Below are 57671 nucleotides of genomic sequence, written 5' to 3' on the forward strand. Positions count from 1 at the left end.
TCCGTTTCGGTCTCTAGGGACCAAAAGACCCTCAATCCGGCCATATTGCGTATCTAAATTTCGTTGATAGTAGCCGTTTCTCATATTCGACGTTCCGGCTTGTTCCATTTCGAGGAAATTTTTAATTTCTTCCCGCATGATCAGTTCTAATTTTTCCTTTATAAACTGACGAATGACACTTTCCAGTTGATTTGCCCAGTCGACATTCGGTATACTTTTAGACATAGGTAGGGTTCTCCTTTCTCTGGAATGTTTGGGTTCAATCAGAGAATACCCTACCTTTTTTATTTTGCTCTAGTAAAATGCTTTACACAAAATTTTATACATCATCATTATTACTTTATAATTTTTATAATTAGTCTACCTTTATTTTATACATTTTGTCAATATTCCCTATCATTAATATATGATTTTACTCGATTTTTTTACATAAAAAACGTGCGGAATGATTTTCCGCACGAAACTTATTGCATTTGAGGAGGTATGCCCTACATCATCAACATATTCCATTTTCATTATTTTTGCATAGACGTTTACCTAGCATTCACAAAATTATTTATATATTCCAGCGCTTCTTCCACATGACCTTTTACTTTAACATTACGCCACTCTTTTAAAAGTTTTCCTTCTTTATCGATTACAAAAGTAGAACGTTCAATTCCCATATATTCTTTCCCAAAATTTTTCTTCAACTTCCAAACTCCATATTTTTCTGCCACTTCATGCTCGGTATCGGACAACAATAAAAATGGAAGTTCGTATTTCTCGATAAATTTTTGATGTCTTTCTATCGGGTCTGTGCTTACTCCTAAAATGACCACATTTAAATCGCTAAATCGAGCATGATAATCTCGGAAATCACATGCTTCCGTTGTACAGCCCGGTGTCATGTCCTTCGGGTAAAAATACAATATGACATATTTTCCGCGAAAATCAGAAAGTGAGACCATTTCTCCATTGCTAGCCAACAATGTAAAATCAGGCGCAAGTTGTCCAACTTCAATAGACATTTCTTTCCCTCCAACATTCAAATTCCTGACTTTAGCGTAACGAAAAGAAAAAACAATTGCAACGTTCACTTTTCGTTCGAATCCATCACAAACCGGGCAACAAAAGCAGCCGGAATAATATATCCAAGTAAAGCTTCGAGCATAGCAATCCATCGCCCCGTCCCGATTGGAATAATATCACCGTAACCCACCGATAATAGCGTAATTGCACTAAAATATAGACTGTCGTGTAAAATATGTACAAATTCCCCATTAGTACGACCTAAGCTTTTAACAAACGCTTCGTATCCATTCATTTCCATCCATGCATATATTAATCCAAATCCAATCATCATTGTTAAATAAAGTAGCATCAGTGTAAAAAGATTCTCAATTGAGATATATTGTCTCCCTCTCGTCTGTGTCGTCCAAAATGAAATAATACTGGCTAACATAACAATCACAACTAGTCCTACTAGCAGCAGTGCCACCACCTCATTTGCAGCGATACATATGAAAAACAAAAGGCGCATATTGTGAATTTTGTACTTATACTTCTACCGCTTGCTTTAATGATATGTACAAAAATGCAAGTATAATCCACAAAATTGACTTAACCACTAGCAAATAAGAAAAGACCGAGACATACAAGTTTAACATAATCCGTCGAGAAGTCTCCCACCTCTAAGCGAAGTGTAGGTGGGGAGGTTCATATGGTCACATCTAAATATGATGTTCTCTGTTCACGCACAATTTGTTTGAAAATAGATGCATGCGCATTTTGTGTAGTCAACAAATGCAAATCACCATTCAGCGCTTTTACGGCATGAGTTATTGACTATACTATTTTCTCTTTGTACGTAAAAAGGCAGGAACCTTACCTTCCTGCCTTTTTAATTTCCTGCTCCCCGGTAACGTTTAACACCTGCGTTCCACAAAAAAACAGCCAGCACGAAAAAAACAATACCTACAACGGGAGTCAGAAACGAATAAATATACCATTCCTTCTTACCTAGAAAATAAGCGGATGGATACACCCCTACAAAGGCAAACGGAAGCACCCACGTTAGTACATAGCGAATCACGCGATTATAAATATCAATCGGATAACGACCATAGTTACTAATGTTATACATCATTGGCATGATAGAGCTTCTAGCATCCGACCAAAAACTGACCGTCGCTAGAGAAATAAAAACGCCGGCGTACACAAGCATGCCGCCTACAACAAACAAAATAAAAACAAATAAATCATACCAGTGGAGCTCTAAATGCAGACGTGAGCCTGCATACATCATGATTATGATTCCTGTTACCCCGCCGAGCAGCGACTCGAGCTCCATTCGTTCTAACACGATTTGGAACAAGCTATGGACCGGACGCGTTAAAACACGATCCAACTCCCCGCGCACAATGTACCGCTCATTAAAATCCCAAATGTTAAAAAAGGCACCGAATAGCGCAAACGGCACTAAAAAAAAGCCATAAATAAAAATCATTTCATCCCTTGTCCACCCGTGCAGTAGACTCGTATGACCAAAAATAACAAGAATAAAAATTAAATTGACCGCCTGAAACATCAAATCTGAAATAAACTCGACAAACAAATCAGCCCGATATTGCAATTTCGTTTTCATATATTGCCCCATATATTGAAAAAAGACAGAGACATAAAACACGCTCTCATCCCCCTTGAATAACAAGCTGCTTTTTAGCGAGCTTCCACAAAACTTGAATCGGGATTAATAAAATGACGCTCCAAATGAGTTGAAACATTAGTCCATTTATAATCGCTTGCCCTTGAAAGCTTTCGGTAAAAATCATACTCGGGATATAACTAATTCCTTGAAACGGAAAATATTTCATTGCCTGCTGTGCCCAATCAGGATAAAAGCTAATCGGCAAAATCAAGCCAGAAAACAAATCAATAATAAACCGTTTCGCACGCAATAATCCTTCATTGTTCAAAGTAAAAAACGTCACGACCCCTGCCAGCAAATTCAACTCAGAGTTAATGATAAAACTCAGCGTAATGGATAGTATAAAATACATCCATGTTGTAATATTCATTGAAAAATGGAGCGGAAAAAGAAGGGCTGTAACCACAACACCAGGGAGAGAAAGAAACAATAAGCGGAAAATTCCCTCTCCCAATCCTTGCATTGTTTTCATGCCTAAATAGCTATAAGGACGAATCAGTTCGGTTGCCACTTTTCCTTCTTTAATCTCCATTGCGATTTCGCGATCAATGTTATTAAAATAAAATGCCCGCGCCATCCATGAAACCGCCACATATGTCGTCATTTGTTCGATCGACATCCCTTGAATTGACGATTTTCCGCTATAAATAGCTGACCAAAGAAAGTAATAAGCTCCGATATTAATACAGTAAATCAGGATGCCGGTATAGTAATTCGTTCGGTAAGCAAGCATCATTAAAAAACGAATGCGGATCATCTCCATATATTTATCCATGCACAGCACCTTCTTCGTAAATGTTACGAATAATTTCTTCCGTCGCAATTTCGTGGATGTTGATATCCTGAATTTCGTAACGAGTCACAACGCGATTAATTACATCCGATATAGATGCTGGCGCGACATGAGCAACCCAACTGTTCGCTTGCTCCCCTTTACGCCATTCTACTTGCAAATCGCTAGTAAGAGCGCCTAATTCCCCATCTGTTACCTCTTTAGAAAAAGTAAACTGAATTTGTTTTCCCTCGCCCCAATTTTCCTTTAAATGCTGAAGCGATCCGTCATAAATAATTTTTCCTTCATCGAGCATAATGACGCGTTCGCATAGCGCTTCGATATCAGAAATATCGTGTGTTGTTAGCAAGATTGTTGTATTGTATTTTTGATTAATCTCTTTTAAAAACTCACGGATTTTTAGTTTAACTAGCACATCTAACCCAATTGTCGGCTCATCCAAAAATAAAAGCGGCGGATTATGAATAAGAGCGGCGGCGAGCTCACAGCGCATCCGCTGGCCGAGCGACAATTTACGAACTGGTTTGTCTAAAAGCGGGCCAATATCCAATGTTTCAATGACATGCCCCATGTGCTCTTTATAATCCTGATCGGATACACGATACACTTTTTTTAGCAAGCGGAATGACTCTTGCACCGCAATATCCCACCATAGTTGCGATCGTTGTCCAAATACAACGCCGATCGTTTGTACAAACGTTTCTCGCTCTTTATGCGGATTCATTCCATTTACGAGCACTTTCCCTGAAGTCGGCGTTAAAATCCCCGTCAGCATTTTTATAGTCGTTGATTTTCCTGCACCATTTTCACCGATATATCCGACCATCTCTCCTTGCTTAACGGTAAATGAAATATCGTTGACCGCACGAATCGTTTTATAGTTTCTCGTGAACAAGTCACGAAACGCCCCCATTAAACCGGAACGGCTAGAGTAAGATTTGAATTCTTTTCGCAGTTTTTCTACTTCGATTGCATTAACCATCTTGTTCTACCTCCACATAAGCATAGTTTAGCGAAAGTGAAAATGGGAAACAAATTGTATGCTTATACCATGACGATATTCCATTATTTTACTCCAACAGACATATGCAGGCATATCAGCTTACCAAAAGCTTACCAAATAGGAAGAAATGCAAACTTTTTTCCGCACTTCCGAACAAAACATGGATGAGACGCAAATCATTTGCAGTATAAGAGCCGTTGACAAGCATGCTCCTGCTGTTGAAGGCAAGAAGGCTATAAATAAAGACTTTTTTCTAGTTTTTATTGGGTTGGCCGCCACGCTAAATATGCTTATGCTAAAATAAAAAGCGGCAAAAAACTTGCATAGGAGGCTTTAAGCATGCAATTTACCAAATCTGAACAACTATATAAAGAAGCGCTTGAACATATCGTCGGCGGCGTGAACAGCCCTTCCCGCTCATATAAAGCGGTCGGCGGAGGTGCCCCTGTCGTGATGGAACGTGCACAAGGCGCTTATTTTTGGGACGTGGATGGCAATAAATACATTGACTACTTAGCAGCATACGGACCTATTATTACAGGACACGCCCATCCGCATATTACAAAAGCGATTCAGCGCGCTGCGGAAAACGGGGTGTTATACGGAACACCAACTCCTTATGAAATTACATTTGCCAAAATGTTGAAAGAGGCCATTCCTTCATTAGAAAAGGTACGCTTTGTCAATTCCGGAACTGAAGCAGTGATGACGACAATTCGCGTTGCGCGCGCCTACACGGGAAGAGATAAAATTTTAAAATTTGCCGGCTGCTATCATGGACATTCCGACCTTGTTCTCGTCGCTGCCGGTTCAGGCCCTTCCACGCTAGGAACGCCAGACTCTGCCGGGATACCGAAAAGCATTGCACAAGAAGTGATTACAGTCCCATTTAACGATATCGATTCGTTTAAACAAGCGATGGAAAAATGGGGAGAGCAAATTGCAGCCGTTCTCGTTGAGCCGATTGTCGGAAACTTCGGCATCGTTGAACCAAAGCCTGGATTTCTTGAAGCGGTTAATGAAGTGGCTCATCAAGCGGGGGCGCTCGTCATTTATGACGAGGTGATTACGGCATTTCGCTTCATGTACGGAGGAGCGCAAAATTTATTAGGTATCGAGCCCGATTTAACTGCACTCGGAAAGATTATTGGCGGCGGTCTTCCAATCGGGGCATACGGCGGTCGCAAAGACATTATGGAACAAGTCGCGCCGCTCGGTCCAGCATATCAAGCGGGAACAATGGCTGGAAACCCTGCTTCTATTCTCGCGGGAATCGCCTGCTTAGAAGTATTGCAGCAAAAAGGAGTTTATGAGCATCTGGATCGACTCGGAGCCATGTTAGAAGAAGGCATTCTCACCCACGCGAAAACATACGGCATTCCAATTATGATTAATCGCCTAAAAGGAGCACTCACCCTCTACTTCACAACGCAAAAAGTAGAAAATTATGAACAAGCGCAGCAGACAGATGGAGACATGTTCGCCAAATTCTTCAAATTAATGCTGAAGCAAGGGGTGAATCTTGCTCCTTCCAAATATGAAGCATGGTTTATTACCATCGCTCATACAGAAGAGGATATTCAATATACGCTCAAAGCCGTAGAAAATGCATTTAAATCACTCGCGGTTGAATAATTATACAAACAACCAGAGAATCCTTCTCTGGTTGTTTTGAAGAATATATTGGAAACGCTTACAATTGTTTTTCTGTGTATATTATTGGTAATGAATGCTATATCCAAAAAAGTGAATAAATAATTGATTTCACCTCTTGAACATGATAACATAAACTACAAATTCTGAAAATTTTTTATCTACAGACTGTTATTTTATATTTTTGTTATAGAACATTGTGATCAGGAGGTGAAAGGCAAAAAGCGGGATTTTCCGCTTTTAAGCCACCTGGATGAAACAACGTTGGAATCCGAGCCTTTTTAGAGATTTTCATCAAGAAGAACACGATGCCTGTGGCATTGTTTCTGCTATTGAAAAACGGCGCATCCCAACGCGGGAAAATATCATGACTTGCATTGAAGCGCTCGTTAAAATGAATCATCGCGCTGGGTTTATTAACGGAGAAGGCGATGGGGTCGGCATTCACATCGACATCCCAAGAACCCTTTGGATGGAGAAGTTAGCTAATGCTGGTCAAAACCCTGAAATTGCGAACAATCGCAATTTTATCGTCGGCCATATTTTTATTAGCCGTTCCACGAATGTAGAACAAACAAAAATGACTATTCAACAATTATTTAAACAGTCTGGCTTCTTGCTCGTTTTCGAATCCGATCGCGTGACGTCTTCACACGCACTAGGACCGATCGCTTTGCGCCAAGAGCCTGTTTTTTGGCAAGTAGCTCTTTTGCCTTCTGACGATGCTCAGTTAGCTCAACGTCTTTTTAATCTGCTCATTGAAATTGAACAAGATGAAAATGTCCATGTCGCTTCTTTGAGCAATTTCCATGTTGTTTATAAAGTCATGGGAGCAGGAGATATTTTGCCAAAGTATTACCACGATCTGGCGAATCCGCTCGTTGCTTCCACCATGACATTGGGACACAACCGTTATTCAACGAATACGCTATCAAATTTTTTCCGCGTACAGCCTTTTAGTGTTTTGGGACATAATGGAGAAATTAATACTATCGCCAAACTTCGCGATGAGGCGGCAATGATTGATGTTCCTCTCACTAATGGCGGGAGCGACTCGCAAGATTTAAGCCGTACAATGGAAACGCTTATTTGTCGCCATGGATATAGCTTATTTGAAGCAATGGATATACTATTCCCTCCGATTATTAATGAAATTAAAGCGTACCCGGGACACCTGCAAGATTTGTACGCATACATCCGCGAAGCGTGGGGACATTTTGCCCAAGGTCCCGCAGGCATTATTTCTCGCTATGGAGATGAAGCTGTCTTTAGTGTTGATGCATTAGGACTGCGGCCGCTTTGGAAGCTAGAAACAGAACATCGCTTCATTTTTTCGTCTGAACCAGGCATAATTCCTGCAAGCGAATATACAGGAGACCCAAAACCGCTAGCACCTGGGGAAAAAATTGGCTTGAAATGGAACAATAATGAACAGATTCGGGTATTTGAATATGGCGAATTCCAGGAAGAGGTATATACACGTTTTTCAAAGCGATTCGATATCACGAATTTTCGTAAACGTCTAGATCCCCCTGCTTTAGAAAAGCATGTGGTGGCCCTAGCTCCAACGAAAGTCCATAACGGACAATATGCCGCTTTCGGTTGGGATCGTGAGCATATTCAGCTTCTCGAACAGATGGCAGAAAAAGGAGCCGAGCCAATCCGTTCGCTCGGTCATGACGCTCCTCTTGCCGCCATTAATCCAAATCGAAAAAATATCGCCGATTTTATTAAGGAAAGCGTTGCTGTTGTCACTAATCCAGCGATCGATCGCGATCGCGAAACGGAGCATTTCTCGACACGAACAGTTATTGGCAAACGACCGCCGCTATTTGAAACACAAGAACCGTCCTATGTAATAGAGCTCGTTTCTCCAATTTTAATTGAGGGAAAACTTGGATATGAATGCGCTGATATTCTAAATCATCCTTCATATGATCAAATTGTTCATGCATTTGATACCAAAAAACTAGTTCATTTTATCTCAGCAACTTTCACAGCAAATGAAACCATACGGGATGCTTTGTATCGCCTGTCCATTGAGGCATGTGAAGCAGTTCGATCAGGAAAAACATTGCTGGTGATCGATGATGCCGATGCACATCAAAACGGAAATTTATGGATTGACCCGCTATTAGTGACATCAGTGATCGACCAGTCCTTAACGAAAAATGGTTTACGGCGTGACTGCTCTATTTTGCTTCGCTCCGGTGCCATTCGCTCTCTTCACGATTTCATTGTCGCATACGGACTAGGCGCCAATGTCATTAGCCCGTATTTAATGTTCGCGACGGTAGCGTCAGAAGATTCTATTAAACCGGTTATTAATTTATTCAACGCACTCAATAAAGGACTAGAAAAGGTCATTTCAACGATCGGCATTCATGAATTGCGAGGGTATAGCCGATTGTTCTCCTCGATCGGTTTACATGATGAAGTAGCCGATGTACTCAAAGTTGTCAACTTTTTCGGCTCCGATTCACTATTGTACGATTTTGCTGCTTTAAAAGAAGATGCGATTGCTCGTGCTAAAGATTATATAAACGAAAATGCAAAGCCAGGGAAAACATTTCATCTCTTCCCTCGCATTTGGAAAGCGATCGGAGAAGTGGCTCAAACAGCTTCATATGACAGCTATCGGGAAAAATTAACCGAATTAGAAACGGAAACACCAACGACGATTCGCCATTTACTCGATTTAAAGAAAGCAAAAAAAGACATCCCTATTGAAAAAGTGGATATCAGTGTCGGCGACCATAGCTTGCCGTTTGTTATTGCATCGATGTCGTTCGGCTCGCAAAATGAAGTAGCATTCCGAGCCTATGCTGAGGCAGCTGATCGTCTAAATATGATCAGCTTAAACGGCGAAGGCGGCGAAATTAAAGATATGCTCGGCAAATATCCGCGCACGCGCGGCCAACAAATCGCTTCCGGTCGTTTCGGCGTCAACGTCGAATTGCTCAACTCTTCTAATCTATTAGAAATCAAAATCGGCCAAGGAGCAAAGCCAGGCGAAGGCGGTCACCTCCCTGGTTCGAAAGTGACTGCTAAAATTGCGGAAGCCCGCAATGCAACAATTGGTTCGGATTTAATCTCTCCATCGAATAATCATGATATTTATTCGATTGAAGATTTAGCGCAAATGATCGCGGAACTTAAAACAGCGAACGACCAAGCAAAAGTCGCCGTGAAGGTGCCGGTCGTTCCAAATATCGGAACAATTGCGGTTGGAATCGCCAAAGCCGGAGCGGATATTATCACTCTTAGCGGCTTCGATGGCGGAACAGGAGCCGCGCGCATCCATGCATTGCAACACGTCGGTCTTCCGGTCGAAATTGGCGTTAAAGCGGCACACAATGCCCTTCTTGAAGCCGGGCTGCGGCATAAAGTTGAAATTTGGGCGGATGGCGGCATTAAAAGCGCGCTTGATGTCATCAAGGTTATGCTGCTTGGCGCCAACCGAATCGGCTTTGGTACGCTTTCGATGATCGCTATTGGCTGTACAACATGTCGCGGCTGCCACTTAGACACGTGTCATGTCGGAATCGCTACACAAATTGAATCAGAAGCACAAGCGAAAGAACATGGGCTGCGCCGCTTCGTTCCGCGGCAATTTGACGCGGCGGTGCAGGGGCTTGTCAACTTGTTCACAGCGTTTGGCAATGAACTGAAAGCACTAACAGCTGCTCTCGGATACGAGCGGCTGCAAGACATTGTTGGACGCTCCGATTTATTGGAACAAACAAGGGGCCTTGACCAAATGAATTTAAAATACTTGCTCGAAACAATTGGGATCGAGCAACTCGGGCAAAAAGAAGCAGCTGCAAACTTGGAAGAATCACAGTTGCTTGTGGCTGCTGGGGCCGAATATCTCGATTATCGCGTAGAAGATTTGCATCACTCTCGCGAATTTTCAACCGTCACTTCTGAACAGCGCGTTCTTGGTAGCCGTGTTTCTTGCCATCGCGTTCGCGGACGCTTGGACGGGTCGTATAAAACGCTATCGAATGTGACGTTGCGCTTCAAAAACGGCTCCATCCCTGGAAACGGCCTCGGCGCTTATAATAGCCACGGCATTCACATTCATGTCGATGGCGGCGCCCAAGATGGTATCGGAAAAACAGCCTTTGGCGGCAGCATCCTCATTTTCAAAGCAAAAGGCAAAGACGGAAAGTTTTATAACGGGGCGGTCGGAAAAGGGTTTGGCTACGGAGCGCAAAAAGGATTGTTAGTGGCTCAAGGAAATGCGGATGCTCGCGCCGGCATTCGCCTGTCAGGTGCTGATATGATTATCGGCGGCCAAGTCACAGTCCCAATTCCTGAGAACGAGCACGGCAATATCGGTGCGCGAGCGAATATTAAAGGATTCGCCTTTGAGTATATGACAAACGGGCGCGGACTTGTTCTAGGGGATCCAGGCCCATGGATTTGCGCTGGAATGACTGGGGGAGTCGTCTATTTGCGCCATCAGCCGGAAATGGGCTTGACGAAAGCAGCACTTGAACGCCGCATCGCGAAAGGTGCACAAGTCCGCATTGAACGTCTCGACGAGCGAGGAAAGGCCGATGTGAAAGAATTGCTGTCCAAATATATGGCTTTATTAGTAGAACACGAGCAATATGAAGAAGCAGAGTCCTTAAAGCTTTTACTCGAAAACCCGGAAGACCACTTCTTCCAAGTCATCCCGGCAAAAGAGCAAGCCGATCCATCCGTTTCAACAGAATGATCATTTACATCCGCTGCCTACAAAAGGTATCCCGTTTCTTGCGGGGTACCTTTTTTTGATCATTCCATAAATCGGGGGGCCCCCAACTATAAAGAGTTCCCATTTTTACTCGATTCATTGAATCTATTGATTGAATAGTACTCCCAATAAAAACCACATTTGATATGCATCGAATAATGATTGCATCCTAAATATGCAAGAAGCATAATGTCTATTTTCCTCTTTCAGCAAGTAGTACCATACAATCACAAAAATCAGCATTGATTAATTCGAGACTTTTGAGCACTGATCCATAGCTAGCGAGGCCCGAGGTCGGGTGGCTCTAAACCACTGAAAGCAGAGTATGAAGATGAGAACCGCATCGATCACATCTCCGCCGTAGTACATTAACATCCCTCCCATTTCCGCCTGCTCTGTAGGCACGCCATTAGGCGGGTGAGCATAGATGTATTTGGATAAGATGCTGTGGCCAGCCAAAGCAACTATCAACACGATTGCACGATAGACGAAGCTAGACCTGTGCGGCATCGGATCAACATAAATCATAGACACGGTAAAAACATATCCAGCAAGGAACACATGTGTGTGTACCAATACATGCAAGAGAACGTTTTGTTGCATCATTGCGTACAAATCGGTCGTATAGAGTAGCCACAGTCCTCCAACATTGAGACAAGATGCGACAATAGGGTCGCCCAAAATACGAACTGGCCAGCTCTTCAGCACGTTGGAAAGACGCCGTGCGAGAGTCACATTGAGTGTTCGCATAACAAGAGTCATAGGTGCCGCTAACGCCATAAGAAGCGGCGCAAGCATTCCAAGGAGTAAATGACCCATCATATGCGCTGTAAAATCCATATGAGCACGATTCGCTAGAGGACCAATAACTACGGCAATTGCGCAGAGAACTCCGAGCACCCAGAAGATCGTGCGATGTATGGGCCATTGTTTGTGGCGGCGGCTAGATATAAATGCAGCGAAGATATAAACAACTAATAGCAGAAAAAAAGGCAATGCCAATAGTAATTGCGCTAGCATCCCATTTGCATAATCAATATGGGTTCCATTACTGTGATGAACGTAATTATTGAGGTTCATATGAACGTTCCCCTCTTGGCAGTTGTGATTGACTTCGTGCGCGAATAATGAGGGTTGCACCAACTACAATCATAACAACCGCAAGAATATTCCATGTCAAATCATAAGGAAGAATATGCACATTGTAACGAATTTGATGCAACCGCATCAGCTTATGCTGGATTGTACCATCGTATAACTGGAATATGCCTGCCCCGAGCAACACCCCTCCCCACCATCTAGTGAGCCGCAATGCGTTTCGCCGGCGAAGATCTGCGAGCATAAATAGCGATCCGACTGTCGCAAACCAACTAAAAGCATGAAACAAACCATCTGAGACTAATCCAATACTAGTCGTGGACTTGTCATAAAAATGGTGCCAATGCAACAATTGATGGAAAACAGCTTCATCGATAAAGGCGACTAAACCAAGGCCGAACAGAAAGCCCGACCATAGATTGCGAGCTAAGTATGAGGAGCTAGTTGTATCATTTGAATGATTCTTTAAATTCACGTTTTCAACAGCCATACGATCACCTAACACTTGAATTTTCGCGTCGTTTCTTCCCACATCTTTTCCCGAATAAACGAGTTATAATCAAATTCAAGGAAGAATTTCTCTTATTTTATAAAAGCATAATAGACACCATGTTTTAATCATAGGTATCTTTATCCAATCTACATAACTTCTCTCACTTACAATTTGTTTAAAGGTGAGGTTAAATCATTATCAGCCCCAATGCTTAGACTAGATATCTGAATGAAAAAAATAGTCCAGCATATACATAATACCGCTGCTTTTCTTTTTCAAAATGAGGGTGGTTTTCCTACTTGATATCCTCTAATAAACCTTGTATATTACTAAATTGTTCATAATTATTTTCCAAACAAAAAGGAAGGATAAAAAGGTGTTATGAAACTCGGAGCCCGCATTTTTAAAACGGGAATTGCTGTTACATTAGCGCTTGTTTTAGCCAATATTTTGAATCTCCCTGCTCCATCCTTTGCAGGTATATCGGCTGTTTTTGCGATGCAGCCAACAATTTATCGCTCTTACTTATCTTTAATTGAACAATTGCAAGCGAACGTGATCGGAGCTGTTTTTGCGATTGTTTTTGTCCTGTTATTTGGTCACAATCCTTTTATAATCGGATTGACAGCCATTTTAGTTATTGCACTTTGCTTACGACTTCGGCTTGAATCTACCATTTCCGTTGCCTTAGTTACAGTAATTGCCATCATGGAATACACAGAAACGAACTTTATTCAATTCGCTCTGATTCGTTTTTCAACCATTATGCTCGGCATACTTGCTGCATTCATTGTGAACTGCATATTTTTGCCGCCAAAATATGAAAAAAAGCTGTACTCGAACATTGTTGAAAACACGGAAACGATTTTAAAATGGATTCGCATGAATACGAGACACGCCTCAGAGTATCAGGCTGTAAAGGAAGACATTGAAAAGCTTAAAGAAAATATGATCAAGCTTGACCAGCTTTACTTAATGTATAAAGAAGAACGAATATACTCGCAAAAAACTCGCTATCAAAAATCGCGAAAACTCGTGTTATACCGGCAAATGATCACAGCCACAAATCGAGCGTTTGATACGTTAAAAGCGCTGCATCGCCTCGAAAACGAACTGTGTCATATGCCGCCGGAGTTTCAACAAATTGTGCGTTCACAGCTCGATTGCTTGCTGCATTATCATGAGCAAATTTTGCTAAAGTTTATCGGAAAAGCAAAATTCCAGCAAGAATCAGCCATTGCGAGCGAGGCATGCCATGAAAAACAGCGGCTTGTCGACGCGTTTTATAAATATAATGAATACGGTAACGAATATCACCTTTTTTCATTAATCGGAACGATCATTGGTTATGGAGAGCAATTGGAACATTTAGATAGACTGATTGAAAGCTTCCAGCAATATCATAAAGATGAAGAGTCGCTGCAGCTTTCCAGTCAGGAGACATAGAATGATATAGATGAGCGTTCAACGCAAGCGACTCTTTCTTATGCAACACCATTAATAAAAAAGAGACATCGTCCATTTGTAATGAATCGATGTCTCTTTTTCTCTTTTTAACTTTTCATGCGCGGATCGAGCGCATCGCGCAATCCGTCCCCCATTAAGTTAAACCCTAGTACCGTCAGCATAATCGCAAGTCCTGGAAACACCATTGTCCACGGTGCTTGTGTTAAAAAGTCTTTGGAACTCGCCAGCATCGTTCCCCATTCTGGATTCGGCGGCTGCGCTCCTAAGCCGAGAAAACCGAGAGCAGCCGCTTCAATAATGGCAGTGGCAATCGCCAGCGTTCCTTGTACAATAATCGGTGCCATACTGTTTGGCAAAATATGATGGAATAAGATGCGGGCATCGCTCATCCCAATCGCTCTTGCGGCCATAATGTATTCCTCTTGTTTAATGCTTAACACCCGGGAGCGAATTAAGCGACCGAAGTTCGGAATATTAATAACCGCAATTGCAATAAGGGCATTTTGTAGCGACGGTCCTAGTACAGCTACAATTCCGATGGCCAACAAAATGCTAGGAAACGCCAACATAATATCAAAGATGCGTGAAATAATGCCGTCTATCCACCGCCCATAGTAGCCAGCCACTATGCCGAGCAAAGAGCCGACGATCACTGAACCTAAGACAGAGAAAAAGCCGACCCAAAGCGAAATTCTCGCCCCATAAATAACACGCGACAAAATATCGCGGCCAAAGTCATCCGTACCAAATAAATGTTCTTTAGACGGGGCTTGCAAGCGCAAGGACAAATTTTGTTCATTAATCCCATACGGTGCAAGGAGCGGCGCAAATATAGCCAAGAGGATAAAAAACAAAACAATCCCTGTTCCAACGAGAGCTATTTTATTTTTCTTAAAACTGCGCCAGCCTTCTTTCCAAAGCGAGACGGATTCTTCTTTTTCTTGCCTAACGGATACGGGTGCTTGGTTGCGAGCCAATTCAGCCATTTTTATTCCCCCCTTCGGCCCATCAGTTGTATTTAATGCGCGGATCAATCGCCGCGTAAAGAAGATCAACTATTAAGTTAATAAAAATAAAAATAGTTGCCACCACTAAAATACCGGATTGAATGACTGGATAATCGCGATAGCCGATCGCATCATAAATATAACGTCCAATTCCCGGCCAGCTGAAAATCGTTTCCGTTAAAATCGCTCCCCCTAATAACAATCCTGTCTGTAATCCAATGACTGTCAACACCGGAATAATCGCGTTTTTTAGCGAATGCTTGTACACCACCCAAAACATGCTAAGCCCTTTGGCTCTCGCCGTGCGCACATAGTCCGATTTCATGACCTCCAACATGCTCGAACGGGTAATTCTCGCAATGATGGCCATCGGAATCGTCGCTAATGCAACACTTGGCAAAATCAAATGTTGTAGCACTTCAACAAATTGTTCCGTGTTTCCTTGTAACAGTGTATCAATTAAGTATAGATGGGTAATTGGTTCAATCGGATTTCGTACTTCTTCCCGTCCTGCTGTCGGCAGCCAATCTAAATGAATGGCGAATATCCATTGTTCCATTAATCCGAGCCAAAAAATTGGCATCGATACACCGATCAGTGCCAATACCATCGCTGCATAATCAAACCACGAGTTTTGAAACCATGCACTAACAATTCCTGCATTGACGCCGATGATAACAGCGATGAACATCGCTGCCAGCGACAGCTCCAGCGTCGCTGCTAAATACGGCCAAATTTCATGAGATACGGCTGTGCCCGTTCGAATCGATTCTCCTAAATCGCCTCGCAATAAGCCTCCTAAATATTTTACGTATTGCACATACCACGGTTGATCTAATCCTAATTTATGTGTTAACGCTGCGACCGCCTCTTTTGTGGCCTTTTGTCCTAAAATGACTTGCGCTGGATTTCCCGGAATAGCGCGAATCATAAAAAACACCACAAGCGACATACCTAACAGAACCGGGATGACCATGAACACTCTTCGCACCGTATAAGCAAACATTGTCTCACTCCTTCCTCACTTTTTGGTCTACCTATTAAGCGATTTTTGCAACCTAAGTTTTTTAGCTATGGCAATTTAAAAAGGGAGAGGATGCAATCCCCCTCCCTCAACACAAACTTATTGAAATTCTACTTTCGTAAATTTATCCGAACCGGTCGGATGCGGGTTAAAGCCTTTAATGTTCGTTTTGCCAGCTAGCAACGGTGTTGAGTGCACAAGCGGGATCCATGGTGCATCGTCTTTAATAATTTCTTGCGCTTTTTTGTAGAGTTCATTACGTTGGTTTTCATCGCTTACAGTTTGTGCTTCTACTAAAATTTTGTGAAGCTCGTCATTTGAATAGTACGTGTAGTTATTGCTGCCGATGCTGTCTTTATCCAGCAATGCGTACAAGAAGTTATCCGCATCGCCGTTATCTCCTGTCCAACCGAGCAAGAAAGCATCTGCTTCTCCTTTAGCTGCTTTATCTAAGTAAGTCGCCCATTCATACGTAACAATTTTCGCCTTGACGCCGATTTTTGCGAAATTCGCTTGCAGCGCTTCCGCTACTTTTTTCCCGTCTGGCATGTATGGACGCGGAACAGGCATCGCCCATAATTCCATTTCAAATCCGTTCGGATAGCCAGCCTGCGCAAGAAGTTGTTTTGCTTTTTCTAAATCAAATGGATAATCTTGAATCGCATCGTTATAGCCAGGAATGCTTGGAGGCATTGGGTTTTTCGCTGGTTCCGCCTGCCCTGCATAGAACGCATCGATAATCGCCTTTTTGTCCACCGCGTAGTTTAGCGCCTGACGGACAAGCTTATTTTTAAGCGGGCCTCTCGTCACCGTTAAGCCGACATAGCCAACGTTCATTGAAGGGCGTTTGAAAATTTGGAAATCTTTCTTTCCTTCAAGTTGTTTTAAGTCTGTCGGATTTAAATCTTCCATTAAATCGATCTCGCCTTTTAGCAACGCATTTAAGCGTGCAGAATTATCAGGAATCGATACGAAAATCAATTGATTTAATTTCGGATATCCGTTCATCCAATAATCTTTATTTTTTTCAAGCACAATTCGCTCATTGCGCTTCCATTCTTTGAAAACAAATGGACCTGTGCCAACAGGATTTTCGCCAAATTTATCGCCATATTTTTTCACTGCCGCTGGACTTGCAATTGCAAACGGCGGCATCGCAAGGTTTTTCAAGAACGGAGCTTGCGGACGTTTTAAAACAAATTGAACAGTGTAATCATCTAACGCCTTCACTTCTTTAATTACATGGCTTTCATCGTTTTTATATCCACCAAACATAGATCCGTAATATGGAAATTTATCGGCATTGCCATTTGCCCAACGCTCAAAGTTAAATACGACTGCTTCTGCATTGAAATCAGTTCCGTCATGGAATTTGACACCCTTGCGCAATTTAAATGTATACGTTAAGCCATCTTTTGAAATATCCCATTTCTCTGCCAATGCTGGCTTAATAGATGTGTCGTTGTCATTGTAATCTAGCAACGTGTCAAAAATATTTTTTGTAACTTTTAAAGACTCACCATCTGTCACCGTCGCCGGATCAAGCGAGACGGAATCCCCGCCGCGGCCATACACAAGCGTGCTTTGCGCGGTCCCTTCTTTTGCGCTGCCGCTTGTCTTTTCTGATTTTCCACAGCCGACAAGCGCCATCGACAATGCGAGCATAAATGCAAGCAATGCTGTGAGTGACTTTTTCTTCACAATGTGTTCCCCCTTTTATGTAATGTTGTATAAACTCGCTGCTTGCCGCTTTATTCATAAAGGTGACAAGCAACGTAATGACCTGCTTCCACTTCCTTAAGCTTCGGTCGCTCTGTTTTACAAATCTCCATACAGGCGCCGCAACGTGTATGAAAAGCACACCCCTTTGGTGGATTCGCCGGACTCGGCAAATCCCCTGCTAAAAGCTGCCGCTCCTGCTTATATTCTGGATCTGGAATTGGGACTGCAGATAATAATGCTTTCGTATACGGATGCTTAGGAGATTTATATAAAGCGTCGCTGTCAGCCAATTCAACCATTCTGCCTAAATACATTACGCCGACGCGATCGCTAATATGTCGAACAACCCCTAGATCGTGCGCAATAAAAATGTATGTCAGTCCAAATTCTTTCTGTAAATCTTCTAATAGATTTAATACTTGTGCTTGAATCGACACATCAAGCGCTGAAACAGGTTCGTCGGCAATAATGAGCTTCGGTTGCGTCATCAGCGCTCGAGCGATCCCGATACGTTGCCGCTGCCCGCCGCTGAATTGATGTGGATAGCGCTTGGCATGATAGCTTCCGAGTCCTACAACCTCCAACATTTCTTGCACGCGCTTTTTCCGCTCTTGCTTTGAGCCAATACCGTGGACGATCAGCGGCTCTTCTAATATTTTTTCCACCGTATGGCGCGGGTTTAGCGAGGCGAACGGATCTTGAAACACCATTTGCATATCCCGCCGAATTTTCCGCAATTCTCTTTTCGATAGACTAGTAATCTCTTGATTTTCAAAAATAATGGAGCCCTCCGTCGGTTCAATGAGACGAAGGAGCATGCGGCCAGTTGTCGATTTCCCGCATCCACTCTCCCCGACAATTCCTAACGTCTCCCCTTTATATACCGTGAATGTAAGGTCGTCAACCGCTTTGACCTCCCCGATCGTTTTACTAAAAATACCGCCAGTGATGGGGAAATATTTTTTAAGACTTTTCACCTGCAACAACGGCTCGGCCACTTTTACTCTCCTCCTCTCTTTGATGCAAAAAACAGCGGACGCGATGGCCTGTGCCATCAAGATCGTACAGTTGTGGGGTCTCTTTTAAACATTGATCAAACGCATGCTCACAGCGCGCCGCAAACCGGCATCCGTGCGTGATCGCCCCCGGTTTTGGAACGTTGCCCGGAATCGAATAAAGCCGCTCTTTTTTCTCGCGAATATCCGGTACCGATTGAATTAAGCCAATTGTATAAGGATGTTTCGGTCTCCTAAAAATCGTGTGCACATCGCCTTCTTCGACAATTTTACCGGAATACATTACAACAACGCGCTGACATACTTCAGCCACTACTCCTAGATCGTGGGTAATCATCATGATCGCTGTCCGGAAATTTTCGTTTAAATCTTTCATCAGCTTTAAAATTTGTGCCTGAATCGTCACATCTAGAGCAGTTGTTGGCTCATCGGCGATCAAAACAGCCGGTCGGCATGCCATCGCCATTGCAATCATGACTCTCTGCCTCATTCCTCCTGATAGTTGATGAGGATATTCATCAATGATGGCTTCAGCGCGTGGAAGGCCAACGAGTTTTAACATTTCGATCGCACGAAGGCGAGCTTCCTTCTTATTCAGGTCAGTATGTATGCGAATCGCTTCAATCAGTTGGTTGCCAATTGTAAACAGTGGATTTAAAGATGTCATCGGTTCTTGGAAAATCATCGCGATTTCGTTGCCGCGAATCTCTTTCATTCGCTTTTCTGTCGCATGAACGAGATTTTCCCCTCTAAACAAAATTTCGCCGCCAACAACTTTGCCAATTCCCTTTGGCAATAGCCCCATAATCGAGAGCGATGTGACGCTTTTTCCGCATCCCGACTCTCCAACAACTCCTAAAATTTCGCCCTCATCTATGTAAAAATCGATATCATCAACCGCAGGAATTTCTCCGTCATCCGTAAAAAAAGATGTTTTCAGTCCTTTCACTTCCAACACCCGTTGTTTGCTCATATCGTCACTCCCCTGCTTAATTAAAAAAAGAATTGCAGTACAATTCTGACATTTGTACTTAAATTATGCCATGTATAGCAGGATAATACAATACTCAATATTAAAAAAAGTCCAAATTATACAAATAAAGTGAATATAATTTTATTTGTATTAAAATTACCAAGATTTCGCTTAAAAATATGCCATACTTTACTTTTTTTAGATAACACAACTACTTTTCCCCTCTTTATTTCTTTAATATAAAAAAGCGATCAACATGTTCATACAAAAATAAAGCTGATTTATAGGGTTGGTGTCTAGCCCCTATAAATCAGCTCTATTGTTTACTATCATCCTCTTTAACATATCCACCGAGAAGTCTCCCACCTCTAAGCGAAGTGTAGGTGGGGAAGGTTCATAAGCAGAAAAACCTGTTGTTAAAGATACAAACAGGCTTTTTGGTTATTTTCCATATCACCCCATGTTATTTTCGATAAAAAAGAAATTTGTCATACCAAGTATCAATAAAATCCGGCGCAAACGGTCCCTTTCTTTGATGAATCCAACTAATCAGCTTTTGCACGTTGTTTTTCAAAATTTGATCTACTACGCTTGGATAGTTCATCTCGAAACGATGACGTTCGTATTCATCTTCATCCAAAATCACATACGTCATATTTGGAAAAACTTTTACATCTAGGTCATAGTCAATGTATTTAAGCGCTTCTTTGTCCCAGACAAAAGGCGAACTTAAATTGCAATAATAGTAAATGCCGTCCTCACGAATCATTCCAATAATATTAAACCAATGCTTGGAATGAAAAAAACAAATTGCCGGCTCCCTTGTAGTCCATGTCCGCCCATCTGCCTCTGTTACCGTCGTACGATCATTAGCGGCAATAATATAATTCGGTGTTCCTTTTAGTACTACTGTTTCTTTCCAAATCCGATGAATAGAACCGTTATGTTTGTAGCTGTGAATTTGTATCGTTTGTCCGTCACGAGGATATTCTATCGTCATATTCTTCCCTACTTTCATATGGGCACTTCTTCTCTCTATTATAAATAATTCACAATATAATTGAAAACAAAAGAGCCACCAAATTGTTATGATGGCTCGCCTGCATGACAATATTGACGGCGATATGACCGGATCACTTCCTCTGTTTGTTTTTCAAACATTTGCTGAATTTCCTTTAATTGCTCTTTCATCTGTTGGATTTCCTCCTGAACTGATTGCAGATTTGCTTCATTTTGCAATTCCATTAGTTCTTCTTCAAGAGCCTGACACCGTTCAATTTCTGATTGTAAAAATAAGAGCTGCTCCATCGTTTTTAACTGCTCTCCTACCAAACGATCGAAAAGTTCCATAGTCGTCTTCTCCCTTCCTCCTTTTCCTTAATGTAATACATTCGGGAACGGAGAAGTTTTTCCTTTGACTATATATGTAGAGTGGTGATAACTTTTGTCGAGTAGATTATCGGCGCTGAAAAATAGGCACTCCCTTATCGAAAAAAGGAGTGCCCGCATGGTTATCTGCTTTGATTTTGTGTTTGGCTTGCTGCGTTTTAATTTTTGCGAGATTCAGCTTGAGCATTTTGTTGTCTTACTTCTTGAGCATTTGTCTCAGCAGCAAATTCTGTGCCGAATTGCCCAGCTGCACCCGCTTGAGCAGCTTGAGCGTTTTGTTGTCTTACTTCTTGAATGTTTGTACCAGAAACACTTCTGTTCGGTTGTTTTGCCATTGTTATCACCTCCACGACATTTAATGTGTCCAGAAGGTGATTTTTTATCCATAAAAAATTTACATTAATAAAGATCGGCCACCGTCAACGATAATCGTCTGTCCACGTATCATCTCGGCTTGTTCGGATAGTAAAAATAAAACCGCATTGACAATATCTTTCGGCTCGACCATTCGACCTGCTGGCGTTTTGGCAACTGCATCAGCCAATAGCTCGTCCCGGTTCGGAAAATGCTTCAATGCATCCGTATCGATCGCTCCCCCCGATACCGCATTGACCGAAATATTTTTAGAGGCTAACTCCACCGCTAAATAACGAGTAAGAGATTCGACCGCCGCTTTAGAAACTCCAACAGCTGTGTAATTTTCTAAATAACGAATCGACCCGAGCGAACTAATGCTGACAATTTTACCTCCTCCTACTTTTTCCATTCGCTTGACCGCTTCCTGCGCGCAGAACAATAGCGCTTTGCTATTAATATCCATCGTCCAATCCCAATGTGATTCTTCCAGATCTATTGCCGGGCGTAGCACACCGGAAGCTGCGTTATTAATGAGTACATCAACCCGTCCGAAAGCTTCGTCGATTTGTGCGAACATCTCCCGAATTTTTTCTACTTTGCCTACGTTCGCTTTAACGATAAGCGCCTTTTGTCCCAACGCTTCAATTTCTTTCGCTGTCTGTAGTGCTGCTTCTTTGCTGCGCGCATAGTTAACGACAATATCGAATCCTTCTTGAGCGAGCCTTAACGCGATCGCTCTCCCAATCCCTCGGCTACTTCCTGTAACGACTGCTACTTTTTTATCCATGATCCTCTCTCCTTTTATGTATAAATTGCTAGGCTGTTTTCAAAACTATAAAAAAAGGAGGAACAGCCCATGTATGTTGGTCGCGATATGACAGAACTTTCGATGATTCCAAAATCAAAATGGAAAGATAGCGAACTCGCCTTTTTCCATCATTCATTCCAGCAAATTGCTCCCTATCTAAATGCCGAAGGGCAAACCATTCACCGCGAAATTATTGAAGAAATCGAAGCTCGTGGAGGCTTCAACCGAATGGAAGCAACGTACACGCAAGGCACAAAACCGTCATACGATTAAACAGGGCGGAAGCTATCCGCCGACTGTTTGTATTCATTCCAAATCCGTTGATGGGAAACCGGGAACGCATACTCATGAATTTCCTCCTCGCTAACGAGTTTCAAGCGTTCTGTTTCCGCAACATTGCTTTTAATCATGCCACGGTATACGACAATGTTCCAAACTAAATGAGAAAACTCATGTTCTAAAGCAGCAAATGCATGCTCAAGCTCCACATGAACTCCGTAAGCTTCTTTCAAAAAGGCTTCCAATTGCTCTTTCGGGTGTTTCGAAGAAATTTCACAGTTCGGAAACTCCCATAGGTTGGCCAGCAGTCCTTCACGATCCCGCTTATGAATAAGAATGCGCCCTTGCGAATCAACTACAACAGCTGCGGAGATCGCCACTTCTTTCATCTTTGTTTTTTTTGTTTTCACCGGAAGTTCTTCCTGTACCCCCTCCTGGAAAGCGCGGCAATGCTCCTGAACAGGACAAAGCAAACAAGCTGGTTTTCCCGGCACGCAAATTAATGCACCTAATTCCATTAAAGCTTGGTTAAAATAAGAAGGATTGTCATGAGAAATAATTGCTCGAACAATTTCTTCAAATATTTTTCTCGTTTTCGTTTTCGCAATATCCTCGCGTATTAGAAAAATTCGCGATAAAACGCGCATGACATTCCCGTCCACCGCCGGCTCTGGAATTCCGTATGCAATGCTTAGTACCGCTCCAGTCGTGTACGGCCCCACGCCTTTCAATTTTGAAAACTCCTCAGCGCGATCAGGCACTTTTCCGCCATATCGCTCCTTTACTTCCTTTACTGCCGCATGCAAATTGCGGATACGCGAATAATATCCAAGCCCTTCCCAAGCTTTTAGCACTTTCTCTTCGTCTGCGTCAGCAAGCGATTCTAAAGTGGGAAACTGCTTTATAAACTGATGAAAGTACGGAATAACCGTATCAACTCTTGTTTGCTGCAACATAATTTCCGACACCCAAATTTTATAGGGATCCTTATCTTTTCTCCACGGCAAATCGCGTTGCTCACGTTCAAACCAATCAATTAAATCACGCTGAAACAATTGAACCGCAAATCCTTCAATAAATGGTTGTATTTGTTCGTTCACGCTCGTTCCTCCAAGATGTTAAACTAATGATAGTATAGTCTATTTACGAAAAAATTCAATTATTTGATACATATCCAATCATCTTGAGAAAAGATGGATATACTACTATGAAGCAGAACAATACAAGGAGGCTTTGACGTTGGATACGGGAACACATATCGTTATGGGAGTGGCTTTAGGAAGTATCGCCACCTTGGATCCTGCTATTGCTCACGATCCGACCTTGGCACAGGCCGTCTTTATCGGCACATTGGCTGGATCACAAGCACCTGATTTAGATACGATTTTAAAATTAAAAAACAATGCTAAATATATTCGCAATCACCGCGGCATCACCCATTCCATCCCGGCATTATTCTTTTGGTCCCTTCTTATTACAGGAACAATTGTTTATTTTTATCCTGAGATTAATGTCTTTCATCTGTGGCTATGGACTTTGCTTGCTGTATGTTTCCATGTATTCGTCGATGTCTTTAACGCATATGGAACTCAGGCTTTAAGACCGTTCAGTAAAAAATGGATTGCATTCGGTGTCATTAATACGTTTGATCCGATTATTTTCGCGCTCCATCTCGTAGGCATTGGCCTTTTATTTCTCGGTGCACATCCAGGCTATACATTTCTAGGCATTTATACGCTTTTAGCAGCGTATTATGTTATTCGCTTTCGGCAACAAGCAGCCATTAAAAGAGCCGTATCTCAACAAATTTCTCATGTCGAACAAATTATTACTGTGCCGACTCTCCGCTTCCGCGAATGGCACTTGGCTATTACAGCGAAAGACTATTTCTACGTTGGACGTGCAAAAAACGGGAACATCCGTATTTTAGATACATTTGAAAGATGCCCTATCCCTTCCCATCCGGCGATCGAAGCTGCGAAAAACGATGAAAATTTATCGGCGTTTTTATCGTTTTCTCCCGTTTATCGATGGGAAATCAACGAATACAGCGATCATTACGAAGTGCGATTTATTGATTTGCGCTACCGAAGCAAGGGTTACTATCCGTTTATCGCCGTCGTTCAACTTGATCTGAATTTTCATGTCGTAAGCTCATACACAGGCTGGATTTTCAGTGAAGGAAAACTGCGCAAAAAACTGGAATTAATTCCGAACTAAACAGCGGCTGGGCCCATGCCCAGCCGCTGTTAATGCTTCAAATAGTCGTCTTGATTCAGTAAATGTTTGTATTTCGGATTGTTTGTCTTAAATTCGTGCAGATGTGCACCATATTGATCAATCCATTGACGCACCACTTTTTCTGTTAGTTCTTTCCCTTATAGGAGTATCCTGCGCGAGCGTATGTCGTTTCAAAATCTTCCCATAATAACTCCACCCACGTCCGCGCTTGCGCGTAAGCAAGTGAAGCGTTTTTTTCAAGTAAGTAGCTCGTTAAACGCTCAAAATATTCATCCATTTTCATCTTTTTCTCTCCTTGCATGCCAAGATTTAAACACATAACATCTTGAAAATTCACCATACTAAAAACGTGTTGGCAACCAACACATACGGACGACGAGGAGGAAATATGGCGATGCGGAATAAAGAACGCAACTTCCCTAACCAAAATAATAACAAATTTGAAGGCGAGCCGCGCGCCAAAGCAGAATATGCTTCCAAACGCGCGAACGGTACCATTAATACTCATCCACAAGAACGGATGAGCGCTTCCAATCAGCGAACAGAGTAACACCTTAAACTCGTCTCCATTAGGAGGTGTCGGATGATGGGTCGCCATCCGCGAAAAAAGTTTTACGATAACCTTTATTCTAATCCATTTCAACAGCCATGGGCGAATCCGAAGCATGCCCATTCACAAGTAAATGGGGAAACTCAGCAAACCCTTGACTTGATTATTCTAGAACGACAAACACGGAAGCAATCATAACGAAAAACAACCAGAGAACGAATCAGTTCTCTGGTTGTTACGGTTTTATTAATAAGGAGATGGGCAATGCCTCTTCGCTTCCATCGCCGTTTAGTCGATATCCCCAAGCAAATACTCCGTTCAAATAACGAATTTTGAACAACGAACCGGGATCCCCTACAATTTCGTATATATCCCCTGGCCGAAAATCTTCTGGGTTCAACAAGTATGCTTTCGCCATTGCAATTTTACGTTCATATACTGCAAATTCATTCACCATTCCCATTTGTTCCGCTTTGCGTGCTTTCTCTGTTAATGTTGCAATTTCTTGCTTCAATTCGTATTCAGTCATTTCACTATATCTTTTTTGCATCATTGTTTTATCCCCCTGCTTTATTATATTATAATCGTAAAAAACTTCACGAAATGGAGAAAGATACGATGGAAGCTATTGCTATTACCGGAGCTGGTACAGGACTTGGCAAAGAACTTGCCTTACAATACGCCCGCAAAGGATATGCGGTTATCTTAATAGGTAGAAGAAAACAGCCGCTGCTTGCTGTTAAGCAAGAAATTGAAAGCGCTGGCGGTCAAGCGTTTGTGCACACACTTGATATTCGCTGTTACGAAGAAGTAGAGCGGGCTGTCGAAGAAATTGCGCAAAAATACCGTGTCACATGTCTAATAAACAACGCCGGCATCGGTCATTTCGGTCCGCTTTCTTCACTTTCGCGCAAACAGATTGATGAAATGATTGGGACCAACATCAACGGAACGATCTATATGACTAAAGCGTTCCTCCCGTACTTTCAGACTTTGCCGAAAGCAAAAATTATGAACATCATCTCTACGGCGGGATTGCGAGGAAAAATGAACGAATCCGTCTATGTCGCTACAAAATTTGCGATTCGCGGCTTTAGCGAAAGCCTCATTAAAGAGCTCGAACAAACTAACATTTCGGTCACGGCTGTATACATGGGAGGGATGGACACACCGTTTTGGGAAGGAACCAACCATATAAAAGATCGGTCCCGCCTCCGTTCCCCAAAACAAGTCGCCGAGTACATCATTGCAAATGAACACGGTCAAGCAGAAATGATCGTCGAATAGGGGGCATTTCCCTATTCGTCTTTTAACATTTCCAATACTTTTTCAATTTTTTCAATAGAAAAGCCTTTGCGATAAAGCGATTGCTTCATTTTTTGTTCATACGTCCAACGATCGTGTCCTTGATAGCGACGATGCGCTTTCCGTGCATGGTATTCTAAAGCTTCCCACTCTTTTTCCTCGTTTTCGATATGTTGATGATCGTTAAGCACTTCATCAATGACAGAACGAGAAAAGCCTTTGCGCTGCAACAGCTGCTCCATATATTGCTTCCATTGATAAGCGGAACGCTTCGTGGTCTTTTTCTTCGTTTTTTCATACAACTTTGTTGCCGCTTCGAGTTGTTTATCGAATGTAAACATTTGCAGACTTTCTTCAATCATTTCTCCCGAGATTCCGAACTGCTCCAATTCTTTACGAATTACATTTGGGCCCTTCAACGTCGTTTTCATCTGCGTGCGCACAAATGCAAAAGCAAACTCGCGGTCATCTATATATCGCTGTTTTCGCAATTTATGCAGCACATCGCGAACCACCGCTTCGCTTATTCCCTTTTTCTTTAAATAGTCGATCATTTCTTTTTCCGAACGCATTCGATAAGCAAGAAAATATAATGCAGCGTGGTACGCTTTTTTGACCTCATCAGCATATACTATTTCTTGCCATGTAAATTCGTCGATCTCCGTTCCTTTTTTTAAACGAAATTCGATTAGCACATCTTGATCGACACTAAAAGAGACCGATTCTCCGTTTTCTTTTAGGGCAGAGATCATGAAACGTTCTGGATCGTCTTTATGTACAGCTACCTTCGTAATCAGCATCATCTTTAACACCTCACCATTATAATTATAATATCAAAAAAAGGAATAACCGAGCGATACAGCGAAAAAAGTAAGAAGGCATGAAAGAAGGTGAGTGCATTGAAGATTGGAATTGCTGGAGGAACGGGGTTTATTGGCAAGGCAGTGACAGATTATTTACAAGATCAAGGGCACGAACTATACATTTTAACAAGAACACCGCGAGCGTCTTTGCAACCAAGCGTCCACTACGTGCAGTGGCTTCAGGTACAAAGCGAGCCGGAAGCACAGCTCCCCCGTCTTGATGCTGTAATCAACTTGGCCGGTGAATCGATCAATAGCGGGCGATGGACAAAAAAACGCAAGCGACGCATTATCGAAAGCCGGCTGTCATCAACAAAAGAAATCATCCGGATTATCCGACATTTACCTGAACCGCCAAAAGTTCTAATTAATGCGAGCGCCATTGGCATTTATGGAACCTCACTCACCGATGTGTTCACAGAAGAATCGCTTCGTATAGGCGAAGATTTTCTCGCCCAAACAGTGAAGCAATGGGAAATGGAAGCGAAGCAAGCTGAAACGATGGGCATCCGTACCGTTTTTACGCGTTTTGGCATTGTTCTCGCTAAAAAAGAAGGGGCGCTACCTAAGATCATTGCTCCTTACAAATGGTGGATAGGCGGTACCATTGGATCGGGAAAGCAGTGGGTATCATGGATTCATATTAAAGATGCGGTTCGAGCGATTGAATATATTTTACAGAGTGATCATCTTTCGGGTCCGGTCAATCTTACAGCTCCTCACCCCGTTACAATGAAACAATTTGGCGAAACAGTCGCCTCCATTCTTCGGCGACCGTATTGGTTTCCTGCACCTAGTTTTGCGCTTCGGCTTCTTCTTGGGGAAATGAGCCTTCTTGTATTAGAGGGACAGAAAGTTTTACCCCAAAAACTACAAGAATCTGGCTTTGCTTTCTCATTTCCTTCCCTTGAACAAGCGCTTCGCGACATACTGCAATAATATGAACGTTTAGCTTAGATGTTTCTGTTCAGAACGTCCCCTATCTTCGCCGATCCAGCAAAAAATGTGGACTTAACAGGGAAATTTATAAATGAATTTCACTGACATGATGACAACATTACTTTTGCAACAAGGAGTTCGCAATGAGAAAAATATTATTAGAAAATGCCACGATCTATCCGGTTACATCCGCTCCGTTACATCAAGCGGATTTGCTGATAGAAAACGGAAAAATTAAAGCGATTGGCCGAAAATTACCGATTGATAGAGAAACGGAAATCATTGACTGTCATAATCAATATTTATTCCCTGGATTTATTGACGTGCACACCCACCTCGGCCTGTACGATGAAGGAACGGGCTGGGCAGGAAATGATGCTAATGAAACAGTCGAGACAATGACCCCGCATATTCGCGCCATGGATAGCGTCTACCCATTTGATCCTGGTTTTCGCGATGCGGTTTCCCACGGAATTACGACCGTCCATATTATGCCTGGGAGCGCCAACGTCATCGGCGGAACAACGTCCGTCATTAAAACCCATGGCAAAAATGTTTCCAAAATGCTCATAAAAGAAACAGCCGGCTTAAAAATTGCGCTTGGTGAAAACCCAAAGCGCATCCACAGCAACGGTAATAAAGAATCGATTACGCGAATGGGCATTATGGGGATGCTGAGAGAGACATTTTATAAAGCAAAATATTGCGACCATCCTGAAGATTTGCGTGTCGCTCCAATTATTCGCGCGCTAAAACGAGAAATCCCCGTGCGCATTCATGCACACCGGGCTGATGACATCATTTCCGCAGTCCGATTTGCCGAAGAGTTTGATCTCGATCTACGCATTGAACACTGTACAGAAGGACATTTTGTCGCCGACGAATTAAAAGGAAAACAGCTAAAAGTATCAGTCGGCCCAACATTGACACGGCGCTCAAAGGTAGAATTGACAAACAAAAGCTGGACGACGTACAAAGTGCTTTCCGATGCAGGAGTCGAAGTATCGATTACAACGGACCATCCGTATACGCCGATCCAATACTTAAACATTTGTGCCTCGATTGCCGTTCGCGAAGGGCTAGACGAACAGAAAGCGCTTGAAGGTATCACCATTCTTCCCGCACGCAATTTAGGAGTCGCTGACCGCGTCGGCAGTTTGGAAGTTGGCAAAGATGCGGATATCGTATTGTGGAACGCTCATCCTTTTCATTATTTAGCCAAACCAATTTTTACGATGGTAAATGGGGAAATTATATACACAAAAAATTAACAAAAAAGCTATTTCTTTTTTCAACGTTATCATGTATCATGAAAAATATCACGAAGACCATGACACCGTTCGTTCTTTAACAACTGGATATAGACATCAAATCAAGGGAAGGCAAATGGTGCGCCACCAGCTGGCATGCTGGTTCTAGTGGGTTCGATTCCCACCCCGAAATTTTTTGATTGAAATACATTGAAAAATTTCGAGGGTGGTTTCCCACGTGCAAACTGCCCTCAGACTAAGGAGGGAAACAAGATGCTAAAAAAACGCGATTTAAACGATTGTCAAGCGCTTTACGAGTTAATGGTGCACCCTGAGGTCTTCCCTTTTGTGCGCCAAAAAGCCCATTCATATGAAGAATTTTTGTTTATAACGAAGCAAACAATTGAAGCAGAAGAACGCGGTGAATTAATTTCTCGGACCATCGTTGATGAATGGGGAAATCCAATTGGCACTATTAGCTTATTCGATATTCAGGATGGAGCGGGTTTTTTAGGCACGTGGCTCGGAAAACCGTACCACGGTCAAGGATACAATCAACGAGCCAAACATGCTTTTTTTAACGAGTTATTTTATGAGCTTTCTATTCAAACGATTTTTATGCGCATTCGCAAAGTCAATGTCCGTTCGATAAAAGCTGCAGAAAAACTGCCGTATGTGACTTTGGCGAATGAGACGCGAAAAAGCTTATTGGAACAAATCAATCAAGGTCAAGATATTTACCATTTATACGAAATTTCCAAAGATAACTACACGCTTTATACAATGCGTTGCCCGTTGCTTTTAGAGGAAGAACAGCAACGAAAAGAGGCATAGATAAGAAGGAACTCTCACAGTCGGTTGAGCGGTTCCTTTTTTTATGCATAAAACACGGGCATTTAGGAAAAAATAGGAATAAAAATATTGTAAAGCGAGGGTATGTCAATGACTGAGAAACGAAAACGTGAAAAAACAAAAAGCACTCTATCCAGCGCTCAAGAAGTAAGCTATGCCCGTGATTTTAAATTAGCTGACCTAGCAGGTGGCTACACAGCGAAAAAAGCGAGACATTGACCAAATACTTCTATCTATATTTTTTGGACATTGCACCATCCTAAATGATGAATCACGATTGATTCATACTATATTTAGGGGGGCATTTGTCATGGGTCGATCTCGAGGACAAAGAACGCGTGATAAAAATAAATCATCTCTCCCGCAAGTACCAAAACAGTTGAAATCCGACGGCTTGGACGTCGAATACTCGCGCGAATTCGCAGATCATGAAGATTTAGAAGCCGAAGCCCGCGCAGCAGCGGCAGGAATTCGCCAACGTAAAGCGAAAAGAAAATAACGGTAAAGGAAACCGCTTTTTTAGCAGCAAAGAAGCGGTTTCCTTATTGCATTTCATTCAGAAAAGCGTCATTGATTGTGGAACACCATTTTTTCGAAATTTAATTGATAAACCATTGCAATTAGTTGTGAACGATCCGTCACCCCTAATTTATGGAAAATATTTGTGATATGGTTTTTAACCGTATTCACGCTAATATATAATTTTTGAGCAATCTCGCTATTGCTGCAGCCTTCTACAATGCATTTTAGCACGTCCATTTCCCGCGGTGTTAACGTGTCAGAAAACAATCCTTCAGTGATGATTAAATTTTTTTCATGATAAGAATGAGTATCCTTAGATAATGTTCCCATAAGCTTTGCGAGCAAATGTCCCACTTCCCTCACTTGCTCAGAGAAACGTACTTTTTCGTTACTGCCAACAAAAATAACTCCAGAAATACTCCCATCTTGTACAATAGGATAAAGTATTAGCGTTTTTAATTCATTTTCTTTATTCTGTGAATCATTGAATGGGTATTTTGTTGATACATTTTCCAAATACAATGGACGGTTTTCTTGAAACAAACGTTTTATAATCGGGTGTTCTACCGTATAAACCGCCCCTAGCCAATCTTTTTCCTTCGTTTGGCTAGATATATGTTGAATGGTGAAATGCCCTTCATTAGTTCGTTCTGCATAAGCAGCAATATGTATATATGGATGTAGTTCATGAAACATGCGCAAATACGAAGACAGCTGAAACGGTTGCTGCATTTGGAACTCTACCGCCCGATGCAATAGTTTTAGCTGTTCAAGATGGCTTGTTTTGTTCTTTTCCTCTTCGATTAAACGGGCACATATTGAAGCCATCTTCTCAAGTATATGCAGCTTCGCTTGAACATCTTCCGTAAAATATTCACAATCTGCTTTCATCATACCGCTCCATCCTGTTGCCAAAAACGGCCCTGCCCAAATCAAATATTGTACCTGCCCTTTAATCACAATTGGAGCGATTAACCCTTTGATTCCTGCCTTCGCAACATCAACAAGCGCTGGAGATTTAAAATGTAAATAGTCCTTCCAATTTTTTTGCATAATGTATTGTATTTCTTTACTTTCAAATACGTAAGGCTCCTCTGCATTCGAAACCGATGTTATCTGAGTTTGATCGCGATCGACTATTACAACTGGCAAACCGATAAGAGATGCATATGCTTCTTGAACGCTTTGTAACAACTCATTGATGTACAATTTTAACAACTCCTTTTTTAGCCTTTATCATTGATGTTTATCCTCTAAATTTAACATTGAGTGCTTCATGCAGCGGCTCCGGTTTTGCTAGAAAATATCCTTGTGCGTAAAGTATTCCTAATGATTTTGCGCACCATAAATCTTCCTTTGTTTCGATCCCTTCTAATATCACTCTAGTATTTTCATTAAAAAAACGAATGGTGGATAATAGAGCCCTCTGTTTTTTCTTGCTTTTAGACAAATCCTTCGCGAAATATCGATCAAGTTTAATTACTTGCGGATCTATCTCGATTAACGCCTGTAACGAATATTCTCCTTTTCCTAAATCATCCACCGCAATCATGAAGCCTTTTTGTTTCAATAAATGCACATTTTGCAACATTTCATCTAAATTTTTAATTCTCTCTGATTCGTTAATTTCTAAAATAACTTGCTGATTCACTAACGAGGCGCTCTGAACCAACTGTTCTAATATTTTTGGAAATGTTGGTGCCGCAATAGTAGAAGGATACACATTTAAAGATAAAAACAAATTTCGTGAATTTATCGCCTGGCTATGCATCGCGAAATCCTTTATAGAATTAGTGATAGAAGCAATATCAAGGTGATATAAACAGCCAATTGAATTTGCACAATTAAAAAGCATATCTGGACTCTTCACGAATTCGCAACGTAATAGACTTTCATACCCGACAATTTTTTGACTAGATAAGTGATATATAGGCTGGAACACATTTGTGAATAATTGATTTTCAATAATTTCTTTTATCATTCCGACATTTGTTTTCATAGCCCTCTCCCTCTTAATTGCGCTCGCATAATGGCAATAAAAGCGTCTCCCTTTGGAATCAGCCGTTAACTCAAATCTGTTTACAATTTTGCATAAAAGGCTTCTCACCGCAAACGTTGCCTGGACCTTTTCTCTCTAAATGACTATAAAAATCTATCAATCAATGAATATTTTTCTTTGGAAAGTATCGTTTTTTTGAACGCATTTCTGTTAATATACATTTCAACAAAAAACTGCCCTCTAAATAGTCAAAAGAGGGCAGTTTCATAACACACTATTCCAGTTAAATAAAAACCTTCTTAATTACTTCATCTGTAAGAAGGGCAACTGGCTGGCATGTCTATTTGAACAATAGATTTAGCCCCTTTAGCTTTGCGTCCTACCCTTTCGAGTAGTTTGCCGTTCCTATATTCAATTTTGGTATATTATGTATAACCATACAAAAAATTATAAAAAATTTTCGCTATTTGATATGAACTACAAATTCAATATGTACAAAATTTTTTTGTACAATCTTGTCATATTTTGTCATATTAAGTCATATTTTGTCTTATCATGAAAACAATTCAATAATAACATAGATAATGTTAAAAGTGAATTAGTTTTTTATTCTTTTTAAATAAGATTGCAAAATAAATTATAAATACATAGAAACGAATGAAAATTCATTATAATGAACCTCCCCCACCTACACTTCGCTTAGAGGTGGGAGACTTCTCGGTAGATATGTTAAAAACAATATTTAGTGGCTTGTGAAAAATCCCTAAAAACAATAACAGTAATAAACTGCAACAATCGCAAAATCAAATGGACCAACCCTCAAAAACATCAATCCAATGGGTACAGAAGTTAAATATTTGAAACTCTCACTGTTATTTAGGCGTATTATTATAATTAATGGAGGGAGAAAAGTTATGCGGCATGAAATGAAGGAGAAAATTAAAAACTGGTTATTAATCATCATGATTTCAACACTTATTGGTTCATTTTTGCTGTTCTTTTTAGGATATTATAAGATTGGTTTTGCCGTTGGCTGCATCTTTATGTTTTTATCGCTGTTTTTAGGGCAATGGTATTCTTCAAAAAGAGTAGATGATTTATACCGCTATGGGCAAGGGTATGAAAAGAGAAAGACAAGAGGCAAATAAATATATGTTCTTCGCATTATGAATAATGTTTACGATTTTATACCTGTATCATGGCAGCAAAATATTATGCATCTTTGTGACTGACTCTATTCATTACTTTTATCTAAATTTTTTACCCCAAACAATAACCGCTCCAAGTATGAGCGGTTATTTATACTATTAACATCGCAAAAGCTACTCATTCACTCCTATCACACATACGGCTGGAATAGAACGAATGTCCCGCTTTTCCGTGCGAATACCAGAAAAACCTGCTTTTTTTAAATAATCATCGATTTCCGTACAGATTTTTTTCACTTTTTCGTCTCTTGGCTGCACGGTGACGGCGATAATTGCCCCATTGTTCATTCTTCCCCTTATATTTTTAAGAACATCAATAGGAGAATCCCAAAACATAATGACATTGACACAATACACCTTATCAAGCCGCTCGATCCATGATGGAAGATCAGAAGCATTTCCATATATAAGCTTTACTCGTCCTTCATCAATCGTTTTTTTGTTCCTCCTAGTTGCTTGCTTAATCATCACTTTTGAATAGTCAATGCCATATACCATCCCCTTAACAGCGAGCTTAGCCGCTTCTTCGATGGCCACACCGGGTCCGAAGCCAATCTCTAATATCACATCCTCTTTTTGAATGTTTAACAATGATATCGTCCATTCGTTTAACTCTTGATTCGATTTTTCTAAAACCTTCCCTGCAATCTTTCCTAAAAAGCCAGTAGGTCTCGCAAATTGTTCAAAAAAACGTTTCATCATCTGCTCCTCCCTTTGGCCTTGGTGGACAGCTTATGAAATGCAAAAGATGGCTATCATTCCAAACTAAATACACTCATTGAATCCAAAGAAATGATGACTATATCTCATCTAATCAAAAAATTGCATATGCGTCTTCTCGCTTTTATAATATGCTAATCGGTCATGCAAACTGCCGGTGTGAAACTCAAATTTATGTCCATCCGGATCGGTAAAATATACGGATCGTTTATCTTTCTCATCCCTCTCGCGTCCAGGAAGGATCGGGACATCTAACTCTCGCAGCCGTTGAATAACACCATCAAAATCCTCTTCTTTTACAGAAAAAGCGATATGTGTATACGAATGGTGAATTTCGTTTCGCGGAATATCCTTTTCGACATTCAAAGCAAGCCACAGGCCATTCAAGTCAAAATAAGCCATATTCCTGCCTTTGACTAGCAGCTTTGCGCCAAATACACCTTCATAAAAGCGAATCGATGTTTCCAAATCAGACACCGAAAAAGTCAAATGATTAATACCGCCAATCTGCAACGTTGCACCTCCTCGGCATTTTCTTTCTTATGGATTATTACGTCGGAGGAACGAAAATCCCTGTTTCTTATCGAAATGTTCCCAATAGAAGACGATATAATTACCCAACTTATCAAAGCGGTAGACGCAAACCTAAAGTCGGTTTTTAGATTTTAAATCTAATTTCTATAATAAAAAGCTTACAAGACAACACCGTCCCGTAAGCCTTTAGGAAAGCATCCAACCATTCTTGTATTGTGCAAGTGTTTTCAGGTAGTTGTGCGCGCTGATAAATGTAAATCGATCTCATTGACAGTGGGAAGCAAATTGGGAAAACACAAATTGTCTGCCCAGGCTGCTTTCTGCTAATTTTCAAAGTATTATATAGCGTGCCTCTAGCATTGAAACGTAGGCTACCTTAACCAAAAATTTGTGCTGCAATGCTGTAGAGCGTGCCATTTCTCACCGGCAACTCGCTTGCATTTTTCACCATAACAGGGGGCTGACTCACTTTATGAAAACCAGTTCTCTCCAAATAATGAATGAACGATGCTTGTCCGTTTGGAACATCAATTCTCAACTTTCCTTCATAGCCTTTCGCTAGCTCGTCTACGATACATATAGCAATCTCGTCGTTAGCGGCTATAATCGGCCCAACGATTAGGTTCACAGGCCCTTTGATGCTTAACCCATATCCGACAATATCTCCCTTATGGTTTTTAACTACGACTCCTTGCTTGGCCTGCTGAATTCTTTTTCTAAGAAACAAGCTTCTATCCGCCCCGATTGCTAACTGATCTAGCTGCTGAATTTGGGTAAAGTAAGACATAGTTAATGGGATTACTTCATATTCTTCATTCCCGTGCTCCCGGTAAAAAGGCATATACTTGTCACTCAAAAACTTATGTACAGAAGAGACCGTTTGAAATCCTAACTTTTCATATAGCGGTTTTCCTTCTTTCGTCGCAATTAGCATAATAGTTGTCTTATCGCATACTGAATCAATACAAGTCTGCATCAATTCCTTAGCCAACCCGTTTCCTCTATAATTTTCGTTCACAATAACCATGCCGATAGAAGCAAGTTTAACATCATAAGGAATAACGGCTGCACTTGAAATAATGTCTCCTTGGGCATTTTTATGTCCATATACGATCCCTGCCGACATCACCGTCTCAATTTCCTGTTCATCGTAGTCCCAGCCTACTGATGCAGAAAGCGCAACGAGTTGAGGTATCTCTCTCTCATGCAATCTATGTATTTGAAATTCTTTTTTGTCTTCCATAAAATACTACCCTCGCCTCTATTTGTTTTTACCACCCTTATATTACCATATTATGTTAATAAAAGTGTTAATAGATGAAAAAAATCTAGAAAATAAAGAAAGGAAAGCCCGTTTACACGGGCTCTCCTTTACACCATCATGCTCGTTTGAACAGTATACCATACCTTTACACGAATCGAACCTTAGCGTTATACCTGCAATACGGCTTTAGAGGAAGCTATCATCCATTCATATTGGCGGAGCTTTACTTCAAACAAGATTAGCGGATCGCGGTATGCTTCCGGATTCGATCGCATTTTCTCCAGCTCTTCTTCCTTTTCTTTCATTTCTTTTTCCATTTCCTCTACCGTCTGATGTAATGCGGCAAATGCATTTCGAAAGAAAATTGAAAGATCCCTTTCGAGTGATTTCTCAAACAATTCAAATTGCAAGAGCAGCTTATCGGCAATTAATTCGGCAACATCTAAATAATCCTCATTTTCAACAAACTGTTTATACCTGTTATATAATATAGCGTTATTTTGTTGGAACGCCCCAAGCAAACGACCCGCACCTTTTAATAAAATTTGGTAAGGTGTTCGACGAAGGAAAATATTTACCTTATCTAACTGCACACCGCTCGTCATTCTGTCTGCATCCCGACGCCAATCATCAAGCACTTTAAAATCGCAATCGAGCTGAATCCGTTCCTCACCGAACATAGCATTAAATCCATCACCCATTTCGTCGAGGAAAGATTGGCAATGATGCAGTTCATCATTAGCTGTTAAAATCCATTCTTGCAGGGAACGGTAAAGCTTCGGAAGAACCTCGTCATTGACATAAACTTGTATTCTTCGATTCATCTCATCGTTAAGTTCCAGATGAAGTGTGCGGAAATCACTATCTTCTTGAATTAATTCAGCGCTTTCTTGTAAAATACCTGGAATGTTCTCCGATAGATCAGCTCTAATGCCCTCTAAGACGTTACGGAACGCCCTCATAATGACCCGCACTTTTTCTTGTTTTAAATCGGTCAATTGATGAATTGCCCCGCTTAACTTTACCGCCATTTCTTTATTCCATTGAATCGAATCAGCGAGTTTGTTTTCCATTTCTGTGCGTTTATCCAATAAATGCCCGATTAAATAACGGATAAACATTAATATTTTGTCGATTCGATCGGCCTCAGAAATTTGTCTATTCAAGTTCTTCAAGAATTCGAATACATCATTCCGCTGCTTTTTGTTTCTAAAATAAGCGGAATAAGGGAACAATTTCGCCTCTGGAAAATACGCCTGCACCCGCAAACGAGTATCCTCAACCACTGCAGCAGCTTCGTGTTCATCATAAATTTCATCAATTTTATTAAGCAGAAAATGAATTGGCAGATGAGGCACATATTTCTTAATTTGCATAAGAAGCTCTTGTTCTTGTTCAGTAAACGGATCGTTCGCATCAAGAACAAATAATAAACTATCGGCAAAATGCACGTATTCTAGCTCTTCGTCTTCCAAACGGTGACGGTCGTTAAATCCCGGCATGTCAACGAGAGCAATTCGATTTTCTCGCAAAACTGGCGCTGGAAGAGAGTACTCCATAATCGCTTGATCAAAAGTTTTATTTCGTCTTCTGTCCACTGCTTCCTGAAATTCTTGAGGACCGAAAAACATCGTTAATTCTTCATCTGATATTTTTCTAATCTCCGTCTCATCGAATCCCTTAAATACAACGACAGAAGAGGTCGGAACAGTTAAAACATTTTCACCGAGGAGTGAATTAACAAAAGCAGATTTCCCATTTCCAGAAGTCCCTGCTATAAGTAAATGATGTGTTTGAAAATCGACTAGTTCCCGAATGATCCATCTGAAGCGGTGCCCCGGATCTACATGTTGTGCCTCCGCCCATTTAGCGATGGAATCGAACAAAGTAAGACTGTATTCTAAACCATCGATTTTATCACGTGCGTGGAAAATCAGATTTTCAGCATCATCAACCACTTCTGGATTCATACTAGCCGGAAATTTATCGTTCCATGCTAATACTGCCGCAGCAGCAAATAAAGCATCAGAATGGTTGGCAATTTTAACCCAGTTGGTTAGAATGTTAGGAATCATTCCTTCCAATTCTTTTATTAAATACGTTCCATTAATTAATTGAAAATAAGTTTCCCGATAAAGCCCAGATAGCTTTTTCCACGAGTGTTTCCGTCCTACATCCAAGCTTAAGAAAAGATGATTAAATTCCCTCAGCCATGCAAAATATAAACTTCCGTTTCTATAGCTATTCCATAACGATTCAACGATTTTCTCAAATCGCTCTTGATCCAATTCATATAACGCCACCAAACATTTTGAAAAATAGCTTGGTTCAAAATCATTCGTTAATCCTTGTTCAGCATACGTTGTTAAAATATCAAACCAATGATGCGACGCTGTGCGGGTTGCCTCGTTTACCGCCAGTTCAATTGCACTTGGCCAATCTTTATTTTTTTCAAAAAAGGAGCGCGCAATATCGGTCACGTCCCTGTAGTCTGGATTAAAAGATACAGCTGTTTTAATAACTTGATCGGCTTTTTCAAGCTTACCTTCATCTATGTAAAGGGCAAATAACTGCAAAGCAATTTCTGATTGTAAAACAGGGCTATCTGTCTCAATCGATTTATAAATCTCTTCCGCCATAGATAATTGTCCGAGTTCATAATAACAATCGGCAATGTTTTTCTTTGCCCATGGCTCTAAATCATTGTGAGTGTTTTCCCATTTGAAAATTGCCGCCTCATAATCTTTATTATGAAAATACACTTCCCCCTGGGCAAAACGAATTGCGGAAATATCAGCTGCCCCTTCTTTACACCCAGCAAGAAAAGCTTTTCCGAGCACAGAAACAGGATTTTTTTCGCCAACTTCCATAAAGGTTTCATAAAACGTTTTGTTGATCAGTTGATTCTCTAACGTCATGTTGATCCTCCAGCCTATACATTTAGTCAGTATATTTTATACGCTGTACAGTACAGATATGAAAACCCTCTTATTTCTATCCTCACATTCTAGCAAACTTATTTTTTCATAGAGTTTCAAATTGCTTTCATTTATGATACAGATTTTTATCATCGTGTAAAATTTTATCCAAATTATGGTGTCATTGAGACAATAGAACATTGCCGGCAACACAAAGGAAAATAGCGCTCATCTGAGTGCATTTCACAAAGATCGGACCGACATCAAATAACCGTATGACTTCATTGATACAACACATCGACTAAAAATTTGATATATAGCATGAAACAAAAATTCACGTCTGTGAATATGCGATATAAAAAAAAGCCTTAAAACCACAAAGGCTTAAGGCTATAAAGAATGGAGACGTACTATCGCTATAACCATTCGACATATGATGTTTGATTTGTGGGGGTGGGCGAACTAATTAAAATAAAAAATTTCCCCAATCCAATTAATACCGTGTTTCAGACAGGATAAAACGTTTCTTTAAGTCTCGCCGCCCCCTTTGTTCGTATAAGGATGCAAGCGCACACCTTGTTCCAATCAATCGCTTATTACGGTCATGTTAGTGTTTGGGGAAGTACATTGGAAGCAAATACTTTTTCAGTTGATTCATTTTATAGTCTCATTATCATTTCGTTAACCTGTGTTTTCTTGATTATAAAAAACAACTCGTTTGTTAAGAATGTGAATGTACATCTTTTATGGAAGGAACGAATACAATGCTTAGTCAAATTTTACTGTGGGCATTCTTAATTGTACCTTGGGCTTTGTTAATCTTTCTCGATAAAAAAAGTATTAAACGATTTATGCCTGCCGGTCTCTTTAGCGCCCTCGTTATGACGGTTGTTTTCCAATTAGGCGAAAGATTAGATTGGTGGACAGTAAAACAAACGATTTTCCCTTTAACTTGTATGAGCCCTGTAGTTTACAGTCTTTATGTAATCATGCCAATAATCGTTTTGCGCTTTACTTTCAACAGATTTTTAACGTACATGCTTACAAATGCAATCATTGATGCCATTTATGCCTTCGGGACAATGAGGATATACGAATCTTTAGATATTGTCGAATTTAATATAAACAGTCTTGGACGATTTTTAATTATTCAAGCTGCCGCTGTCTTAATTTACCTTTATCAAAAATGGCAGGATACGGCGTTTTCTCGAAACACTGTAAACTCATAAAAATCAGTCATTGTTTATTTTAGACAAAACGAAAAACGCTCAGATTTTTTTATGTTCTGAGCGTTTTTTATTTTATAAGTGACCTGTTTACATGCTGTTGCATTGTTGGTGATCGATTATTCTACTAAGAAATACAGAATGATATGGCTAAATACAAGCTTTTAATTCCTCTTCCATCATTCCCCCTTCCCAACACAATATTGTCCAAAAAATAACATATAATTGCGTCCTTACCGGCTTTAACCATCGTACAATCTACATACCTAATATAGAAGTTCACTATGAAATATATAGCTCTTTACACCCCATCATTTATCAAAACCCATCGTATATGATCTTCCCATTTTTCGTTCACTTTTAGCAATTTTTTCGCTATTCCTTCATTTTCAAAACCTAATTTTTTGACGACGTGAATCGAAGCATGGTTTCGCGGCATAATCGGAGCTTCGATTTGATGAAGCCAGTATTCAATGAACCTTCCCCACCTACACTCCGTTTAGAGGTGAGATGAATCGGTGGATATGTTAAAAATTTCCTCGTTGCCTCGCTCACATTCTAGCGAACATACTTTTTCGGTAGATTTCAAATTGCTTTCATTTCCGATACAGATTTTTATCACAGTGTAAATTTCGAATTCCAAACCAAGTGATGGGATTGTGGGGGAGAAATGATGTTTCTAACGGAGAGGAAAGCAAATAAGCATTTCATAAGGGGGATTATATTATGTTTCTATTTCATCCCTTGCGACTTCTTCATTTTAAATGAAAAAGCACCCGACGATGCGGATGCCCTTCATTCGCTTTCCTCAAGGTTAAACCCTATTCGCCGCGCGGGCTTACTTTCATCCCTTTTCGGCAGCGCCATAAGCAAAAAGCTGATTTGCGACACGTGCTGCACCAATTCAACCCGCGCGTCATTTTCAAGCCTGCCGGAAAAAATAACTAAACTAGGATTGTAGTATCCTATATCTTCTATATGGAACTGTATCGTCTGCCCAAAGGAAACAAGTCTGACGCCGATTTCGTGTTCTTCATCCAAATGCCTCTCAAAGTCATGAATCATCTCGACAATCCGCCGGTAAAGCCCGCTTGCTAAGTTGGGATTGTCCAACAATTGCGGGTCGATCTTCGGCGCATGAAATTTCGGTGAATCTAAGTTCATATTTTTCACCCCTTTTTTATAAATTCGACAAAAGGAGGGACATTTCCTTTGCGTTTCTTTTGTTAATTTATCCCTGTTCCAAATGAATCTATTTTTCTTTATCATCATCATTAAGAACGTACCATTGATTTTATAAGGAGGAGACAGCAATGAAAACATCCGTCCCATGTCCGCAATGCTTCAAACCGATTACGCTCGAGGATTTTGAAGAGTTTTCTTCTCCGTTTACGATGAAATGCCCGCACTGCCAAGCAAAACTGAAAGAAACGCGCGTCACGCCGTTTTTGTTGCTTCTGGCCGCAATTGCCGTTCCTTTGTTTGTCTTTTTAGGCGTAAAAGTCAAAGAATATTTGTCTAGCATCTGGCCTGTCATTGACAAAGTGCCGACTGTGATCGTGTTTCTCGGCACCTTATATCCATTGTACGCGCTCTATGAACGATTCAATGGGCTCCTTATGTTCAACAAGGGCCATTGGCAGGTTAAGAAAAAGCAATAACGCCACGAAAAAACGCTCAAGACTTGATTGCCTTGAGCGTTATTTTTTCTGTTCCAGTCGAAACGTTTCCGCTTTTCCGTCCCATTCAATTGTCATGGTTAACTTTTCGCCGGAGTCTGGGGCGTTGGCACTGATTTCTCCATTATCGACATATATACCTTCCTTATTAAGTTCAATCCCTTCTTTGCTAGTAGACCAATCCGTTGACTGCAACGAGTATTGGAATCGTCCAACGGTGTCTACATCTTTTCCTTTATATTTTAATACGATACGTCTATCTTCCCCGGCACCATTTTGTTGCAGTACCACTTCCGCTGACCAGTTTTTGCTTTCACCTTGAAAAGAAGTCGCGCCCAATTGACAACCCATTAACAGAATGAATAGCGCAAGCAACAAATAGAGTTTAACCGTCCGCAACGTTCTTTCTCCCCCTAATTTTATACAGCTTAACACTTTTCGTTAATAAGCACCCATCTCATATGGTCTTCCCATTTGCCATTCACTTTCAACAGCTTTTTCGCGATCCCTTCATTTTCGAACCCTAACTTTTTGACGACTTGAATCGAAGCATGGTTTCGCGGCATAATCGGAGCTTCGATTCGATGAAGTTGATATTCTTGGAATATAATGTCGATTCCTTTTTGCAGCGCTTCTGTCATATATCCTTTATTCAGCTCGTCTTTGTCTAACTTATAGCCTAAAATGCATGATTGCAAAATGCCTCGAACAATATTGCTAAAATTAATACAATCAATCGTTTTAAAAAAGTCTTTGTCATCCTTATGAAACAACCATAACTTAAGAACCGTTCCAGATTTGGTTAGTTCAATATCCTGTCTTAATCTTTCAGATTGATATTCTAATGTAAAAAACTCTTCTGACCTTTCTGCTTCCCATTCCTGCAAGAAATCTTTATTTCTTTGATAATAACTTAATACTGTCAGAGCAAATGTTTCATCCAGCTCCCGAAGCACAAGACGGGGGGTTTCGTATCGTCGCATCACTACATCCCTCACGTTTGATTTTCTACCTAAATTATACACAATTTCAAATTTTATTAACAATCAAAACTTCCGCCTCATAGGAAGATAAACTACAAATATCGAACTACAAGGCTTTGCAGGATGAAAAACACACCCCATCCCCCTATTCCTAACCCGATTGATTAAGATAAGAGAAAACGAAGCTCTTAACGAGAGAGCCACAATTAACAATAGCAACGCTGTCGACGGAAGGCCCCATAAAACACCGAAAGCGAATTTACTTAAATTTTTCGCTCCCTCACCTTGAGCATAAAGCCAACATAAGCTTAATAAGCTTACCAATGGCAATGCCGCTACAGCTCCTCCGAATGAAGGGAATCTTCTTGCTATCTCGGTGACAATGCCAACTACAATAGCCGAGATGACGATTTTGACTAACGCAAACATTTTTTCGCCCCCTCACTAAGCAAGGAAAAAGCCTTCTGAAGCAACTCTAAATCTGATGCGCTAAAATTCTCTAAAACTTTCTTTAGCTTGTTTTCATCAAGCCGCGTATGCCGATGCAAGACGTCCCTTCCCTTGTCAGTCAAAGTCACGAACACTTTCCTTTCATCTACATTGCTTCTTTGTTTTTTGGCAAACCCCTTTTGAATGAGTCTTTTTGTATGCTCCGAAGCGGTGTTATGGGACACATTCAATTGTTTGGCTAAATCCCCGATAGTTGCATTCTCATTTTTTTCAATATGTTGCAATAGGCGGATCGCTTGGTGGGTAAGCTGATCCTCGTGCACATAGTGCAATAAATAGTAGATGTCCGTCCATTGTTCGTTAAGCCTCTCTATTATTGTATTCAATTCCATTAAACTACCTCCTTTTCTTTTATATCTTAATTCACGATATATTCTTATATAAAGATATATAAAACGACATTTTTTTCAAATAAAAAGCCCGCTCCAATATTGAAGCGGACTTTCTTCCACCAACGCTATTTGTTTTTATAGAATTTACGAAGATCGCGGTTAATTTTTTTCCACCGCTCCTTCTCCTCAATCTGGGCTTTTTTGTTTGCCTTTCTTTCAAAAAACGCGAGCTCCCGTTGCAGTTTGAGGTAGCTATCATACCTCTCTTGTGCTACCCGCCCGTCGGCAATCGCCGCTTTGACAGCGCATTTTGGCTCGCTTTGATGCTGGCAATCCCGGAAATAACATTGGCTCGCTAGTTGCTGGATATCCTCAAATGTCTCCGTAAGTCCTGATTCGCCTTCCCAAAGCTGAAGCTCTCTCATGCCGGGCGTGTCAATGACGCAAGCCCCAGAGGGCAGCACGAACAATTCGCGGTACGTCGTCGTATGCCGTCCGCGATCGTCTCCTTCCCGCACTTCTTGCACGTCTTGCCTCGCTTCACCAAGCAGCCGGTTCATTAGCGTCGATTTGCCGACGCCGGAAGAGCCAAGCAGAGCGACCGTTTGGCCAGGCTCCAAATACGGCTGAAGCGCCTCTAAGCCGTCCTCGTGCAACGCGCTAATTGGGTGAATTGGCACGCCAAACGCTACCGACTCTACTTCGGCAATCCGGTCATCTACGTCCGGACAAAGGTCGGCTTTGTTCAAAATAATGACCGGTTTAGCGCCGCTTTCCCATGCGAGAATTAAGTAGCGCTCAATCCTCCGCACATTGAAATCCTGGTTCAGTGCACTCACGAGAAACACGATATCGACGTTGGCCGCCACAATTTGTTCCTCCGCCCGATCGCCCGCCGCCTTCCGCGAAAATTTGCTTTTTCGCGGCAAAACTGCTTGAATCGTCGCCTTGTTCTCATCGAGCTGCGGCCGAATCACAACCCAATCCCCGACAGCCGGGAGGTCCTCGCGGCTTGCTGCTTGATAGCGCAGCTTTCCAGCTAAATGGCCGAGAAGCTCACCATGCTCCGTCATAATTCTATAGAGACGTTTATGTTCTAAAATCACTCGACCTGCCAAAAATTCTTCGTTGTCATAAGAATTGAAGCTCTCTTGAAAAAATCCGTTCCAACCTAACATTTCCAATTTCAATAAAGATTCCTCCTAAAATGGTTTGATCTGAAACGTGCAGATCATAGAGGAATCTTTTTATTCCGTTCCTGCCTCGGTTATAAAAAGCGCCCCTCTATGATCGTTTTGAATACGGGCTCATGTTTTGTCATCACCATATAACATCACTCCTTAACCGAGAATTTTTATATAGACTTAGTATAGCAAAGCTCAAAGAAAAAAGGCATGTTTTCTTTTTTGTCAAGATCATGGTTTCGCTAATAAAGCGGCTCAATTTCAACATCTCCGCTGAGAAGTCTCTCGTCTCTTAACGGAGTCTCATCTCTCGATCAAAAGTACACTCCCCGGCTCAACGTTGCGCAAAAAGGGGCTCGGTTCCCCTACACTATAAAGATGCAAGTAATGCATCGCCCGGGTGCAGGCGGTGTAGAACAATCTGCGCAGGCTCTCATCGCCATAGATTTGCGCCGACGCGTTATAAATAATGACAGCGTCGAATTCGATCCCCTTGGCCAAATACGCCGGTATGACAACAACTCCTTGCTCATATTCGGTTGATCCGGTCTTGACAAGCTTTATGCCTTCGACATGGCTCAATGCTTCGTATGCAGCGATGCTTTCCGCCACAGATTTGCATACAATGGCAATCGTATTGTACCCCTGATTCCGCAAATCAGCGACTTTCGACGCAATCGAGCGGTGTAGCTCGGTGTAATTAGATAATTGCTCGAGCACTGGCCGATCGCCATCGCGATCAAAAGGGATAATCCGTTCACCGCCAGGCACGAGTCCGCGCGTAAATTCGATGATCGGCCTTGTCGATCGGTAGCTGCGCGTCAAGGTGATCGCATCCGTTGCATCAGGGCCGTATAAGCTTTTAAGTGTATGAAAATCAACCATTTCGCTGGCATGGGCAAATATCGCCTGGTTAAAATCACCAAGCACGGTCATCCTTGCTGAAGGAAACAAACGTTTCAAAAATTCAAATTGAAACGGAGAATAATCTTGCGCTTCGTCCACAAACACGTGTTTAATCGTGCTATTTGTCTGAAAGCCTTGAATTAACTCTTTCAAAAATAAATATGGAGTAGCATCTTCGTAACACAGTTTGCCCGCATCCAGCATGTTCACAGTCAATTGGCAAATATCCTCCCATTTTTTAGGGGTTTCCCCTGCCATCCACTGTTTGATCCGCGTTGGGTCGGTGAAAAGTTGCTTGTATATTCCTTTCGTATCAATGAAACGAAGCGTCCGTATCCATTTGCGCAACGACTTCATTTTCCGTTGAACGACCAAACGGGCGAGCGCTTTTTCATAATCGATAAACGAGTCTTCTTCAAAGCCGCGTTTTTTTCGCAAGTGGGCATAAACCTTTTGGTAATCCTCGTTGCTAAGCAACTCTATTTCTTCTCGCACCCATGACTTCGTTCGTTCCAATTTCTCCGCTTCGTCTAATTGTTTATTGAGCCATTCCACCAACTTCTCAAGCCTGTTATGGAGACGGGGCGGGGCATCGTTGTTATAAAACCTTTCCTCCATCTGTTTGGCGGTGATGATTGGCTTTCCCCTGAAAATCATATCTTTGAATAACATGCCGGATAATTGTAGGGACTGGCTGTATGTTTGGATCGTTTCAAAAAAACGTGTCGACGCCTTGAACCGGATGCTCGCATTCCTCGTCTCGTATGACGGGTCGTTTGAAGCGGTCAACACATATTCCAGTTGTTCATAAGGCCCCTCTACTTCAAACTCATTGCTTAGTCGGTGATCTAAGTATTCTTGGAATGTGACCTGCTGCATATTCTCTTCGCCAAGTTCAGGCAACACATTGGATACATAGCTGTTAAACATCGAATTAGGGGAAAATAGAATGATTTGATCGGATGTAAGCCGATCCCGATACTTATAAAGTAGATAAGCGACTCGTTGCAGCGCAGCCGATGTTTTGCCGCTGCCAGCGGCTCCTTGAACAATGAGCAGCCGCCCGCGATCATGTCGAATGATTCGATTTTGTTCCTGTTGAATCGTGGCCACTATGTTATGCATGTATTTATCTGTACCTTTGCCAAGTACCTGCTTTAAAATCTCGTCACCAATGGTGAGACCAGTATCGAATAGCGATTGGATAACACCATCACGGATGATATATTGCCATTTTTTCTCCATTATGCCACGGATTATACCGTCAGGCGTCGCATATTCGGCTGGACCAGGTAGATAATCATAGTAGATACTCGAAATCGGCGCCCGCCAGTCATAGATCAAAATGTTTTCTCCACTTGCATCCATGAGTGTCGAAATGCCGATATAGATTCGTTCAGCAGCGGAAGCCCCTTCTTCAATAAAATCGATTCGGCCGAAATAAGGCACTTCCTGCATGCGGCGTAGCGTGGACAATCTCTTGAAAGCATGTCTGTGGGTGCTTTGGCTTACAGACAGAGCTTGCGCCTGCTGCCTCAAACCGATGATCGTCTCAAGATAATCGTCGAACGTATCTGTATTCACCTTGACGTCATCCCAAAAGTGTCTGCGGATGTCAATCACTTCTTTCCGACGCCGGAGGGTTTCTTTTTCTAATAGGCCGATTTGCTCCGCAATCATCTCCATAACGCTGTCCAGTCGTTCTTGTTCCTGCCGAAGTTCCTTCACGCCAATCACTCCTTTGAAAAAATAAAAAATAAGAGTTGACTGAAGCTGGGTTTTGTTGTACAATTATAATAGGGATATTATTTAAAAAAATAGAAAAAGCGTGTTTCTATACTAATTTATCACATTTTCTCTACTTTATCAATGTATTTAATACTCTTACTGCCACGATGTATATATAATCGATCGATACTTTAAAAAACAGACCTCTACGATTATTTAAAGTAATGCTAGATGAATCTTATTTACAAATTCTTCAGAGAACATATCTACTATAATAAGTTTAACCTCATCTAGAGCCCCACCCCATTCTACAACCTCATTACCATTTTCGTTAGATTTCCACCCTATTGTTTTATTTTTTCATTTATTTCTGCTAGGTACACAAAAAAGAGAGCCATAAAAGCTCTCTAATTTAGTATGAACTATTATGTTCCGCAAAACGTTCGATAAGGACGATCCGACGGCGCTGGCGGCTCGGCGTACTCATTTTGTTCCGGCGAGTACGCATACGGATTAGAAAGAGCTTGAAGCAAGCGCTCCATGACGCTGTAATCACCGCGTTCGACCGCCGCTTCTAATGCCTCTTCCACACGATGATTGCGCGGGATAATGGCCGGGTTGCTGTTGCGCATCAACTCATGTACCTCATCCGTTGATTGAGGTTGCTTTTGAAGCCTAGCTTGCCAGCGCTCATGCCACTCGCGGAATTCTTTTACGCAAGATAGCGGCATCGTCTCAAGCCGATCGAGTGTCAAGGCTCGGAACGTATTCGTATAATCCGCTTCATGCGTTTGCATGATGTTAAGGAGGTCGGTAATCAAGGCAATATCTTGCTCTTCTTCTGTGTACATGCCAAGTTTCGCCCTCATGCCGCGAAGCCAATGTTGCTGATACAGATTTGGAAATTCCGAAAGCGCCTCTTGCGCCAACTCAATTGCCTGTTCCTCATCGTCATGCAACAGCGGCAACAAACTTTCCGCGAGCCTTGTCAAATTCCAGCCGCCAATATACGGCTGATTGCCGTACGCATAACGCCCTTGCCTGTCAATCGAACTGAACACTGTCGCTAAGTTGTACGTGTCCATAAAAGCGCACGGACCGTAGTCGATCGTCTCGCCGCTGATCGTCATATTGTCGGTGTTCATGACTCCATGAACAAAGCCGACTAATTGCCATTTCGCAATCAGCTCCGCTTGGCGCCTGATTACTTCCTGAAGAAAGAAAAGATAGCGATTTTGCGCTTCTTCAAAACCTGAGAAGTGCCGCTCAAGCGCGTAATCCGCGAGCGTCCGCAGCTCTTCAACCGTTCCCCAGTTGGCCGCGTATTGAAACGTGCCGACGCGCAAATGGCTCGACGCAACGCGAGTTAAAATCGCTCCTGGCAACTCCGTCTCACGATAGATGACCTCACCCGTTGTCACGACAGCTAAACTGCGCGTTGTCGGAATTCCGAGCGCATGCATCGCTTCGCTAATGATGTATTCCCTAAGCATCGGCCCAAGCGCCGCGCGCCCGTCCCCACCGCGCGAATACGGCGTTCTTCCAGCCCCCTTAAGCTGAATATCAAACCGCTCGCCTTTTGGAGCCATTTGTTCGCCAAGCAAAATCGCCCTTCCATCCCCTAACATCGTAAAATGGCCAAATTGATGGCCCGCATACGCTTGCGCCAGAGGCTCGGCTCCTTCCGGAATCCGGTTTCCGGCAAACACCGCGATGCTCTCATCGCTTGCGAGCGCTTCTGCGTTTAGTCCGAGCGATTCAGCCAATGTCCGGTTCAATATGACCAATTCCGGCGATTGTACAGGAGTGGGCGAGAGCTTGCTGAAAAAGCGGTCCGGCAAGCGTGCATAGCTGTTATCAAAATTCCATTCTGCGTTCATGTTGTCATCTCCTTTTGCGGCCAATCGATGCCGCGGTTCGTTAAGCTTAGTTTACGTTTGTTATGATTATTATATAAGGAAAAAATGTCTATTTCTTCTTTCGCGAATTAAAAGATAAATCGCTCATTTTCTATGTTCAACCTATGTTATAATGAAAAGAAATTGCGATGGGGGGGAGTTAGAAGTGGAAGATATACTAAAACAAATTCTAGTCGAATTGCAAAAAGTAAGCGGACGATTAGAGCGCTTGGAACAAGGACAGGAAGAAATACGATTTGAACTTATCAAATTAAAAAAAGGGCAAGAGCAGCTTCAAAAAATATCATAAACACCCTCGGGCTATATAACGAAAAAATTCTGGAATATGTAGATGACAAAACAGAAGCGTTGAACAAACGTATGTTTACTGTCGAAACGGCTGTCCAACGCCTATTAAGGCCGTAAGCAACAGGGCAAACAACTCTTTTTTCATATCATCCAAATAAAGCAACCAATCGAATTCCAACGGCTAACATCTGCTTTTGGATAGTCGATCTTCTTATTGTACATCATCATTTTTTATAGCTTCTGAATATGTGTTAAAATAAAATTCTGCACTAGCCATCCACTGTTTTGCTTTTTTCACCGCGACTTTATTATGATGGAGAATAAAATTTAGATTAGGAAGGATCATATTTGTGCTAGATATTTGTCTATTTGTTTATGGGGTTCTTCTACATCGTCTCCGTGACAAATGCTTACAATGTGAGGGTTCAATTGTTTAACAATGCGAGCACTTTCAATCGCTTCTTCCATATTGGCAGTAAACATGGCAATAGGTGGTTTCAATTGCCCCTTTTTAGAGGTAAATAAATCCCCGCTAATGAGAACGCGGTCCTTCTCGTGATAGTAAACAACATGTCCTGGTGTATGAAATGGAATGAGGTTTCCTATATTTTTCAATGCGCCCCCATCCGACTCCTCGGGTGGCTGTACAAGACCTGGCGGAACAAGAGACTGCGCTTTTTTTCTGCCTGGAAAAGGTTCCTTTCCTTCCATATATTTAATTTCATGTTTATGAACATAAACAGGGACTTTTTTTACATCTAATATCTTTTTTAATCCACCAACATGATCGGAGTGACCATGCGTCAAAAGGATGCCCTTTAGCTTGCCTAGCTTTTCAGCCTCCTTTAAAATCCTCTTTCCCATAAATTCCATGCCCGTATCAACAATATATACACCGTCATCGTCTCTAACAATCCAAGCGCTCATTTTTAGTAAAAACCAACTTTCCAACTTGTAGATATGAGGGGACACCTTGAGAACTTTCATTTATTTTCACTCCTTTTCCATTTCAATCACCCGTTGTTCGACATCGCTATAGGTCAGGGAATTGTTAGCTATTTTTATTATAACTTTAGATGAGAAAATTCTCTAACATAAATTTACAATAAATGATGACTTGTAGGAAATAAAAAAGCTATTTCCTTATACTTTATTGTTTTAAAAACAACAAGGTTAGAAAATAGCTTATTTTAGTAAGATACTATTCAATTCGGACAAGGAAATATAGACAACCGCACTACCACGCCCAAATTTTTTCAACACTTTTTCTTCTGCCTTTTGTAACTTTTTCAATATCTCCAGAGGAACTTCAGTGCCTTCAAAACATTTTCTGCCCTTCTCAGCTCCTTCTTCGATAATTTCCCACTTTGAAGGATGGAATGCACAAACAACTTTTCCACCGCTAACTCCAGCGACATATTGAATATACGGAATTCTGCCTTTGTTTATCTTCCAATTTCCACGAGCAGCTTCATAGTTATCCTTACCTTCTTTTAATGCGTTATGAATTTTTAATAACCAAATTTCTTCCTTCATGTTCGAACCCCATTTCTACAATAATTACACAACAATTATTGTTTAGAAATGCTTACACTTCCTATCGGTCACCCTTCCCCCTCTTCCCTAAATAAAAAAGCGGATTCCTGTGTTTTCCTTACAGCTCTTTTTTCATCCTAACTATGTGCAGTCAAAATAAACCCTTGCCACTCCTCCCTTCTCAACCCCTCATTCCTACCCCCCCTAATTCCTTCCATTTAAAATAAAGTCATGCACAAATCGCCCATTTTCTCAATTTTCATTTCGATTTTTTCTGCCACGACTTTATTATGATTGAGAATAAAGTTGTGATAGGGAATGAGGGGGAAGGCTGGAGGGATAAGGGGTTCTCGTTCGCCTCTTCCCCTTTCCCTGCCTCCTTCCCCCTCTTTGTCACCACTTTATTTTGATTTTGGCAAAGGTTTATTTTAAATGGCAGGAGTTTATTTTGGCTTTACACCTTTAACACGAGCTTCGCTACGCTTTCGATGTGGGCGGTGTGTGGGAACATGTCGACAGGCTGGATGTAGTCGATTTGGTACGATTTTGATAGGCGGTCGACATCGCGCGCGAGGCTTGACGGGTTGCAAGACACATAGACGATTCGCTTCGGTTTCACCTTCAAAAGTGTGCGCAGCAACGCTTCATCGCAGCCCGTCCGCGGTGGATCGACGACAACCACATCGGGACGCCAGCCTTCTTTCACCCACTTTGGCAGAACATCTTCTGCTTTTCCAACGGTATATACCGCGTTGTGAAAACCGTGGCGCGCGGCGTTTTTGCGCGCATCCTCAATCGCTTCACCGATCGTGTCCATCCCGCGCACTTCCGCCGCATCTTTCGCGAGCCAAAGTCCGATCGTTCCAACGCCGCAATACGCATCAACGATCTTTTCTTTGCCTGTAAGCGCGGCTGCTTTTTTCACTTCATCATACAGCTTCACAGTTTGCACCGGGTTTAATTGAAAAAAGGCGCGGGCCGACAGTTCAAACGAAAGATCGCCAAGCACTTCTTGAATGTATTCGTCCCCGGCAAGCAAAAACGTCTCTTCGCCAAAGATGAGCGATGTTTTTTGTCCGTTCACGTTTTGGACGATTGACTTTACTTCCGGCAGGCGGCGCTGAATTTCCGCAATAAGCAGCTCTTGGCGCGGCAGTTCTTTTTGCGCCGTAATCAACACGACTTGCACTTCTTTCGTTTGAAACCCGACGCGGGCGACAATCGTCCGCACCACTCCCGTCCGCTTCCGTTCGTTATAAATCGGGATGCGCAAATCCTCTAACACCGCTTTGACAATCTTCGTGACGCGGTTCGTCGCTTGATGCTGAATCGCGCATTCGGAAATGTCAATGAGTTCATGCGAGCCTAAACCGTACAAGCCAGCGATCACTTTTTCATTCCGTTTCCCGACTTGAAACTGGCTTTTGTTTCGATAATGCCATGGGTCATCCATACCGAGCGTCGGCTTAATGTCAAGCGTTTCAACCGGAAGGCGACAATGGCGTGCCAATGCTTGAATGACGATATCGCGCTTCGCTTCAAGCTGCGCTTGATAATCTAAATGCTGCAGTTGGCAGCCGCCGCATTGCTCGTAAACGGGACAGCGCGGAGTGACACGGTGCGGCGAGGTTTTGCGTATTTTTTTAATCTTCGCCTCGGCGTACTTTGGATGAATGTTCGTCGCCTCAACAACGACTTCTTCTCCCGGAAGCGCGCCTGGAACAAATACAACTTGTTTTTTAAAATAGCCGACTCCCTCTCCGTTAATGCCGAGCCGCTTAATCGTCAGCGGAAACTGTTGCCCTTTTTGAATGGTAATTGCTGTTGCCATGAGTTCAACTCCTATTCAATACTTCTCCATAAATATAGCGAGGCATAGCTCAAATACGGTTCCCAATGCTTGCTTAGCGCTTCCATTTGCTCCATCGACGGTTTTCTTTCTAGCTGCAGCAGCTTTTGAATCGCTCGCTGCAATCCGATATCGGCTTTCGGAAACAAATTTGGCCGACCGAGCCCAAATAAAAGAAAGTTTTGCACCGTCCACGGGCCGATGCCGCGAACCGGAAGCAGCACTTTTGCCACTTCTTCATCGGCTGCGTGCGCCAATTCGTCTAATCGCAATTTTCCTTCAACAATCAGCCGCGAGGTGTCAATGATATATTCAGCTTTTTTGCCGCTAAACTGCAGCGCTTTCAGATCATCATACTCCAGTTTAGCAATTTCCTCAGGACGCGGGTAAAACCATACGCCGTCCTGTTCCATTCCAAACGTTTTTACAAACCGTTCGGTCAAGCGATAGGCAAATTTTAAATTGAGCTGCTGGTGAATTAAGCACTTTACTAAACAAAAATAAAGATCGAAATCCAAAATAAGAGGCGTCCCTTCATGTTCAAGAAACAGCTGTCGCAACTCTGTTTGCAAGAAATGCTGCTGGATCGGTGCTAGCGACACATCCCATTGAAAAATATGGGAAAGGCGCTTTATAATTTCTTCTTTCAACTCTGGATGTGCGGCTTCAATTAGAAAAGCAGGGTTGGATTTTTCGCCGATGCTTTGCACTGACACGGCAACAGGAATGTTGCGAATATAAAGCGGCACCGTTAATTGTTGACGTTCGATATCGACTATAGAGAGCGGGTCGAGTGCCAGCCTCTCTAATACGCGCGAAAAATCATAAGGGGCGTTCACACGGATTTGTTGTTGCCACATATGTATTCATTCCTTTTTGCCTTTTATTATAACGAAACAAAACCCTTTGAAGAAAGTTCAAAGGGTTAATATGAGCGGAGAAAACATCATCTTTTCCGCCATTAAATCATTCAGACTCTTAAATGTATACCCTTGTTTGCGCAAATCATCAATCACTTTCGCGAGCGCATCGGCATTGTCTTTCGAAACGGTATGAAGCAATAAAATCGCCCCAGGATGAATTTGTTTCATAATTTGATCATATGCATATTGCCAGCCTTTTTGTTGGTCGGTGTGCCAATCAACAAAAGCGAGCGACCAAAACACATGGTAATAGCCTAGCTCGCGGGCAATGGCCATCGTTCGTTCGCTAAAAATTCCGCGCGGCGGGCGAAGATACATCATTCCCTTTTGCCCCGTTAATTCCTCTGTTTTTTTCCGAACCGATTCTAATTCTTTACGTAAACGTTCATCACTTACTTGAGTCAAATCCGGGTGATGCCACGAATGGTTACCGACAATATGCCCTTCTTTCACCATGCGCTTTACTAAATCGGGAGCCGTCTTTAGATAATGCCCGGTGACAAAAAACGTCGCTGGAACCCGTTTTTGTTTGAGGACGTCTAAAATTTGCGCCGTATATCCGTTTTCGTAGCCGTTGTCAAACGTCAAATAAATCTCTTTTTTCTTTGTATCCCCTAAATAAAATGCATCGTATTTTGCAAGCAGTTCGTCCCATTCTTTACCGGCGGAAGGAGGTTGATGGTTTTTGCTTTTAGCAAATCCCCAATGAATTGCCTTATTGGAAATTGCAGAAGCATCATGCGGAGATGCATAAACCACTGTGCTGAATAGTAATAACAATATCATGAACCGTTTCATGATGTCCCTCCTCAAAAATTGGTGACCAAAAATAGTTTTTTCTTTTTTTGCTACTTTAACCAATCCATTTTTTACATAAAGTGATGAAATGAATAAGTGAAATCGTTCAATGAGACATATAAACTATGTCCTCATGCCCATTTATCCGCCTCTATTTCGTTCCTTTTATCTATTCTCGAAACACATAAAATCAATTTATAATGATAATCAATATCATTTATATTTGATAAAGATTATCAATATCAAACAGGAGGGATTTTCATCATGATTCAGTTTTTGCGAGAAAACGCTTATGCACCTTATGGACTGTTTATAGTGCGGCTATATCTTGGCTTCGTTTGGCTGCAGGCTGGTTGGGAAAAAATCGCTGACGGCCACTTTGATGCCACCGGTTTTTTGAAAGGAGCATTAGAAAAAGCATCTGGTGACCATCCGGCAGTTCAGCCTTGGTGGGCTGATTTTATTGCTAGTTTTGCGCTGCCTCATGTTGAGTTTTTTAATGCGCTCGTTCCTTGGGGAGAATTTCTCGTCGGTCTTGGGCTTATTTTAGGATGCTTTACTAGTTTGGCTTTATTGATGGGGCTCGTTATGAATTTTTCCTATATGTTTTCAGGAACAACTAGCACCAATCCACAAATGGTCCTAATTGGAATGCTTCTTGTTGCCGCAGGGGTTAATGCGGGGAAAATCGGGCTAGACCGCTGGGTTATCCCGTTTATCAAAGGGCAAATATTAGACAAAAAGCTGCGTTCCATCGCAATTAATAAGTAACTTTGACATACAACGTCTAAGAACTGTGGTACATAAAAAGCCCGCAAACTAAAATGCTTGCGGGCTTTATTGAATGATTATTTAAACACAGGCTCTTTAAATTGCGCTAATTTCTCTAGCGATGATTTTTCTACATCTTCGTGAAGGCTGTTGCCATGCGAGTCCATCGTGACGACAGCGGTAAAGTTTTCTACTTTCAAGTGCCACATCGCTTCTGGAATGCCGAACTCTAAAAGATCGACGCCTTCGACTGATTTAATGCAATCTGCATAATATTGTGCCGCTCCGCCGATCGCGTTCAAGTACACGCCGCCATGCTCTTTGAGCGCCGCGAGCGTTTTCGCACCCATGCCGCCTTTTCCAATGACCGCACGAATGCCAAACTTTTTCATAATGTCGCCTTGATAAGGCTCCTCACGAATACTTGTTGTCGGACCTGCCGCTTTCACATGCCATTTGCCTTCCTCGTCTTTTAACATCACCGGTCCACAGTGGTAAATAATTTGGCCGTTCAGATCGACTGGCGCATCATGATCCATCAAATATTTATGAATCGCATCGCGTCCTGTGTACATCATGCCATTGATGCGGACAACATCGCCCACTTTCAGCTGGCGCACTTGCTCTTCTGTAAGCGGTGCTTCCAAGACAATTTCACGCGTTTCTCCCATATTGACGGAAGCCTTCTCTTCTGCTTTTTCTAATTCTTTGGCGAAATCAACATCTTCGCCTTCTTGATACAACCATTCTTGAATGTCGCCTGTTTCTGGGTTGATTTTCACGCCAAGGCGGCGGAATGCCCAACAGTTGTAAGCGACAGAAACGAAAAAGCTTGCAGGAATGCGGTGCATCGCGCCAATTTTACAGCCAAGAAGCGTCGTCTCACCGCCGAACCCCATCGTTCCAATGCCAAGCTTATTGGCATTTTCCATGATGTATTCTTCTAATTGACGAAGCTCCTCGTTTGGATTGATATCGTCTACAGAGCGGAATAATTGTTCTTTCGCTAGTTCATAGCCGGAAGAACGGTCGCCGCCGATGCCGACGCCGATAAAGCCGGCGCTGCAGCCTTGGCCTTGCGCTTGATAAACCGCATGCAAAATACACTTGCGAATGCCGTCCAAATCGCGGCCAGCTCGTCCAAGACCTTCTAACTCGCAAGGCAAGCTGTATTGAATGTTTTTGTTTTCACAGCCGCCGCCTTTTAAAATAAGACGAACATCGATATAATCTTTCTCCCATTGTTCAAATTTAATAACCGGCACACCGTCACCTAGATTATCTCCACTATTTTCTCCTGTCAGTGAATCAACGGAGTTCGGACGAAGTTTGCCGTCTTTTGTTGCTTGTGCGATCGCG

Annotated in this window: 56 protein-coding genes, 5 pseudogenes and 1 riboswitch (1 of these 62 running past the window's edge); of the genes and pseudogenes, 18 read left to right on the forward strand and 43 right to left on the reverse strand. The window is 41.9% G+C overall.

Annotated features, from left to right (window positions below):
* The 6 genes from N667_RS18990 to N667_RS0117410 form a co-directional block, all read right to left on the reverse strand.
* Positions 1 to 225, reverse strand: a 225-nt coding sequence (locus N667_RS18990) for a transposase (RefSeq protein WP_035099271.1), incomplete at its 3' end; no start/stop codon positions are given.
* Positions 226 to 533: 308 nt separating this feature from the next.
* A complete protein-coding gene (gene bcp, locus N667_RS0117390; RefSeq protein WP_027410673.1) occupies positions 534 to 1010 on the reverse strand; it encodes a thioredoxin-dependent thiol peroxidase in 477 nt (158 codons plus the stop codon).
* A 65-nt stretch (positions 1011 to 1075) separates the two neighbouring features.
* Positions 1076 to 1480: a potassium channel family protein gene (locus N667_RS0117395; RefSeq protein ID WP_035099318.1), complete on the reverse strand. Its 405-nt coding sequence runs from the start codon at positions 1478 to 1480 to the stop codon at positions 1076 to 1078.
* Positions 1481 to 1882: 402 nt separating this feature from the next.
* Entirely contained in the window at positions 1883 to 2668 is a 786-nt protein-coding gene (locus N667_RS0117400; RefSeq protein WP_027410675.1) for an ABC transporter permease, read from the reverse strand.
* Between the two features lie 4 nt (positions 2669 to 2672).
* Entirely contained in the window at positions 2673 to 3464 is a 792-nt protein-coding gene (locus tag N667_RS0117405) for an ABC transporter permease (protein WP_027410676.1), read from the reverse strand.
* Positions 3457 to 4464, reverse strand: a complete 1008-nt coding sequence (locus N667_RS0117410) for an ATP-binding cassette domain-containing protein (RefSeq protein WP_027410677.1) — start codon at positions 4462 to 4464, stop codon at positions 3457 to 3459. The genes N667_RS0117405 and N667_RS0117410 overlap by 8 nt, the downstream gene beginning before the upstream one ends.
* 360 nt (positions 4465 to 4824) lie before the next feature.
* Between N667_RS0117410 and N667_RS0117420 the strand changes: the two genes are divergently transcribed.
* Both N667_RS0117420 and N667_RS0117425 read left to right on the forward strand, forming a co-directional pair.
* Positions 4825 to 6120 carry a glutamate-1-semialdehyde 2,1-aminomutase gene (locus N667_RS0117420; RefSeq protein ID WP_027410678.1) on the forward strand — a complete coding sequence of 432 codons (1296 nt, stop codon included), beginning with the start codon at positions 4825 to 4827 and terminating at the stop codon, positions 6118 to 6120.
* A 271-nt stretch (positions 6121 to 6391) separates the two neighbouring features.
* Positions 6392 to 10864: a glutamate synthase-related protein gene (locus N667_RS0117425; RefSeq protein WP_027410679.1), complete on the forward strand. Its 4473-nt coding sequence runs from the start codon at positions 6392 to 6394 to the stop codon at positions 10862 to 10864.
* Between the two features lie 264 nt (positions 10865 to 11128).
* Here the strand turns inward: N667_RS0117425 and N667_RS0117430 are convergent, their stop codons facing one another.
* Together N667_RS0117430 and N667_RS0117435 are read right to left on the reverse strand one after the other, a co-directional pair.
* Complete coding sequence (locus N667_RS0117430; protein ID WP_027410680.1) at positions 11129 to 11962, reverse strand: cytochrome c oxidase assembly protein; 834 nt, start codon at positions 11960 to 11962, stop codon at positions 11129 to 11131.
* Positions 11949 to 12470 carry a DUF2243 domain-containing protein gene (locus N667_RS0117435; RefSeq protein ID WP_027410681.1) on the reverse strand — a complete coding sequence of 174 codons (522 nt, stop codon included), beginning with the start codon at positions 12468 to 12470 and terminating at the stop codon, positions 11949 to 11951. Before N667_RS0117435 ends, N667_RS0117430 begins: the two co-directional genes overlap by 14 nt.
* Before the next feature lie 384 nt (positions 12471 to 12854).
* Between N667_RS0117435 and N667_RS0117440 the strand changes: the two genes are divergently transcribed.
* Positions 12855 to 13919, forward strand: a complete 1065-nt coding sequence (locus N667_RS0117440) for an FUSC family protein (RefSeq protein WP_027410682.1) — start codon at positions 12855 to 12857, stop codon at positions 13917 to 13919.
* 107 nt (positions 13920 to 14026) lie between these two features.
* Here the strand turns inward: N667_RS0117440 and N667_RS0117445 are convergent, their stop codons facing one another.
* The 9 genes from N667_RS0117445 to fabL form a co-directional block, all read right to left on the reverse strand.
* A complete protein-coding gene (locus N667_RS0117445; RefSeq protein ID WP_027410683.1) occupies positions 14027 to 14926 on the reverse strand; it encodes an ABC transporter permease in 900 nt (299 codons plus the stop codon).
* Between the two features lie 22 nt (positions 14927 to 14948).
* A complete protein-coding gene (locus N667_RS0117450; RefSeq protein ID WP_027410684.1) occupies positions 14949 to 15953 on the reverse strand; it encodes an ABC transporter permease in 1005 nt (334 codons plus the stop codon).
* Between the two features lie 117 nt (positions 15954 to 16070).
* The gene (locus N667_RS0117455) at positions 16071 to 17672 is read right to left on the reverse strand and encodes an ABC transporter substrate-binding protein (RefSeq protein ID WP_027410685.1); all 1602 of its coding nucleotides are present in this window, start codon (positions 17670 to 17672) and stop codon (positions 16071 to 16073) included.
* A 50-nt stretch (positions 17673 to 17722) separates the two neighbouring features.
* Positions 17723 to 18691 carry an ABC transporter ATP-binding protein gene (locus N667_RS0117460; RefSeq protein WP_027410686.1) on the reverse strand — a complete coding sequence of 323 codons (969 nt, stop codon included), beginning with the start codon at positions 18689 to 18691 and terminating at the stop codon, positions 17723 to 17725.
* Positions 18657 to 19682 carry an ABC transporter ATP-binding protein gene (locus tag N667_RS0117465; protein WP_027410687.1) on the reverse strand — a complete coding sequence of 342 codons (1026 nt, stop codon included), beginning with the start codon at positions 19680 to 19682 and terminating at the stop codon, positions 18657 to 18659. Before N667_RS0117465 ends, N667_RS0117460 begins: the two co-directional genes overlap by 35 nt.
* Positions 19683 to 20145: 463 nt before the next feature.
* Positions 20146 to 20682 (reverse strand): DUF402 domain-containing protein, encoded by a 537-nt coding sequence (locus tag N667_RS0117470; RefSeq protein WP_027410688.1) that lies wholly within the window; start codon positions 20680 to 20682, stop codon positions 20146 to 20148.
* Between the two features lie 86 nt (positions 20683 to 20768).
* Positions 20769 to 21032 (reverse strand): YgaB family protein, encoded by a 264-nt coding sequence (locus N667_RS0117475; RefSeq protein WP_027410689.1) that lies wholly within the window; start codon positions 21030 to 21032, stop codon positions 20769 to 20771.
* A gap of 197 nt (positions 21033 to 21229) precedes the next feature.
* Positions 21230 to 21406 carry a gamma-type small acid-soluble spore protein gene (locus N667_RS0117480; protein WP_027410690.1) on the reverse strand — a complete coding sequence of 59 codons (177 nt, stop codon included), beginning with the start codon at positions 21404 to 21406 and terminating at the stop codon, positions 21230 to 21232.
* Positions 21407 to 21465: 59 nt separating this feature from the next.
* Positions 21466 to 22215 carry an enoyl-[acyl-carrier-protein] reductase FabL gene (gene fabL / locus N667_RS0117485; protein WP_027410691.1) on the reverse strand — a complete coding sequence of 250 codons (750 nt, stop codon included), beginning with the start codon at positions 22213 to 22215 and terminating at the stop codon, positions 21466 to 21468.
* Between the two features lie 69 nt (positions 22216 to 22284).
* Between fabL and N667_RS0117490 the strand changes: the two genes are divergently transcribed.
* On the forward strand, positions 22285 to 22509 hold the full coding sequence (locus N667_RS0117490) for a hypothetical protein (protein WP_027410692.1): 225 nt from the start codon (positions 22285 to 22287) through the stop codon (positions 22507 to 22509).
* Here N667_RS0117490 and mutY read toward each other — a convergent pair.
* Positions 22506 to 23615, reverse strand: a complete 1110-nt coding sequence (gene mutY / locus N667_RS0117495) for an A/G-specific adenine glycosylase (protein WP_232223991.1) — start codon at positions 23613 to 23615, stop codon at positions 22506 to 22508. The genes N667_RS0117490 and mutY overlap by 4 nt on opposite strands.
* A 139-nt stretch (positions 23616 to 23754) precedes the next feature.
* Between mutY and N667_RS0117500 the strand changes: the two genes are divergently transcribed.
* Positions 23755 to 24735 carry a metal-dependent hydrolase gene (locus N667_RS0117500; protein WP_027410694.1) on the forward strand — a complete coding sequence of 327 codons (981 nt, stop codon included), beginning with the start codon at positions 23755 to 23757 and terminating at the stop codon, positions 24733 to 24735.
* 29 nt (positions 24736 to 24764) lie between these two features.
* Here the strand turns inward: N667_RS0117500 and N667_RS18995 are convergent.
* Positions 24765 to 25033: pseudogene (locus N667_RS18995) on the reverse strand (YfhJ family protein).
* Between the two features lie 117 nt (positions 25034 to 25150).
* On the opposite strand from N667_RS18995, the gene N667_RS0117510 reads away from it, so the two are divergent.
* Both N667_RS0117510 and N667_RS19660 read left to right on the forward strand, forming a co-directional pair.
* Complete coding sequence (locus N667_RS0117510; RefSeq protein ID WP_027410695.1) at positions 25151 to 25306, forward strand: small, acid-soluble spore protein K; 156 nt, start codon at positions 25151 to 25153, stop codon at positions 25304 to 25306.
* 36 nt (positions 25307 to 25342) lie between these two features.
* Positions 25343 to 25504, forward strand: coding sequence for a YpzG family protein (locus tag N667_RS19660; RefSeq protein ID WP_084279310.1), 162 nt, complete (start codon positions 25343 to 25345; stop codon positions 25502 to 25504).
* Between the two features lie 37 nt (positions 25505 to 25541).
* Here N667_RS19660 and N667_RS0117520 read toward each other — a convergent pair whose 3' ends face one another.
* Positions 25542 to 25859 carry a YfhH family protein gene (locus tag N667_RS0117520; protein WP_027410696.1) on the reverse strand — a complete coding sequence of 106 codons (318 nt, stop codon included), beginning with the start codon at positions 25857 to 25859 and terminating at the stop codon, positions 25542 to 25544.
* Positions 25860 to 25924: 65 nt separating this feature from the next.
* Here N667_RS0117520 and N667_RS0117525 point away from each other — a divergent pair, with 65 nt between their 5' ends.
* Positions 25925 to 26593, forward strand: coding sequence for an SDR family NAD(P)-dependent oxidoreductase (locus N667_RS0117525; protein WP_027410697.1), 669 nt, complete (start codon positions 25925 to 25927; stop codon positions 26591 to 26593).
* An 11-nt stretch (positions 26594 to 26604) separates the two neighbouring features.
* Here N667_RS0117525 and recX read toward each other — a convergent pair whose 3' ends face one another.
* Positions 26605 to 27411 (reverse strand): recombination regulator RecX, encoded by an 807-nt coding sequence (gene recX / locus N667_RS0117530; RefSeq protein ID WP_232223992.1) that lies wholly within the window; start codon positions 27409 to 27411, stop codon positions 26605 to 26607.
* Between the two features lie 99 nt (positions 27412 to 27510).
* Here recX and N667_RS0117535 point away from each other — a divergent pair, with 99 nt between their 5' ends.
* From N667_RS0117535 to N667_RS0117555, 5 genes are all read left to right on the forward strand, one after another.
* The gene (locus N667_RS0117535) at positions 27511 to 28413 is read left to right on the forward strand and encodes a TIGR01777 family oxidoreductase (RefSeq protein ID WP_027410699.1); all 903 of its coding nucleotides are present in this window, start codon (positions 27511 to 27513) and stop codon (positions 28411 to 28413) included.
* 143 nt (positions 28414 to 28556) lie between these two features.
* Positions 28557 to 29684 carry an amidohydrolase gene (locus N667_RS0117540; RefSeq protein ID WP_027410700.1) on the forward strand — a complete coding sequence of 376 codons (1128 nt, stop codon included), beginning with the start codon at positions 28557 to 28559 and terminating at the stop codon, positions 29682 to 29684.
* A gap of 252 nt (positions 29685 to 29936) precedes the next feature.
* Positions 29937 to 30497, forward strand: coding sequence for a GNAT family N-acetyltransferase (locus tag N667_RS0117545; RefSeq protein ID WP_027410701.1), 561 nt, complete (start codon positions 29937 to 29939; stop codon positions 30495 to 30497).
* Between the two features lie 108 nt (positions 30498 to 30605).
* Positions 30606 to 30734 carry a YfhE family protein gene (locus tag N667_RS19665; protein WP_084279311.1) on the forward strand — a complete coding sequence of 43 codons (129 nt, stop codon included), beginning with the start codon at positions 30606 to 30608 and terminating at the stop codon, positions 30732 to 30734.
* A gap of 91 nt (positions 30735 to 30825) precedes the next feature.
* Positions 30826 to 31014, forward strand: a complete 189-nt coding sequence (locus N667_RS0117555) for a YfhD family protein (RefSeq protein WP_027410702.1) — start codon at positions 30826 to 30828, stop codon at positions 31012 to 31014.
* Between the two features lie 68 nt (positions 31015 to 31082).
* Here the strand turns inward: N667_RS0117555 and N667_RS20445 are convergent.
* From N667_RS20445 to N667_RS0117565, 3 genes and pseudogenes are all read right to left on the reverse strand, one after another.
* A pseudogene (locus N667_RS20445) lies at positions 31083 to 31304 on the reverse strand (response regulator transcription factor); the annotation flags it as partial.
* Positions 31305 to 31373: 69 nt separating this feature from the next.
* Positions 31374 to 32090 (reverse strand): annotated as a pseudogene (locus N667_RS20450) (GAF domain-containing protein); the annotation flags it as partial.
* Positions 32091 to 32283: 193 nt separating this feature from the next.
* Positions 32284 to 33036, reverse strand: coding sequence for an EAL domain-containing protein (locus N667_RS0117565; protein ID WP_027410704.1), 753 nt, complete (start codon positions 33034 to 33036; stop codon positions 32284 to 32286).
* 319 nt (positions 33037 to 33355) lie between these two features.
* Positions 33356 to 33447, reverse strand: a riboswitch (cyclic di-GMP riboswitch).
* A gap of 503 nt (positions 33448 to 33950) precedes the next feature.
* Here N667_RS0117565 and N667_RS0117570 point away from each other — a divergent pair.
* Complete coding sequence (locus N667_RS0117570) at positions 33951 to 34184, forward strand: hypothetical protein (RefSeq protein ID WP_027410705.1); 234 nt, start codon at positions 33951 to 33953, stop codon at positions 34182 to 34184.
* 174 nt (positions 34185 to 34358) lie between these two features.
* On the opposite strand, the gene N667_RS0117575 is transcribed toward N667_RS0117570, so the two are convergent.
* The 4 genes from N667_RS0117575 to N667_RS0117590 all read right to left on the reverse strand — a co-directional run bounded on the left by N667_RS0117575 (position 34359) and on the right by N667_RS0117590 (position 39680).
* Complete coding sequence (locus tag N667_RS0117575) at positions 34359 to 34943, reverse strand: class I SAM-dependent methyltransferase (RefSeq protein ID WP_051530097.1); 585 nt, start codon at positions 34941 to 34943, stop codon at positions 34359 to 34361.
* A gap of 111 nt (positions 34944 to 35054) precedes the next feature.
* Positions 35055 to 35477: a metallothiol transferase FosB gene (gene fosB, locus N667_RS0117580; RefSeq protein WP_027410707.1), complete on the reverse strand. Its 423-nt coding sequence runs from the start codon at positions 35475 to 35477 to the stop codon at positions 35055 to 35057.
* A gap of 397 nt (positions 35478 to 35874) precedes the next feature.
* Positions 35875 to 36741: a GNAT family N-acetyltransferase gene (locus N667_RS0117585; protein ID WP_035099321.1), complete on the reverse strand. Its 867-nt coding sequence runs from the start codon at positions 36739 to 36741 to the stop codon at positions 35875 to 35877.
* Between the two features lie 188 nt (positions 36742 to 36929).
* The gene (locus tag N667_RS0117590; RefSeq protein WP_027410709.1) at positions 36930 to 39680 is read right to left on the reverse strand and encodes a dynamin family protein; all 2751 of its coding nucleotides are present in this window, start codon (positions 39678 to 39680) and stop codon (positions 36930 to 36932) included.
* 764 nt (positions 39681 to 40444) lie between these two features.
* Between N667_RS0117590 and N667_RS19005 the strand changes: the two genes are divergently transcribed.
* Positions 40445 to 40909, forward strand: a complete 465-nt coding sequence (locus N667_RS19005; RefSeq protein WP_035099323.1) for a hypothetical protein — start codon at positions 40445 to 40447, stop codon at positions 40907 to 40909.
* 298 nt (positions 40910 to 41207) lie between these two features.
* Here N667_RS19005 and N667_RS19670 read toward each other — a convergent pair.
* Both N667_RS19670 and N667_RS0117605 read right to left on the reverse strand, forming a co-directional pair.
* Positions 41208 to 41384: pseudogene (locus N667_RS19670) on the reverse strand (GNAT family N-acetyltransferase); the annotation flags it as partial.
* Positions 41385 to 41701: 317 nt separating this feature from the next.
* Entirely contained in the window at positions 41702 to 42070 is a 369-nt protein-coding gene (locus N667_RS0117605) for a DUF6173 family protein (RefSeq protein ID WP_027410710.1), read from the reverse strand.
* Positions 42071 to 42219: 149 nt separating this feature from the next.
* Between N667_RS0117605 and N667_RS0117610 the strand changes: the two genes are divergently transcribed.
* Positions 42220 to 42567: a hypothetical protein gene (locus N667_RS0117610; RefSeq protein WP_027410711.1), complete on the forward strand. Its 348-nt coding sequence runs from the start codon at positions 42220 to 42222 to the stop codon at positions 42565 to 42567.
* A gap of 39 nt (positions 42568 to 42606) precedes the next feature.
* Here the strand turns inward: N667_RS0117610 and N667_RS0117615 are convergent, their stop codons facing one another.
* The 7 genes and pseudogenes from N667_RS0117615 to N667_RS0117645 form a co-directional block, all read right to left on the reverse strand.
* The gene (locus N667_RS0117615) at positions 42607 to 42984 is read right to left on the reverse strand and encodes a hypothetical protein (protein ID WP_027410712.1); all 378 of its coding nucleotides are present in this window, start codon (positions 42982 to 42984) and stop codon (positions 42607 to 42609) included.
* A gap of 29 nt (positions 42985 to 43013) precedes the next feature.
* Positions 43014 to 43568 (reverse strand): GNAT family N-acetyltransferase, encoded by a 555-nt coding sequence (locus tag N667_RS0117620; protein WP_035099356.1) that lies wholly within the window; start codon positions 43566 to 43568, stop codon positions 43014 to 43016.
* A gap of 92 nt (positions 43569 to 43660) precedes the next feature.
* Positions 43661 to 43997: pseudogene (locus N667_RS19010) on the reverse strand (DUF3147 family protein).
* The gene (locus tag N667_RS0117630) at positions 43985 to 44410 is read right to left on the reverse strand and encodes a MarR family winged helix-turn-helix transcriptional regulator (protein WP_027410714.1); all 426 of its coding nucleotides are present in this window, start codon (positions 44408 to 44410) and stop codon (positions 43985 to 43987) included. Before N667_RS0117630 ends, N667_RS19010 begins: the two are co-directional and overlap by 13 nt.
* Before the next feature lie 125 nt (positions 44411 to 44535).
* On the reverse strand, positions 44536 to 45600 hold the full coding sequence (rsgA, locus tag N667_RS0117635; protein WP_027410715.1) for a ribosome small subunit-dependent GTPase A: 1065 nt from the start codon (positions 45598 to 45600) through the stop codon (positions 44536 to 44538).
* Positions 45601 to 45897: 297 nt separating this feature from the next.
* A complete protein-coding gene (helD, locus tag N667_RS0117640; RefSeq protein WP_035099325.1) occupies positions 45898 to 48228 on the reverse strand; it encodes an RNA polymerase recycling motor HelD in 2331 nt (776 codons plus the stop codon).
* Between the two features lie 425 nt (positions 48229 to 48653).
* A complete protein-coding gene (locus N667_RS0117645; protein ID WP_027410717.1) occupies positions 48654 to 50108 on the reverse strand; it encodes a protein adenylyltransferase SelO in 1455 nt (484 codons plus the stop codon).
* A gap of 184 nt (positions 50109 to 50292) precedes the next feature.
* Here N667_RS0117645 and N667_RS19905 point away from each other — a divergent pair, with 184 nt between their 5' ends.
* Positions 50293 to 50436, forward strand: a complete 144-nt coding sequence (locus tag N667_RS19905) for a hypothetical protein (protein WP_156936160.1) — start codon at positions 50293 to 50295, stop codon at positions 50434 to 50436.
* A gap of 341 nt (positions 50437 to 50777) precedes the next feature.
* On the opposite strand, the gene N667_RS0117655 is transcribed toward N667_RS19905, so the two are convergent.
* The 5 genes from N667_RS0117655 to pdaA form a co-directional block, all read right to left on the reverse strand.
* Positions 50778 to 51422, reverse strand: coding sequence for an MBL fold metallo-hydrolase (locus tag N667_RS0117655; RefSeq protein ID WP_027410718.1), 645 nt, complete (start codon positions 51420 to 51422; stop codon positions 50778 to 50780).
* Between the two features lie 198 nt (positions 51423 to 51620).
* Complete coding sequence (locus N667_RS0117660; RefSeq protein ID WP_027410719.1) at positions 51621 to 51971, reverse strand: hypothetical protein; 351 nt, start codon at positions 51969 to 51971, stop codon at positions 51621 to 51623.
* Between the two features lie 454 nt (positions 51972 to 52425).
* Positions 52426 to 53802 (reverse strand): 23S rRNA (uracil(1939)-C(5))-methyltransferase RlmD, encoded by a 1377-nt coding sequence (rlmD, locus tag N667_RS0117665; protein ID WP_035099328.1) that lies wholly within the window; start codon positions 53800 to 53802, stop codon positions 52426 to 52428.
* 11 nt (positions 53803 to 53813) lie between these two features.
* Complete coding sequence (locus tag N667_RS0117670) at positions 53814 to 54680, reverse strand: DNA-3-methyladenine glycosylase family protein (RefSeq protein ID WP_027410721.1); 867 nt, start codon at positions 54678 to 54680, stop codon at positions 53814 to 53816.
* 57 nt (positions 54681 to 54737) lie between these two features.
* Complete coding sequence (pdaA, locus tag N667_RS0117675; RefSeq protein WP_027410722.1) at positions 54738 to 55541, reverse strand: delta-lactam-biosynthetic de-N-acetylase; 804 nt, start codon at positions 55539 to 55541, stop codon at positions 54738 to 54740.
* Between the two features lie 261 nt (positions 55542 to 55802).
* Here pdaA and N667_RS0117680 point away from each other — a divergent pair, with 261 nt between their 5' ends.
* Entirely contained in the window at positions 55803 to 56312 is a 510-nt protein-coding gene (locus tag N667_RS0117680; RefSeq protein ID WP_027410723.1) for a DoxX family protein, read from the forward strand.
* A 77-nt stretch (positions 56313 to 56389) separates the two neighbouring features.
* Here N667_RS0117680 and N667_RS0117685 read toward each other — a convergent pair whose 3' ends face one another.
* Positions 56390 to 57671, reverse strand: the 3' portion of a protein-coding gene (locus tag N667_RS0117685) for a fumarate hydratase (RefSeq protein WP_027410724.1). 266 nt of this gene lie beyond the right edge of the window; 1282 of the gene's 1548 nt are visible here — the last part of the coding sequence; its start codon lies off the right edge, out of view; the stop codon is at positions 56390 to 56392.

Origin of the sequence: Anoxybacillus tepidamans PS2 (assembly GCF_000620165.1) — a bacterium.
Classification (GTDB): domain Bacteria; phylum Bacillota; class Bacilli; order Bacillales; family Anoxybacillaceae; genus Anoxybacteroides; species Anoxybacteroides tepidamans_A.

Bases quoted from the DNA above. Each gene is read 5' to 3' on its own strand.
- bcp (WP_027410673.1), bottom strand. From the start codon at position 1,010: ATGTCTATTGAAGTTGGACAACTTGCGCCTGATTTTACATTGTTGGCT.
- N667_RS0117405 (WP_027410676.1), bottom strand. From the start codon at position 3,464: ATGGATAAATATATGGAGATGATCCGCATTCGTTTTTTAATGATGCTT.
- N667_RS0117410 (WP_027410677.1), bottom strand. From the start codon at position 4,464: ATGGTTAATGCAATCGAAGTAGAAAAACTGCGAAAAGAATTCAAATCT.
- N667_RS0117420 (WP_027410678.1), top strand. From the start codon at position 4,825: ATGCAATTTACCAAATCTGAACAACTATATAAAGAAGCGCTTGAACAT.
- N667_RS0117425 (WP_027410679.1), top strand. From the start codon at position 6,392: ATGAAACAACGTTGGAATCCGAGCCTTTTTAGAGATTTTCATCAAGAA.
- N667_RS0117430 (WP_027410680.1), bottom strand. From the start codon at position 11,962: ATGAACCTCAATAATTACGTTCATCACAGTAATGGAACCCATATTGAT.
- N667_RS0117435 (WP_027410681.1), bottom strand. From the start codon at position 12,470: ATGGCTGTTGAAAACGTGAATTTAAAGAATCATTCAAATGATACAACT.
- N667_RS0117440 (WP_027410682.1), top strand. From the start codon at position 12,855: ATGAAACTCGGAGCCCGCATTTTTAAAACGGGAATTGCTGTTACATTA.
- N667_RS0117445 (WP_027410683.1), bottom strand. From the start codon at position 14,926: ATGGCTGAATTGGCTCGCAACCAAGCACCCGTATCCGTTAGGCAAGAA.
- N667_RS0117450 (WP_027410684.1), bottom strand. From the start codon at position 15,953: ATGTTTGCTTATACGGTGCGAAGAGTGTTCATGGTCATCCCGGTTCTG.
- N667_RS0117465 (WP_027410687.1), bottom strand. From the start codon at position 19,682: ATGAGCAAACAACGGGTGTTGGAAGTGAAAGGACTGAAAACATCTTTT.
- N667_RS0117470 (WP_027410688.1), bottom strand. From the start codon at position 20,682: ATGACGATAGAATATCCTCGTGACGGACAAACGATACAAATTCACAGC.
- N667_RS0117475 (WP_027410689.1), bottom strand. From the start codon at position 21,032: ATGGAACTTTTCGATCGTTTGGTAGGAGAGCAGTTAAAAACGATGGAG.
- N667_RS0117480 (WP_027410690.1), bottom strand. From the start codon at position 21,406: ATGGCAAAACAACCGAACAGAAGTGTTTCTGGTACAAACATTCAAGAA.
- fabL (WP_027410691.1), bottom strand. From the start codon at position 22,215: ATGGATAAAAAAGTAGCAGTCGTTACAGGAAGTAGCCGAGGGATTGGG.
- N667_RS0117490 (WP_027410692.1), top strand. From the start codon at position 22,285: ATGTATGTTGGTCGCGATATGACAGAACTTTCGATGATTCCAAAATCA.
- N667_RS0117510 (WP_027410695.1), top strand. From the start codon at position 25,151: ATGCGGAATAAAGAACGCAACTTCCCTAACCAAAATAATAACAAATTT.
- N667_RS19660 (WP_084279310.1), top strand. From the start codon at position 25,343: ATGGGTCGCCATCCGCGAAAAAAGTTTTACGATAACCTTTATTCTAAT.
- N667_RS0117520 (WP_027410696.1), bottom strand. From the start codon at position 25,859: ATGATGCAAAAAAGATATAGTGAAATGACTGAATACGAATTGAAGCAA.
- N667_RS0117525 (WP_027410697.1), top strand. From the start codon at position 25,925: ATGGAAGCTATTGCTATTACCGGAGCTGGTACAGGACTTGGCAAAGAA.
- recX (WP_232223992.1), bottom strand. From the start codon at position 27,411: ATGCTGATTACGAAGGTAGCTGTACATAAAGACGATCCAGAACGTTTC.
- N667_RS0117540 (WP_027410700.1), top strand. From the start codon at position 28,557: ATGAGAAAAATATTATTAGAAAATGCCACGATCTATCCGGTTACATCC.
- N667_RS0117545 (WP_027410701.1), top strand. From the start codon at position 29,937: ATGCTAAAAAAACGCGATTTAAACGATTGTCAAGCGCTTTACGAGTTA.
- N667_RS19665 (WP_084279311.1), top strand. From the start codon at position 30,606: ATGACTGAGAAACGAAAACGTGAAAAAACAAAAAGCACTCTATCCAGC.
- N667_RS0117555 (WP_027410702.1), top strand. From the start codon at position 30,826: ATGGGTCGATCTCGAGGACAAAGAACGCGTGATAAAAATAAATCATCT.
- N667_RS0117565 (WP_027410704.1), bottom strand. From the start codon at position 33,036: ATGAAAACAAATGTCGGAATGATAAAAGAAATTATTGAAAATCAATTA.
- N667_RS0117570 (WP_027410705.1), top strand. From the start codon at position 33,951: ATGCGGCATGAAATGAAGGAGAAAATTAAAAACTGGTTATTAATCATC.
- N667_RS0117575 (WP_051530097.1), bottom strand. From the start codon at position 34,943: ATGAAACGTTTTTTTGAACAATTTGCGAGACCTACTGGCTTTTTAGGA.
- N667_RS0117585 (WP_035099321.1), bottom strand. From the start codon at position 36,741: ATGGAAGACAAAAAAGAATTTCAAATACATAGATTGCATGAGAGAGAG.
- N667_RS0117590 (WP_027410709.1), bottom strand. From the start codon at position 39,680: ATGACGTTAGAGAATCAACTGATCAACAAAACGTTTTATGAAACCTTT.
- N667_RS19005 (WP_035099323.1), top strand. From the start codon at position 40,445: ATGCTTAGTCAAATTTTACTGTGGGCATTCTTAATTGTACCTTGGGCT.
- N667_RS0117605 (WP_027410710.1), bottom strand. From the start codon at position 42,070: ATGAACTTAGATTCACCGAAATTTCATGCGCCGAAGATCGACCCGCAA.
- N667_RS0117610 (WP_027410711.1), top strand. From the start codon at position 42,220: ATGAAAACATCCGTCCCATGTCCGCAATGCTTCAAACCGATTACGCTC.
- N667_RS0117620 (WP_035099356.1), bottom strand. From the start codon at position 43,568: ATGCGACGATACGAAACCCCCCGTCTTGTGCTTCGGGAGCTGGATGAA.
- N667_RS0117630 (WP_027410714.1), bottom strand. From the start codon at position 44,410: ATGGAATTGAATACAATAATAGAGAGGCTTAACGAACAATGGACGGAC.
- N667_RS0117645 (WP_027410717.1), bottom strand. From the start codon at position 50,108: ATGAACGCAGAATGGAATTTTGATAACAGCTATGCACGCTTGCCGGAC.
- N667_RS0117655 (WP_027410718.1), bottom strand. From the start codon at position 51,422: ATGAAAGTTCTCAAGGTGTCCCCTCATATCTACAAGTTGGAAAGTTGG.
- N667_RS0117660 (WP_027410719.1), bottom strand. From the start codon at position 51,971: ATGAAGGAAGAAATTTGGTTATTAAAAATTCATAACGCATTAAAAGAA.
- rlmD (WP_035099328.1), bottom strand. From the start codon at position 53,802: ATGGCAACAGCAATTACCATTCAAAAAGGGCAACAGTTTCCGCTGACG.
- N667_RS0117670 (WP_027410721.1), bottom strand. From the start codon at position 54,680: ATGTGGCAACAACAAATCCGTGTGAACGCCCCTTATGATTTTTCGCGC.
- pdaA (WP_027410722.1), bottom strand. From the start codon at position 55,541: ATGAAACGGTTCATGATATTGTTATTACTATTCAGCACAGTGGTTTAT.